54 protein-coding genes, 3 tRNA genes and 2 pseudogenes (2 of these 59 only partly in view) are annotated in these 56249 nt (G+C 60.4%); 33 read left to right on the forward strand and 26 right to left on the reverse strand.

What is annotated here, in order from left to right; all coding sequences use genetic code 11:
* The 3 genes in view from rapZ to RS694_RS04350 are tightly spaced (at most 24 nt apart) and all read right to left on the reverse strand, a layout consistent with a single transcriptional unit that may run on beyond the window.
* A protein-coding gene (gene rapZ / locus RS694_RS04340; protein WP_037248555.1) for an RNase adapter RapZ crosses the window boundary here: on the reverse strand, positions 1–133 show its 5' portion. It extends 752 nt beyond the left edge of the window; only the first 133 of its 885 coding nucleotides appear in the window; it begins with the start codon at positions 131–133; its stop codon lies beyond the left edge, outside the window.
* Between the two features lie 2 nt (positions 134–135).
* Complete coding sequence (gene recN / locus RS694_RS04345) at positions 136–1785, reverse strand: DNA repair protein RecN (RefSeq protein ID WP_029709644.1); 1650 nt, start codon at positions 1783–1785, stop codon at positions 136–138.
* A gap of 24 nt (positions 1786–1809) precedes the next feature.
* Positions 1810–2706, reverse strand: a complete 897-nt coding sequence (locus RS694_RS04350; RefSeq protein ID WP_029709645.1) for an NAD kinase — start codon at positions 2704–2706, stop codon at positions 1810–1812.
* 307 nt (positions 2707–3013) lie between these two features.
* Here RS694_RS04350 and hrcA point away from each other — a divergent pair, with 307 nt between their 5' ends.
* The 3 genes from hrcA to RS694_RS04365 all read left to right on the forward strand — a co-directional run bounded on the left by hrcA (position 3014) and on the right by RS694_RS04365 (position 5074).
* Positions 3014–4018 carry a heat-inducible transcriptional repressor HrcA gene (hrcA, locus tag RS694_RS04355; protein ID WP_029709646.1) on the forward strand — a complete coding sequence of 335 codons (1005 nt, stop codon included), beginning with the start codon at positions 3014–3016 and terminating at the stop codon, positions 4016–4018.
* 35 nt (positions 4019–4053) lie between these two features.
* Positions 4054–4130, forward strand: a tRNA-Ile gene (locus RS694_RS04360).
* A gap of 224 nt (positions 4131–4354) precedes the next feature.
* Positions 4355–5074, forward strand: a complete 720-nt coding sequence (locus RS694_RS04365) for a substrate-binding periplasmic protein (protein ID WP_161631579.1) — start codon at positions 4355–4357, stop codon at positions 5072–5074.
* A gap of 78 nt (positions 5075–5152) precedes the next feature.
* On the opposite strand, the gene RS694_RS04370 is transcribed toward RS694_RS04365, so the two are convergent.
* The 5 genes from RS694_RS04370 to RS694_RS04390 form a co-directional block, all read right to left on the reverse strand.
* Entirely contained in the window at positions 5153–5836 is a 684-nt protein-coding gene (locus RS694_RS04370) for a DUF4286 family protein (protein WP_029709648.1), read from the reverse strand.
* 53 nt (positions 5837–5889) lie between these two features.
* Positions 5890–7563 carry a sensor domain-containing diguanylate cyclase gene (locus RS694_RS04375; protein WP_029709649.1) on the reverse strand — a complete coding sequence of 558 codons (1674 nt, stop codon included), beginning with the start codon at positions 7561–7563 and terminating at the stop codon, positions 5890–5892.
* Between the two features lie 106 nt (positions 7564–7669).
* Positions 7670–8500, reverse strand: a complete 831-nt coding sequence (locus RS694_RS04380) for a PIG-L deacetylase family protein (protein ID WP_029709650.1) — start codon at positions 8498–8500, stop codon at positions 7670–7672.
* Positions 8501–8605: 105 nt separating this feature from the next.
* A complete protein-coding gene (locus RS694_RS04385; protein ID WP_076069385.1) occupies positions 8606–9052 on the reverse strand; it encodes a MerR family transcriptional regulator in 447 nt (148 codons plus the stop codon).
* A gap of 13 nt (positions 9053–9065) precedes the next feature.
* Positions 9066–9362, reverse strand: coding sequence for an SCP2 sterol-binding domain-containing protein (locus RS694_RS04390; RefSeq protein WP_029709652.1), 297 nt, complete (start codon positions 9360–9362; stop codon positions 9066–9068).
* A gap of 166 nt (positions 9363–9528) precedes the next feature.
* Between RS694_RS04390 and RS694_RS04395 the strand changes: the two genes are divergently transcribed.
* The 8 genes from RS694_RS04395 (at position 9529) to greB (ending at position 17738) form a co-directional block, all read left to right on the forward strand.
* Positions 9529–11139, forward strand: coding sequence for an acyl-CoA carboxylase subunit beta (locus tag RS694_RS04395; RefSeq protein WP_029709653.1), 1611 nt, complete (start codon positions 9529–9531; stop codon positions 11137–11139).
* Between the two features lie 39 nt (positions 11140–11178).
* Positions 11179–12333: an acyl-CoA dehydrogenase family protein gene (locus RS694_RS04400; protein WP_029709654.1), complete on the forward strand. Its 1155-nt coding sequence runs from the start codon at positions 11179–11181 to the stop codon at positions 12331–12333.
* 8 nt (positions 12334–12341) lie between these two features.
* The gene (locus RS694_RS04405; protein ID WP_029709655.1) at positions 12342–13160 is read left to right on the forward strand and encodes an enoyl-CoA hydratase/isomerase family protein; all 819 of its coding nucleotides are present in this window, start codon (positions 12342–12344) and stop codon (positions 13158–13160) included.
* Entirely contained in the window at positions 13157–15121 is a 1965-nt protein-coding gene (locus RS694_RS04410) for an acetyl-CoA carboxylase biotin carboxylase subunit (protein ID WP_029709656.1), read from the forward strand. The genes RS694_RS04405 and RS694_RS04410 overlap by 4 nt, the downstream gene beginning before the upstream one ends.
* Positions 15118–15993, forward strand: a complete 876-nt coding sequence (locus RS694_RS04415; RefSeq protein ID WP_029709657.1) for a beta-keto acid cleavage family enzyme — start codon at positions 15118–15120, stop codon at positions 15991–15993. Before RS694_RS04410 ends, RS694_RS04415 begins: the two co-directional genes overlap by 4 nt.
* Before the next feature lie 37 nt (positions 15994–16030).
* Positions 16031–16107, forward strand: a tRNA-Arg gene (locus RS694_RS04420).
* A gap of 171 nt (positions 16108–16278) precedes the next feature.
* Complete coding sequence (locus tag RS694_RS04425; protein ID WP_051392164.1) at positions 16279–17109, forward strand: GGDEF domain-containing protein; 831 nt, start codon at positions 16279–16281, stop codon at positions 17107–17109.
* A 71-nt stretch (positions 17110–17180) separates the two neighbouring features.
* Complete coding sequence (gene greB, locus RS694_RS04430; protein ID WP_029709659.1) at positions 17181–17738, forward strand: transcription elongation factor GreB; 558 nt, start codon at positions 17181–17183, stop codon at positions 17736–17738.
* Here the strand turns inward: greB and RS694_RS04435 are convergent.
* The 4 genes from RS694_RS04435 to RS694_RS04450 form a co-directional block, all read right to left on the reverse strand.
* Positions 17735–19972 (reverse strand): RelA/SpoT family protein, encoded by a 2238-nt coding sequence (locus RS694_RS04435; protein WP_037248558.1) that lies wholly within the window; start codon positions 19970–19972, stop codon positions 17735–17737. The genes greB and RS694_RS04435 overlap by 4 nt on opposite strands.
* Positions 19973–20060: 88 nt before the next feature.
* Positions 20061–20264: a DNA-directed RNA polymerase subunit omega gene (gene rpoZ / locus RS694_RS04440; RefSeq protein WP_029709661.1), complete on the reverse strand. Its 204-nt coding sequence runs from the start codon at positions 20262–20264 to the stop codon at positions 20061–20063.
* 16 nt (positions 20265–20280) lie between these two features.
* The gene (gene gmk, locus RS694_RS04445) at positions 20281–20901 is read right to left on the reverse strand and encodes a guanylate kinase (RefSeq protein WP_029709662.1); all 621 of its coding nucleotides are present in this window, start codon (positions 20899–20901) and stop codon (positions 20281–20283) included.
* A gap of 12 nt (positions 20902–20913) precedes the next feature.
* A complete protein-coding gene (locus tag RS694_RS04450) occupies positions 20914–21831 on the reverse strand; it encodes a YicC/YloC family endoribonuclease (protein WP_076069388.1) in 918 nt (305 codons plus the stop codon).
* Between the two features lie 79 nt (positions 21832–21910).
* On the opposite strand from RS694_RS04450, the gene RS694_RS04455 reads away from it, so the two are divergent.
* From RS694_RS04455 to RS694_RS04480, 6 genes and pseudogenes are all read left to right on the forward strand, one after another.
* Positions 21911–22915 (forward strand): serine/threonine protein kinase, encoded by a 1005-nt coding sequence (locus RS694_RS04455; RefSeq protein ID WP_029705541.1) that lies wholly within the window; start codon positions 21911–21913, stop codon positions 22913–22915.
* 76 nt (positions 22916–22991) lie between these two features.
* Positions 22992–23905 (forward strand): annotated as a pseudogene (locus tag RS694_RS04460) (PP2C family protein-serine/threonine phosphatase).
* Between the two features lie 55 nt (positions 23906–23960).
* The gene (gene rph, locus RS694_RS04465; protein ID WP_029705540.1) at positions 23961–24689 is read left to right on the forward strand and encodes a ribonuclease PH; all 729 of its coding nucleotides are present in this window, start codon (positions 23961–23963) and stop codon (positions 24687–24689) included.
* Between the two features lie 44 nt (positions 24690–24733).
* Positions 24734–25342: an RdgB/HAM1 family non-canonical purine NTP pyrophosphatase gene (gene rdgB / locus RS694_RS04470; RefSeq protein ID WP_029705538.1), complete on the forward strand. Its 609-nt coding sequence runs from the start codon at positions 24734–24736 to the stop codon at positions 25340–25342.
* Positions 25343–25415: 73 nt separating this feature from the next.
* The gene (gene hemW, locus RS694_RS04475) at positions 25416–26582 is read left to right on the forward strand and encodes a radical SAM family heme chaperone HemW (RefSeq protein ID WP_241463818.1); all 1167 of its coding nucleotides are present in this window, start codon (positions 25416–25418) and stop codon (positions 26580–26582) included.
* Positions 26583–26727: 145 nt separating this feature from the next.
* The gene (locus RS694_RS04480) at positions 26728–27405 is read left to right on the forward strand and encodes a CBS domain-containing protein (RefSeq protein ID WP_029705535.1); all 678 of its coding nucleotides are present in this window, start codon (positions 26728–26730) and stop codon (positions 27403–27405) included.
* Positions 27406–27488: 83 nt separating this feature from the next.
* Here RS694_RS04480 and RS694_RS04485 read toward each other — a convergent pair whose 3' ends face one another.
* Entirely contained in the window at positions 27489–28721 is a 1233-nt protein-coding gene (locus RS694_RS04485) for an MFS transporter (RefSeq protein WP_029705533.1), read from the reverse strand.
* A 975-nt stretch (positions 28722–29696) separates the two neighbouring features.
* The gene (locus RS694_RS04490) at positions 29697–30488 is read right to left on the reverse strand and encodes a hypothetical protein (RefSeq protein ID WP_037246272.1); all 792 of its coding nucleotides are present in this window, start codon (positions 30486–30488) and stop codon (positions 29697–29699) included.
* Between the two features lie 641 nt (positions 30489–31129).
* Between RS694_RS04490 and RS694_RS04495 the strand changes: the two genes are divergently transcribed.
* Positions 31130–32059 carry a hypothetical protein gene (locus RS694_RS04495; protein WP_037246270.1) on the forward strand — a complete coding sequence of 310 codons (930 nt, stop codon included), beginning with the start codon at positions 31130–31132 and terminating at the stop codon, positions 32057–32059.
* 4 nt (positions 32060–32063) lie between these two features.
* Here RS694_RS04495 and RS694_RS04500 read toward each other — a convergent pair whose 3' ends face one another.
* Positions 32064–32801 (reverse strand): hypothetical protein, encoded by a 738-nt coding sequence (locus tag RS694_RS04500; protein ID WP_152528744.1) that lies wholly within the window; start codon positions 32799–32801, stop codon positions 32064–32066.
* An 857-nt stretch (positions 32802–33658) separates the two neighbouring features.
* Between RS694_RS04500 and RS694_RS04505 the strand changes: the two genes are divergently transcribed.
* Positions 33659–34219 carry a hypothetical protein gene (locus tag RS694_RS04505; protein WP_029705529.1) on the forward strand — a complete coding sequence of 187 codons (561 nt, stop codon included), beginning with the start codon at positions 33659–33661 and terminating at the stop codon, positions 34217–34219.
* A gap of 61 nt (positions 34220–34280) precedes the next feature.
* Here RS694_RS04505 and RS694_RS04510 read toward each other — a convergent pair whose 3' ends face one another.
* The 10 genes from RS694_RS04510 to ureA form a co-directional block, all read right to left on the reverse strand.
* Entirely contained in the window at positions 34281–36002 is a 1722-nt protein-coding gene (locus RS694_RS04510; protein WP_152528743.1) for a site-specific integrase, read from the reverse strand.
* Between the two features lie 103 nt (positions 36003–36105).
* A tRNA-Ser gene (locus tag RS694_RS04515) sits at positions 36106–36190 on the reverse strand.
* A gap of 38 nt (positions 36191–36228) precedes the next feature.
* Positions 36229–36888, reverse strand: a complete 660-nt coding sequence (gene ureG, locus RS694_RS04520) for an urease accessory protein UreG (RefSeq protein ID WP_029705526.1) — start codon at positions 36886–36888, stop codon at positions 36229–36231.
* A 59-nt stretch (positions 36889–36947) separates the two neighbouring features.
* Positions 36948–37625, reverse strand: coding sequence for an urease accessory protein UreF (locus RS694_RS04525; RefSeq protein ID WP_029705525.1), 678 nt, complete (start codon positions 37623–37625; stop codon positions 36948–36950).
* Positions 37626–37646: 21 nt separating this feature from the next.
* A complete protein-coding gene (gene ureE / locus RS694_RS04530) occupies positions 37647–38273 on the reverse strand; it encodes an urease accessory protein UreE (protein ID WP_029705524.1) in 627 nt (208 codons plus the stop codon).
* A 63-nt stretch (positions 38274–38336) separates the two neighbouring features.
* Complete coding sequence (locus tag RS694_RS04535; RefSeq protein ID WP_029705523.1) at positions 38337–38795, reverse strand: GNAT family N-acetyltransferase; 459 nt, start codon at positions 38793–38795, stop codon at positions 38337–38339.
* 4 nt (positions 38796–38799) lie between these two features.
* Positions 38800–40518: an urease subunit alpha gene (ureC, locus tag RS694_RS04540; RefSeq protein WP_029705522.1), complete on the reverse strand. Its 1719-nt coding sequence runs from the start codon at positions 40516–40518 to the stop codon at positions 38800–38802.
* Complete coding sequence (locus tag RS694_RS04545; protein ID WP_029705521.1) at positions 40518–40847, reverse strand: urease subunit beta; 330 nt, start codon at positions 40845–40847, stop codon at positions 40518–40520. Before RS694_RS04545 ends, ureC begins: the two co-directional genes overlap by 1 nt.
* A 14-nt stretch (positions 40848–40861) precedes the next feature.
* Positions 40862–41455, reverse strand: a complete 594-nt coding sequence (locus RS694_RS04550) for a HupE/UreJ family protein (protein WP_029705519.1) — start codon at positions 41453–41455, stop codon at positions 40862–40864.
* 23 nt (positions 41456–41478) lie between these two features.
* Complete coding sequence (gene ureA, locus RS694_RS04555; protein WP_029705516.1) at positions 41479–41781, reverse strand: urease subunit gamma; 303 nt, start codon at positions 41779–41781, stop codon at positions 41479–41481.
* A 195-nt stretch (positions 41782–41976) separates the two neighbouring features.
* Between ureA and RS694_RS04560 the strand changes: the two genes are divergently transcribed.
* From RS694_RS04560 to RS694_RS20760, 14 genes and pseudogenes are all read left to right on the forward strand, one after another.
* On the forward strand, positions 41977–45549 hold the full coding sequence (locus RS694_RS04560) for a hybrid sensor histidine kinase/response regulator (protein WP_037246286.1): 3573 nt from the start codon (positions 41977–41979) through the stop codon (positions 45547–45549).
* Positions 45530–46552 carry a response regulator transcription factor gene (locus tag RS694_RS04565; protein ID WP_081708512.1) on the forward strand — a complete coding sequence of 341 codons (1023 nt, stop codon included), beginning with the start codon at positions 45530–45532 and terminating at the stop codon, positions 46550–46552. Before RS694_RS04560 ends, RS694_RS04565 begins: the two co-directional genes overlap by 20 nt.
* A gap of 190 nt (positions 46553–46742) precedes the next feature.
* The gene (locus tag RS694_RS04570; RefSeq protein WP_029705510.1) at positions 46743–47549 is read left to right on the forward strand and encodes an SDR family NAD(P)-dependent oxidoreductase; all 807 of its coding nucleotides are present in this window, start codon (positions 46743–46745) and stop codon (positions 47547–47549) included.
* A 272-nt stretch (positions 47550–47821) separates the two neighbouring features.
* Complete coding sequence (locus tag RS694_RS04575) at positions 47822–48550, forward strand: substrate-binding periplasmic protein (RefSeq protein ID WP_029705509.1); 729 nt, start codon at positions 47822–47824, stop codon at positions 48548–48550.
* 30 nt (positions 48551–48580) lie between these two features.
* A complete protein-coding gene (locus tag RS694_RS04580) occupies positions 48581–48853 on the forward strand; it encodes a VF530 family protein (RefSeq protein ID WP_029705508.1) in 273 nt (90 codons plus the stop codon).
* A 122-nt stretch (positions 48854–48975) separates the two neighbouring features.
* Positions 48976–49554, forward strand: coding sequence for a cytochrome b (locus RS694_RS04585; protein ID WP_029705506.1), 579 nt, complete (start codon positions 48976–48978; stop codon positions 49552–49554).
* Between the two features lie 61 nt (positions 49555–49615).
* Positions 49616–50188 (forward strand): YceI family protein, encoded by a 573-nt coding sequence (locus RS694_RS04590; protein WP_029705505.1) that lies wholly within the window; start codon positions 49616–49618, stop codon positions 50186–50188.
* A 169-nt stretch (positions 50189–50357) separates the two neighbouring features.
* The gene (locus tag RS694_RS04595) at positions 50358–50930 is read left to right on the forward strand and encodes a YceI family protein (protein ID WP_029705504.1); all 573 of its coding nucleotides are present in this window, start codon (positions 50358–50360) and stop codon (positions 50928–50930) included.
* Between the two features lie 177 nt (positions 50931–51107).
* Complete coding sequence (locus RS694_RS04600) at positions 51108–51746, forward strand: ABC transporter ATP-binding protein (protein ID WP_029705503.1); 639 nt, start codon at positions 51108–51110, stop codon at positions 51744–51746.
* 19 nt (positions 51747–51765) lie between these two features.
* Positions 51766–52569, forward strand: coding sequence for a DODA-type extradiol aromatic ring-opening family dioxygenase (locus tag RS694_RS04605; protein ID WP_029705502.1), 804 nt, complete (start codon positions 51766–51768; stop codon positions 52567–52569).
* Between the two features lie 390 nt (positions 52570–52959).
* Positions 52960–53487: a hypothetical protein gene (locus RS694_RS20415; protein ID WP_152528742.1), complete on the forward strand. Its 528-nt coding sequence runs from the start codon at positions 52960–52962 to the stop codon at positions 53485–53487.
* 96 nt (positions 53488–53583) lie between these two features.
* A complete protein-coding gene (locus RS694_RS04615) occupies positions 53584–53829 on the forward strand; it encodes a hypothetical protein (RefSeq protein ID WP_029705500.1) in 246 nt (81 codons plus the stop codon).
* A gap of 183 nt (positions 53830–54012) precedes the next feature.
* Entirely contained in the window at positions 54013–54333 is a 321-nt protein-coding gene (locus RS694_RS04620) for an immunity protein Imm33 domain-containing protein (RefSeq protein ID WP_037246262.1), read from the forward strand.
* 83 nt (positions 54334–54416) lie between these two features.
* Positions 54417–54674 (forward strand): annotated as a pseudogene (locus tag RS694_RS20760) (IS21 family transposase); the annotation flags it as partial.
* A gap of 944 nt (positions 54675–55618) precedes the next feature.
* Here the strand turns inward: RS694_RS20760 and RS694_RS04630 are convergent.
* Positions 55619–56249: the 3' portion of an SDR family NAD(P)-dependent oxidoreductase gene (locus RS694_RS04630; protein WP_029705497.1), read on the reverse strand. Its footprint extends 143 nt past the window's final position; only the last 631 of its 774 coding nucleotides appear in the window; its start codon lies off the right edge, out of view; it ends in the stop codon at positions 55619–55621.

Raw genomic sequence — 56249 nt, forward strand, 5'->3', positions numbered from 1 at the left:
AGGGCAACAGCAGCTCGGGCGGCAGGTTGTCCACGCAGTAGTAGCCGGCGTCTTCCAGTGCGTGCAGCGCCACTGATTTGCCGGAACCTGACATGCCGGTGATGAGCACGATTTCCATGGTGGTGTCTGCCATGGTCAAGCGCCGGTTTGCAGCATTTCCTTGGCGTGTGCCAGGGTGGTGCTCGATAGTTTTTCGCCGCCCAACATGCGGGCGATCTCGCCTACGCGCTGTTCGCCAAACACGGCGGCCACGGTGCTGAGTGTTTGCTTGCCTGCCATGTGTTTGGCCACCACCAGATGGTGGTTGGCGCAGGCGGCTACTTGCGGCAGGTGCGTGACGGCCAGCACCTGGCGATCCGCGCCCAGTTGCTGCATGAGGCGGCCCACGGTTTCGGCCACGGCACCGCCCACGCCGGAATCCACTTCGTCAAATATCAAGGTCTGCGCGGTGCCGAGCTGGCTGGTGGTGACCGCAATGGCCAGCGCCATGCGTGACAGCTCACCACCCGATGCGACCTTGCCTACTGGGCGCGGCGTGCTGCCCGCGTGGCCGGCCACCAGGAAAGACACGTCTTCCAGCCCGCTTTGCATGGGCTGGGCTGCGGCTTCCAGCGCCACCTGAAACTGCCCGCCCTGCATGCCCAGGCCCTGCATGGCCTGCGTGATGCTTTGCGCCAGCAGCGGCGCGGCCTTGGTACGTTGTTTGGAAACGGCTTTGGCCTCGGCCAGATACGCGGCATGTGCTTTCTTCTCGCGTATTTGCAGTCCGTCCAGATCGGCCGCCGCATCCAGTTGCGTCAGCTCGGTCTTCCACGTATCCAGCAGCGCGGGCAGGTCTTCGGGCGCACGTTTGTAGCGCCGCGCCAGGCTCACCCACAGCGCCATGCGTTCGTCCAGCTCGGCCAGGCGTTGCGGGTCCAGCTCGGTGCGGCGGGCATAGCCGCGCAGGGTGTGTACCGCGTCTTCGATCTGTGCCACGCTGGAGGTCAGGGCATCCAGCGGGTCCTTGAAATCGGTCTCCAGATGCGCCTGGGCCTGTAGCAGTTGCAAGGCGGCTTGCAGCGGCTTGAGCGCGTTGAGTTCGCCGTCTTCCAGCAAGGTCACCGCACCCTCGGCCGCGTCCAGCAGGGCCTGGCCGTTGGAGAGGCGGCTGTGGCTGGTGTTGAGTTCGTCCCATTCGTCGGCCTGGGGTGCAAGTTTGTCGACCTCGCCAATCTGCCAGGCCAGGCGCTCCCGCTCGCGTTGCAGCGAGTCCTGCGCTGCCACGGCCTGGGCCAGCGCGGCTTGCGCCTGGCGCCATTCGGTCCACAGGTTGGACAGGGTGGTTGTTGACACTTTGGCGTAGGCGTCCAGCAGGCCGCGCACGGCGTCGGGCCGGGTCAGGCTTTGCCAGGCGTGCTGGCCGTGGATGTCGAGCAACTGTTCGCCCAGCGTGCGCAACTGCTGCGCCGTGGCCGGGCTGCCATTGACCCAGGCGCGGCTCTTGCCTTGTGTGTCCACTGTACGGCGCAACAGCAGCGTGTCGCTGTCTTCAAAGCCCGCTTCTTCCAGCAGGGCCTGCAGGCCGGGTGCGGTGTCGAACTCGGCGCTCACGTCGGTGCGTGCCGCGCCCTCGCGGATCACGCCCACATCGGCACGCGCGCCGGTCACCAGTTGCAGCGCGTCAATCAGGATGGATTTGCCCGCGCCGGTTTCGCCGGTCAGTACGCTGAAGCCGGACTCCAGGTCCAGCTCCAGTTCGCTGACGATCACAAAGTCTCTGAGAACAATCCGTTTGAGTGCCATATCTCGCTTGTCTCGCTAGGGCCTTCAGGCCACGCCTTCATTCCAGTGCATTTTTTGCCGCAAGGTGTCAAAGTAAGTCCAGCCCTTGGGGTGCAAGAAGCGCACCCGGTGCTCTGACAGCGTGACTTCGATGCGGTCACCGTGCATCAGGCTGGCCAGGGATTGCATGTCAAAGTTGGCGCTGGCGTCACGGCCTGCTACTATTTCTATAGCTATCTGCGCAGTGTTGGAGAGGGCTATAGGCCGATTTGACAATGTATGGGGGGCGATGGGCACCATCACCCAGGCCGGAATGGAAGGGTGTAACAGCGGTCCGCCGGCGGACAGTGAATAGGCCGTAGAGCCTGTGGGGCTGGCGATGATCAGGCCGTCGGCCCGCTGGTTGGACACAAAACGCCCGTCCACCTCCACGCGCAACTCCACCATGCCCGAGGTGGCGCCGCGGTTGACCACCACGTCGTTCATGGCCAGCGCGCTGAACACGCAGTGCCCGTCGCGCATCACGCGGGCCTGCATCAGGCTGCGGTCGTCCTGCTCGTAGTCGCCCGCCAGCATGGGCCCCAGCGTGACCTTGTACTGGTCAAACGGAATGTCGGTGATAAAGCCCAGGCGCCCCTGGTTGATGCCGATCAGCGGCACGCCGTACTGCGCCAGCTGGCGGCCAATGCCCAGCATGGTGCCGTCGCCACCCACCACCAGGCCCAGGTCGCATTGCGCACCAATGTTGGCCACGTCCATCGCGGTGTAGCTGGTCAGGCCCATGTTGGCGGCGGTGTCGGCCTCCAGCACCACGTCGCAGCCCTGGTCCATCAGGAAGTGGGCAATGTCGTCCAGCGCCTTGCGCGTGGAGGCCCCGGCGCAGCCCGCGGCGGTAGCGTGGTATTTGCCTATGAGCGCAACCTGGCGGAATTTGGACTTCATTCGCAAATTAGACACTAAATAGATCACCCAGGGCCTGCTCACACTATTTTTGCCAGATGCGTTGTGCGTCAAAAAAGCCATGCGCAAGGCGCAAAACGCAGCCGGGGTCGTCCCCGGTAAGGCTTTGCAACGCCGCGCGTGGCTTTTTTGGCCACAACCCGAAGGGAACGGCATGAGAAAAGCGCCACTCGTCGTTGCAGTCCTAGCCAAGGCGGCCAGCCTTGCCGTCGTCCCGCGCCTAGATTGGCGCTTTTCTCATGCTGTTCGCACTGGCAAAAATAGTGTGAGCAGGCCCTAGAATGGCCCGATGCTCGATGATCGTTCCAAGTTGTTGTTGAAAGCGCTGGTAGAGCGCTACATCGCTGATGGACAGCCGGTGGGTAGCCGCACCTTGTCCAAGGCCTCGGGCCTGGATTTGTCACCCGCGACCATCCGCAATGTGATGTCGGATCTGGAAGAGCTGGGCCTCATCGTCAGCCCCCATACCTCTGCGGGGCGCGTTCCCACGGCGCGCGGCTACCGCCTGTTTGTGGACACCATGCTGACCGTGCAGCCCGCGCAATACCAGTCGCACAGCCTGGCGCCCGACCAGCCGCAAAAAGTCATCTCCAACGCGGCCAACCTGTTGTCCAACCTGTCGCAGTTTGTCGGTGTGGTGATTGCACCGCGCCGCACTTCGGCGTTCAGGCACATGGAATTCTTGCGCCTGTCGGAGAAGCGCCTGCTGGTCATCATCGTCTCGCCCGACGGCGACGTGCAAAACCGCGTCATCTACACCGAGCAGGATTACACCCAGTCGCAACTGGTGGAAGCAGCCAACTTTCTCAACACCCATTACGTGGGGCTGGAGATCGAACAGGTGCGCACCCGTCTGCAGGGTGAGGTGGAATCACTGCGCAGCGAAATTGCCGCCCTCATGCAGGCCGCGGTCACCGTCAGCTCCGAAGCCATGACCGAGACACAGGACGAAGTGGTCATCTCGGGCGAACGCAACCTGTTGTCGGTGTCTGACTTTTCCAGCGACATGGGCCACCTGCGCCGCGCGTTTGATTTGTTTGAGCAAAAAGCGCAGCTCATGCGCCTGATGGACATTGCCGGCCAGGCCGAAGGCGTGCGCATTTTTATTGGTGGTGAGAGCCAGGTCGTGCCCTTTGAAGACCTGTCCATCGTCAGCAGCCCGTACGAGGTGGACGGCAAGGTGGTCGGCACGCTGGGTGTCATCGGTCCCACGCGCATGGCCTATGACCGCATGATCCAGATCGTAGACATCACCTCCAAGCTGGTCAGCAACGCGCTGAGCCACCACAAGTAGGCCCGCTGTAGCCCGCTACAATCTTGGATTGGTCTGGGGCGTTAGCTCAGTTGGTTAGAGCAGAGGACTCATAATCCTTTGGTCGAGTGTTCAAGTCACTCACGCCCTACCATTTACTTTCAATCCGTGGCTGCCTATCAGGCAGCCATTTTTATTTGGCGTGCTGTGTATTACTACCGCGATTACGTTTGGCGTTCATTCGTCTAGTGTCTCTAGAGCAGTTTGATGCGATATAAGTGGCGCGACATGTTTCGTCCTTTAATTCTCCTACGTACAGCCGTCTGCCTTCTCGGCGTGCTGACCGCATGCGCGTTGCAGGCCAAAGAAGTTTTGGTTGTGGGAACCACCTTCGCGCGGATATTTGAGCAAACCGAGCAAGGTGAATTCGTCGGTCTGGGTGTAGAACTGGTCCGCACGATTGCACGGCAGCAGGGTCTGAGTATCAAGTTCGGTATCTATCCGTGGGCCAGGGCGCAGGACATGGTTGCCAACGGTGGTGCGGACGTATTGGTGGGGCCGTACAAAACGCCTGCACGGGAGCAGCGTTTTCTGTTTGCCGATCAGCCCTTCTACCAGGACAACATGGTGTTTTACAAGCTGGCAGGGTCCAAAGCCGGTTGGGACGGTAGTTACGAATCGCTCAAGGGCAAACGTCTGGTGGCCGTACTCGGCTGGGCCTACGGCCAGCCTTTTGACCAGGAGCGTGTGAATCTGGGGGTGACCAATGCCCACACGGTGGAAAGCGGGTTATCCATGTTGCTCAATGACCGAATGGACTTCTTCGTGGCCAACGAGCGCAACACCACGGCGGGCATGGCTGCGTTAGGCAAGCAGGAAAACTTTGCGGTTGTTGCGCCCATCATTGGAACGGAGGTGGGCTATTTCGCGTTTACCAAGGATGCGGACCATGAAACGCTTCGCCAGGCCTTCAATGCAGGAATGAGCAAGTTGATTGCCTCTGGCGAATACGCTGTCATGGCGCGGCGTTACAGCATCAGCATGCCTGTCGTATCAACCGGCAAGTCGGCTGCGCCGAAGCCCGTGGCGGTGAAGTAGCGCTGGTCCACCAGCTTTCGGTAGTACCAGTAGTTCCTCATCGCCATGGCCTGGGCATGACTGTCCACATCTGAATGGTCAGCCGACGTCCTCTGCGGTATTGGAATGCGACAACGCATAAACCCCGCGCAATGCACCCGCGCAAGCCCCGGCCGCTTCCAGCGCGGCGTCTGACAGCTCGGATGTGACAAGCGCCTGAAGTGCCTTCAGGTCGTATCCACACACAATAAAAATCCAGTCGGCCGCCGGATCGGGGCCGCCGCGAATCTTCTGCTCGGTGGTGGGGGCTATCTTCGGTGTCTGGTTCTGCAGCAAATGGCCTGCGGTGGTGCCAGGCCGTGTCGACAGGGTCTGGGCCAGTTCGCGCAAATGGCTTTGCAGCCGGTCTGCGGCGCCCTCGGCGGGGGAGATACGCACTGTCAGCGCGTGGCGCGACAGGGCGCCGCCACTGCTCTCCAGCACGCGGCATTGGCTGCGCACCATATTTCGATGGTGGGGCATCATCTTGGACGACCAGGGCGTGGGTGCATTGAGCCGCGCCAGGTAGCCGGGGGAGACCAGGGTCTCGTACGCTTCCAGCTCGTACATCACGAAGAAGCCTTCGCCACCGTCTGCGGCAGCCCAGCGCGAGCCGCGATGAAACCCCGGAATGCCCATGCGCTCCGGGAAGTGTTCATGGGTGTGCCAGTCCTCGAATTCGGCCCTGTGGTCGGACGCGATGTCCCACCACATGGCGATAGCCCCTTTGCCCAAAAGTGCCATGGTCTCTCCTTATTTGTCAGTGTAGATGGGGTCTATGCGGGAATAGCGCATTGCTAAATTCCCGCCACCCGATTGCGGCCGCTTTCCTTGGCCCGGTAAAGCGCCGCATCCGCCGCGCTGACAGACATGTCCTCATTGGCATCGTCCGGGTGCGCGGGTGCCACACCAATGCTGATGGTGACCTGACCCACCGGGGGCTGGGGTGTGGCGGCTACGGCGGTGCGAATTTTTTCGGCGACCAGCAAGGCCTCTTCCAGGCTGGTGGCGGGCAGTAGCACCAAAAATTCTTCACCACCGGTGCGGCCGACAAAGTCGGTGTCGCGCACCGTGGCGCGTATCGTTTGGGACACTTCGCGCAGCACGGCGTCGCCCGTGGCGTGGCCGTGGGTGTCGTTGACGCGTTTGAAGTGGTCTATGTCCAGCATCAGAGTGGCGTAGGGTTTGTCGGCGCGCTTCATGCGCAGGAATTCTTCGTGCAGCCGCTCCATGCTGGCCAGGCGGTTGCCCATGCCGGTGAGGGCGTCGCGGCGGGCCAGAAACTGCAGTTCTTCGTTGGCACGGGCGAGCTCGGCGGTGCGTTCCTCCACCTTCTTTTCGAGGTGTGCATTGGCGTCTTCCAGTGCCCGTCTGCGGCTGATCAAAGTGGCGGCCGTGCTGCGCAGGGCGTCCACCAGGTGTTCCACCTCGATGCTGCGTTGGGGGATGACCCATTGTAGGTCTTCGTTGCCCTGCTCGATCTGCCGGGCGCGTGCAGCCAGTTGCTCCAGTGGCTCGCCGAATCGCCGTGCAATCCAGTAGGCCATGAACAGCAAGATGACGGACATGGCCAGCGTGCCCAACAAGACGGCGCGCTGCAGGGTGCGCACCGGCGCCAGCGCCACGCTGGTGGGCTGGCGCACCACCACCTGCCAGCCCAGCGTTTGTGTGGGGCTGCGTTCGCGCACCGCGGCCTGCGCCGTCATGTATTCCTCCGCGCCGCCCCAGCGGTCAAAACCAACGGGCTGGCTGGTGTCCACCTTGCTGGGGGGCTGCACGCCCTCGGCGACTTTTTCGGGATAGATGATTTCCCGGTCTTTGGTGATGATGAAAATTTCTATGCCCTCGGCCTTGGCGTTGCCCGGCGTGGTGTTGCGTACGATGTCGGTCGCCCAGCGCCAGTGGGCATGGGCGCCCAGAACACCACGTACACGGCCTGCGGTGTCCAGCACGGGAGAGGCAAAGTCGATAAATCGCACAGGGCCTGCGTCACCACTTTCCGGCGGCAGCAGTTTGGCCAGCAGCACGGCGGAATGCAGGTCGCCCACATAGCTGCCTTTGAGGCCCGCGCCGAACCAGGGGCGGGCCGACACGTTGGCGTTGAGCAGTAGGTTTTGGGTGGAAACGCGTACCTGGCCTTGCGGGTCGGCAAAGCCGATCCACGAGTAGTGCGGGTAGGACTGTTGCAGGCGCTCTATGCTGCGCGTGAGTTCAGGGTCGGCATAGTCGGCGCGGCGAAACAGGGATGTTTGCGCCAGTAGGTCCACCTCACGCTGGCGTTCGCGCAGGTTTTCGGTCAGCGCATTGGCGGTGCTTGTGGCCAGGCCATGCAGCGCCTGGCCGCGGTCTGCCACCAGTTGCCGGGCATAGATATGGTCCAGGTACAGATAGCCTGGCAGGCCCACGCACAGCGCTAGCACACCCAAAATCAGGGTCAGACGGTATTTAAAGCTGCCAGGCAGAAAGTTCATCGGCTACGGTGTCGTGCCGGGATGTGTGCGGCACGGAGGGATTTTCAATGCCACCGATTCTGGATTCAATGCCCCCCGCTGGCAAGCCGATTAACGCCTGTTCACACTATTTCAGCGTTTCCACGTAATAGTGCTCGGAGTTCCAGATGCGGTGCACAAACCAGGCCGGGAAACCATAGTCGGCCTGCACATAGTCGCGTTGCGTGGCGTGGATCTCCCAGCCGCGTAGTTTGACCGCCGGGTTGCTGTAGATGCTGTATTGGGCCGGCGGCTGGTGGTCTGCCACCCACTTGCCGCGTTCGCCACCGACCAGGCGCATGGCTTTGCTGGGCGCCAGCGGGTAGGCGATGTGCTTGGGACCGGCGTAGCCGTCCACCGGCTTGGCACGCAGGCGCTCAGCAGCAATCTTGGCAACCTTGCCCATGCGCATGTGGTCATTGTGTTTGGAAAAACCGCTCTCGGGCCAGAAGGTGGCCAGCGTGTCGGGCTTCCACAGCACCATGCGCGCCTGCACGGCGGCGATGAGCTCTTCCTCGGGCACGGTGATGACGCCGCTGTCGGGGTAGTTCAGCACGTCATGGGCTTCCACGCCCAGCGCGTAGCTGTTGACCAGCGTTTCCGCCATGCGCACGGCGCCCAGGTCTTTTTGCCGGGCGATCTGCGGGTGCTGCTGGCCGGCTTCGCCACGGGTGGCGGTGAGCATGTAGGTCTTGGCACCTTCGGCGCGGGCCTGCACCAGCAGGCCGGCCACCAGTTGCTCGTCGTCCGGGTGGGCGCCGACAAACAGGATGCTGTGGTCGCCAAACTCGGCGGGCCGGGACGCTACGGTTTTGGCGCTGGCTTCGTCAAACTGGGTCTTGAACCAGTACAGGCCGCCCGCGGCCACCAGGACCAACACGCCGGCCAGACCAAGTACACCGATCAGAACTTTTTTCATAGGAGAGGCGTGTGGCACTGACGGGCACAGCATGGTTGCGCCAAGAGTGCTTCACTATTGATAGCTGATTGCGCAATACCCATGAGGGCTAGGGCCCGATTTTGCCTAAATTTTCTTGCTGCGCTTGCGCTCGTCCAGGTGTTTGCGGCAGGTGGTGTTGATCACGCGCAGCTCGGCCAGGGTGGCGTCGATGTGGGCGCGCTTTTTCTCCAGCTCGGCAATTTCCTGGTCGGTGCGCTCAATGACGTAGGTGAGCTGCTGCGCCCGGCCTTCGCCCTGGTCGCCATACAGGTCCAGGTAACGCTTGATCTCGGACAGCGGCGAACCAATCGCCTTGGCGCGCAGGATGAGTGACAGGCGGGCGCGGTCACGCCGCGTGTAGACACGGGCACCGTTGATGCGCCGTGGCGCCAACAGGCCCTTGTCTTCGTAAAAACGCAAGGCGCGCAGGGTGATGCCGAACTCGCGGCACAGCTCGGTGATGCCGAACAGCTCGGAGGTGCCTTCGTCGCGGTGCGAGTCGACGAAGGCCTGCGCGTCTGATTTGCCCATTTCAGTGCACGCTTTAGATGACGCGCTGCAGGCGCATGGCCACGCTCATGTCGCCAGACACCTTGAGCTTGCCAGCCATGAAGCCAGTGGCAGGGTCCAGGTCGCCGTCCAGCATGGCTTGCAGGTTGTCCATGGTGATGCCCACGGTGCAATCTGCGTCGGTGTTGTCGTTGGTCACGGTGTTGGGGGTGGACTTGCCATCCACAAACACCACACCGTCTGCGCCGCAGTCGAACTTGACGCTGGCGTTCAGGCCGCTGTCTGCACCGACTTTGGTGCGGATGGCTTGGGTAATGGTATCGAGGGACATGGTGTTTTTCCTTGGGGTTCAGTTAGTGGGTAGTCAAAGCTACGTGCCGGATGCTAGCAGCCTTACGTCACGTTAAGACTAGTATAAACACCTATAGGGTAACTAGTTGACGTTAACGTAACCGTAGCATCTAATGCGTCATATTCTGCAGAGGACCCGTATCGCCATGCCTGCCATCCGTTCCAAGATCAATCCCCGCTCCGACGCGTTCGCCGCCAATGCCCAGCGCATGGAAGGCCTGCTGGCCGAGGTGCAGCGCCTGGAGGGACTGGTAATTGCCGAGTCCGAATCCAAACGCGACAAGTTCGAAAAGCGCAAACAACTGTTGCCACGGGAACGTGTGGCGCGCCTGTTGGACCGCGGCACACCGTTCCTCGAAATCAGCCGCCTGGCCGGCCTGAATATGCACGACGACGACGGCAAGAAGTCGGTGCTGGGCGGCGGTTCCATCGTTGGCATTGGCGTGGTGGCGGGCAAGCGTTGCGTGGTGTCGGTGAACGACAGCGCGGTCAAGGGCGGCACCGTGGCGCCCATGGGCCTGAAGAAGGGCTTGCGTATTCAGCAGATCGCGCAAGAGAACAAGTTGCCCATCATTTCCCTGGTGGAAAGCGGTGGCGCCAACCTGATGTACCAGAGCGAAATTTTTATCGAAGGCGGGCGCAGCTTTGCCAACCAGGCGCGCATGTCGGCCTCAGGCATTCCGCAGATTGCCGTGGTGCATGGCTCCAGCACGGCGGGCGGTGCCTATCTGCCAGGCCTGTCGGACTATGTGATTTTGGTGCGCGGGCGTTCCAGCATTTACCTGGCCGGCCCGCCGCTGGTGAAAGCCGCGATTGGCGAAGACTGCACCGACGATGAACTGGGCGGCGCCGAAACGCATGCGCAGGTCACCGGCCTGGGCGAGTACCTGACCGAAGACGACGCCCACGCGATTGCCATGGCGCGCGAGGTCATGGACAAACTCAAGTGGGACGCTGCACCGGCCGTAACCCCCTTTGCCGAGCCGCTGTTTGACGAACAGGAACTGATGGGCATAGTCCCCGCCGACGAGCGCGAGCCGTATGACGTGCGTGAAGTGATTGCACGGCTGGTGGATGGCTCGGACTTTTTGGAGTTCAAGGCCAGCTACGCACCTGAGATGATGTGTGGCCATGCGCGTGTGCAGGGCCAACTGGTCGGCATTCTGGGCAACAACGGCCCCATCCAGCCCAGCGGCTCCACCAAAGCGGCGCAGTTCATCCAGTTGTGCGACCAGAGCGGCACGCCGCTGGTCTTCTTGCAAAACACCACGGGCTATATGGTGGGCTCTGCGGCCGAGCGCGGTGGCGCCATCAAACACGGCTCCAAGATGATCCAAGCGGTGGCCAATGCACGTGTGCCCAAGTTCACCTTCATCCTGGGCGGTTCTTACGGTGCGGGCAACTACGGCATGTGCGGTCGCGGTTTTGATCCGCGCTTCATCTTCGCCTGGCCCAGCGCACGCACGGCCGTGATGGGCGGCGCGCAAGCGGCCAAGGTGATGGACATTGTCAATCGCGCCAAACTGGAACGCATGGGGCAAGTGGCCAATGACGAAGCATTGCAAGCCATGTCCGACGGCCTGCGCCAGCGGCTGGACAAGGAATCGGCCGCGCTGTTTGGCACGGCCCGCCTGTGGGACGACGGCATCATCGATCCGCGCGATACGCGCCGCATTCTGGGCCTGTGCCTGGCCCTGGCCGATGAAGCCGAGAAACGCACTTTGCGCCCCAACACCTTTGGTGTGGCCCGCATGTAAATCACACCCTCCAAAAAACATTAACCCGAGCAGACAAAAATGAAATTCACCCCTGAGCACACGCAGATATCCGACACGGTGCGCAAGTTCGTCGCCAACGAGATCAACCCCTTCACCGCCGAGTGGGAAAAGGCCGGCCAGTTCCCCGCACACAAGCTGTTCAAGAAGATGGGCGACCTGGGCCTGTTGGGCATCAAGTACCCCACCGAGTTTGGCGGCATGGGGCTGGACTTCAGCTACTCCATGGTGGCGGCAGAAGCGCTGGGTGACTGCAACGTGGGCGGTGTACCTATGGCCATTGGCGTGCAGACCGATATGTGCACCCCGGCGCTGGCACGCTTTGGCTCCGATGAGCTGCGCCACGAATTCCTGGCACCAGCCATTGCAGGTGACATGGTGGGCTGTATTGGTGTGAGCGAAGTGGGTGGAGGCTCTGACGTGGCTGCGCTCAAGACCACCGCCACCAAAGACGGCGGCGACTACCTGATCAACGGCTCCAAGATGTGGATCACCAACGGCATGCAAGCCGACTGGTGCTGCCTGCTGGTCAACACCAGCGAAGGCGCCGTGCACAAGAACAAGTCGCTGATCATGGTGCGGCTGGACAGCCCCGGCGTCACGCGCCAAAAGATCGAAAAAATCGGCATGCACAGCAGCGACACCGCCCAACTGTTCTTTGACAACGTGCGTGTGCCGCAGAAAAATCTGATTGGGCAAGAGGGCGCGGGCTTCATGTTCCAGATGCTGCAGTTCCAGGAAGAGCGCCTGTACGGTGCCGCCGGTTCGCTGCGTTCGCTGGACAATCTGATCGACCAGACCATTGATTACACGCGCCAGCGCAAGACTTTTGGCCAGCCCATCCTCAACAACCAGGTCGTGCACTTCCGCCTGGCAGAGCTGCGCACCGAAGTGGAAGCGCTGCGCGCGCTGACCTACCGTGCGGTGGAGCAATACGTGGGCGGCAAAGATGTGACCAAGCTGGCGTCCATGGCCAAGCTCAAAGCCGGGCGCCTCTCCCGCGAAGTGGCCGATACCTGCCTGCAGTACTGGGGTGGCATGGGTTACACGGCCGACAACCCGATCTCGCAAGCCTTTCGCGATGGCAGGTTGATTTCCATTGGCGGCGGCGCCGACGAGATCATGCTGGGCATCATCTGCAAGCTCGAAGGCACTTTGCCCGGAAAACAGCAATGACTATTGCTATGAATTTAGTAGCTGTCTGCGCAGAACAGACGGGGGATACGCTGCAAATTACCTTGAATCGTCCTGAAGCGCGCAATGCTATGTCGTTGCAGATGGTGGGGGAGTTGTGCCAGGTGCTGCAGGCGGCGGAAGCCACTGCGGGTCAACCGGATGCCGTGCGCGTGGTGGTGTTGCGCGGTGCGGGCGGGCACTTCTGCGCTGGCGGTGATCTGAAAGACATGGCTGCGGCGCGTATGCAAACCATGCAGAAGGCGGATGGCGCCGAAGACCCGATTGCGAAGGTAAACGCTGAGTTCGGCGCGCTGTGTGTGGCCTATGCGAACACACCGCTGGCTGTTGTCGCCGTACTCGAAGGCACAGTCATGGGCGGTGGTTTTGGCCTGGCCTGTGTGGCTGATGTGGCAATTGCCACGGAGACCGCAAGCTTCCGTTTGCCCGAGACCTCTTTGGGCGTGGTGCCCGCACAGATTGCGCCGTTCCTCGTCGAACGCCTGGGCTATTCGCAGGCGAAGCGCCTGGCGGTCACCGGTGGTCGTCTTGACGCTGCTGCAGCTTTGCACCTTGGCTTGGTGCATGAAGTCACCGGCACTGCTACCGTGCAAACCGTGCTGGACCGCGTGCTGGCCGACATCCTGGCCTGCGCACCCGGCGCATTGGCTGCGACCAAGGCCTTGATGGCACGTGCACGGCTGGAGACACCACAGAGTCTGGTACAGGACGCCGCCGCCATTTTCTCCCGCGCTGCCATGGGCCCCGAAGGTCTGGAAGGCATGACCGCATTTATTCAGAAACGCAAACCACAGTGGGCTTTGCCATGACATTCTCAAAAATCCTGATCGCCAACCGCGGAGAAATCGCCTGCAGGGTGATTCGTACTGCACGCAAGCTCGGTTACCAAACCGTGGCCGTCTACAGCGACGCCGACCGCGATGCGCCGCACGTCGCGCTGGCCGATGAAGCCGTGCACATTGGCGCCTCGCCTGCATCCGAGTCGTACCTGAAGTTCGGCGCCATCCTCGACGCTGCGCGCAAGACCGGCGCCGACGCACTGCACCCTGGCTACGGTTTCTTGAGCGAGAACGCCGCCTTTGCACAAGCCTGTGTGGACGCCGGTGTCGTCTTTATCGGGCCACCTCCCAGCGCCATTACCGCCATGGGCGACAAGGCGCTGGCCAAGAAGCGCATGCTGGAAGCGGGCGTGCCCTGCGCGCCCGGTTATCTGGGTGCGGACCAAAGCGATGCAGCCTTGACGGCCGAGGCCAAGAAGCTCGGCTATCCGCTGCTGGTGAAAGCCGTGGCCGGTGGCGGCGGCCGTGGCATGCGACTGGTACGCAGCGATGCTGAACTGCAGCAAGGCATCGAAGGCGCACGCCGCGAGGCGACCAGCGCGTTTGGCGACGGCACGTTGATGCTGGAGCGCCTGATCGACAACGGCCGCCATATCGAGATGCAGGTATTCGCCGACGCACATGGCAACGCGGTGTATCTTGGCGAGCGCGACTGCACCGCCCAGCGTCGCCGCCAGAAGGTGATTGAAGAGGCGCCTTCCCCCGTGGTGAGCCCCGCGATGCGCGAAGCGATGGGCAAAGACGCCGTCGCTGCCGCACTGGCCGTGGGCTACCGTGGTGCGGGCACGGTGGAGTTCATCGTCGATGACAAGCTCAACCATTACTTCCTGGAGATGAATACGCGTTTGCAGGTCGAGCATCCGGTGACCGAATGCATCACGGGTTACGACCTTGTGGAGTGGCAGTTGCAAGTGGCTGCGGGTGATCCCTTGCCTGCGAAGCAGAGTGACATCACGTTGACCGGCCACGCGATTGAAGCGCGCCTGTATGTGGAAGACCCCTACAGCAGCTTTGCACCACAGACCGGCACGGTTGTTTGGTGGAAACCAGAGAACGCATTGCATGGTGGAGTTCGTGTGGACGACGGCATTCGCCAGGGCAGTGTGGTGTCTCCGTTTTACGACCCCATGGTTGCCAAAATCATCGTGCATGGCCGTGACCGCGACGACGCGATCCGCCGCCTGCGTGCAGCGCTGGCGAACACGCCACTACTGGGCTTGAAGAACAATGGCCGTTTCCTGAGTGACCTGGTGGATCACCCGGCCTTCCGCAAGGCCGAGATGACGACGACGCTGATCGACCACTGGCTGGAGCAAGGCGAGCCTTTGTTGCAAACACCAGTAGCCAGCGATGCCGCATGGCAAGTTGCTGCCGTCGCATTGGCGATGCAGCAAGGCAACAGCTGGCGTTCCAACAGCGTGGCCGCCTACGGTTTCAAACTGCAGTGCGCAGATACCGTGCGCGCGGTGCGCGTGCAGCCCGACCGCCATGGCAACGTGGCAGTGACGGTGGACAGTGCCAGCGTGCAGGCCAAGGTCGTTCACTTCGAAGATGGCGTGTTGCGCCTGGAGCTGGATGGCGTGGCGCAAACGGCTATCGCGGTGTTTGCAGGTGCTAATTTGCATCTTGCCTACGCAGGCCATGCACATGTCTTCACGGAAGTCTCGGCATTCCCCAATGCCGATGCGCTGAAGGACGCCAGTCGTGCCCGTTCGCCGGTGGCCGGCAAGGTCACGCAGGTGCTGGTGACACCAGGGGCTGCGGTAGAAAACGGCCAGCAACTCGTGTGTGTGGAAGCCATGAAGATGGAAATGTGGCTGTGCGCCGAAAGCGCGGGTACGGTCAAGGCCGTTCACGCCAAGGCCGGCGACCAAGTGGAGTCCGGCGCACTGCTGGTCGAGCTCGAAATCAATACCAAGAAGGAAGCATGATGGAAAAAGCAATTCTGACCTGCGCGCTCACCGGCGTGCTCACCAACCCCAAGCAACACCCCGTTCCGGTCACGCCTGCACAAATGGCGGCCGAAGCGCGTGATGCGTTCAACGCCGGCGCGTCCATCATGCACGTGCATGTACGCAGCCAGGAAGAAGGCATGGGTCACATGCCCTCGTGGGACCCGGAAGTCATGGCTTCGGTGGTGGATGCGATTCGCGCCGCCTGCCCGGGTGTCATCATCAACCTGACCACCGGTGTGGTGGGCAAAGACGTGTCGGGCCCGCTGGCCTGCATCCGCCGGGTCAAGCCGGAGATTGCTGCCTGCAATGCCGGTAGTCTGAATTACCTGAAGATCAAGGAAGACGGCAACTGGGCCTGGCCGCCCATGGTGTTCGACAACCCCGTATCCAAGGTGCAGCAGTTCCTGGACGTAATGGCCGAGTGCGGTACCCACCCAGAATTTGAATGCTTCGACGTGGGCATCGTGCGCGCTGTGGGCATGTTCGTGAAGAACGGCATGCTCAAGCCCGAGATGGGCCGTCCCGAATACAACCTGGTGATGGGCGTGGCCTCGGGCATGCCTTGCGACGCTGACCTGCTGGCACTGTTGCCACAGTGGATGGTGCCCAACAGCGTGTGGCAAGCCACGCTGATTGGCCGCCAGGAAATCTGGCCCGTGCACCAAAAGACTGCCGATCTGGGCGGCATGTTGCGCACCGGTCTGGAAGACACCTTCTATTTGCCCAATGGCGAACGTGCGGCCGGCAATGGTGCCTTGATCACCGAACTGGCTGCCTGCGCCCAGCGCGCGGGGCGGTCTATCGCCAGCCCGCAGGAAGCGCGCGCCCTGCTCGGCCTTCGTCACTAGACTGACCCTAAAATCCTGTGGTATACTTCGAGGCTTAGCGGCTGTAGCTCAGTTGGATAGAGTACTTGGCTACGAACCAAGGGGTCGTGGGTTCAATTCCTGCCAGCCGCACCAAACGTGAAACCCTGGAACAGCAATGTTCCAGGGTTTTTTCGTTTCTGCGCCCAGCGCGCCGCGTGCGACCTTCCGCACGGGTGGGTTTCCGTGAAGGACGGTGCGTCAACGCACAGATGGATGGTCTCGCGCAAGCTAGTCTGTGGGTACTTCCCACCACATACCATCCTCATGAACAATCCCCCCATACAACCGTCGCCCAGCCTGGCTCCCAGCGAGTCTCTCAGCAGTGTCTTGGGGCAAGCGGAGCATGTTCAGGTGTTGGTGGAACAAAGCGCGCTGGAGTTGTCCACCGTCAATTCTGTGCTGGAGCAGGAAGTAGGTGTGCAGGCAAATTCACCCGAGGTACAGCAGGCGCTGGTGCAAAGCCAGGCTGTGGAGGAAAAGGTTCAAGACGCATCCGACAAGCTGGCGTTGGTGACACAAGCGCTGGAAGAGGAAATCCGCGAGCGCCATGCCATGGGGGCGGAGCTTGCGTTGGTCACCCAGCAGGAGCAGTTGGCGCGCCATGCCGCCTTGCACGATGCGCTGACCGGCTTGCCAAACCGGACCCTGTTCCATGACCGTCTGGAGCATGGCTTGGCACAGGCCCGTCGACACGAGCTGGCGCTGGCCGTGATGTTTCTGGATCTGGATGGTTTCAAGCAGGTCAATGACACCTACGGCCACGACGTGGGCGACGCGGTGCTGCAGACGGTTGCAGAACGGCTGACGGAAAACACGCGCGACGACGATACCGTCAGTCGCCTTGGTGGGGACGAATTCTTGTACTTGTTAATGGGGGCGACTGACGAGCAGTCCGTTGCCAACCTGGCCCAGAAGATCGTTAATCGGATTCAGGTACCGTGCCAACTCAGTGTGGGTGAGATCCGTGTGCAACTGAGCATAGGCGTTGCACTGTTTCCCAAACACGGAGAAACTGCCGAGGCCCTGATCAAAGCGGCGGACACTGCCATGTATCTGGCCAAACGTGACCGCAGTGGCTACACATTCGCAAAATAGCCAAGCCGGAATCAGGCCACCGATACAATGAAATCAGCCACGGAGTGCCGTGGACTGCATTGAACGGAATCATGAGCAAGGCCTTTACCAAAGAGTCTGACAACGGCACTGACGACGATGAGTTGCAGTTGCCCGCGCTTCCCGCAGGCGGCAAAAATTACATCACCCCGCTGGGCTATGCCACGTTGCGCGACGAGCTGCTGGACCTGATCGACAACGAACGGCCCAAGGTGGTGGAAGTGGTGCACTGGGCGGCCAGCAATGGCGACCGCTCGGAGAACGGCGATTACCTCTACGGCAAGAAGCGCTTGCGCGAGATTGACAGGCGCATCCGTTTTTTGACCAAACGCCTGGAAATTGCCGAAATCACCGACCCTGCCATTCATTACGGAAACGAGCAGATTTTCTTCGGGGCGACCGTGACCTATGTGGATGAAACGGGGCTGGAGCGTACGGTCACCATCAAGGGAATCGACGAAGCCAATAGCGCGCAGGGGGAAGTGAGCTGGATTTCGCCCATTGCCAGAACCTTGCTTAAGGCCCGCGAGGGGGACGAACTCAAACTGGTGATGCCAGATCGCGTGGGCGATATCGAGGTGCTGAAAGTCAGCTACCCCAAGCCCGCTTAGCCGGGGCTAGCGCCCTTGTTGCGCTCGGCGCGCAGTACCGATGCTGTACGCCGCAGGTTGCGCAGGGCCACTTCCATGTGTGCCGTATCGCGGACTGCAACGATAAAACGCAAATCGGTGGCGTCCTGTGCCGCCTCCTGGCCCATGTCGATGTGGATGATGTCGGCCTCTGCGGCCGCCAGCGCCGCCGCCACTTTGGCCAGCACGCCCTTGCCGTTGTTGACGGTCGCAATCAGATTGACCTCAAAGGCCCGCACTGGTTCGTCCGCCCAGTCCACACCAATGAAACGCTCACTGTCCTTGTGTTGCAGTTTTTTGGCAATCGCGCAGTCATGCACGTGCACCACCAGACCTTCGCCGCGGCCTAAGTAGCCCACGATCTCGTCGCCTGGAATCGGGCGACAGCATTGGGCAAACTGCACCGAAGCGTTCTCGCTGCCATCCAGCGTAATGGAGCCCAAAGAAGGCGACTCGTGTGCCGTGAAGCGCTCGCGGGTCAGCAGTAGTGCGTCAGGGCGCTCGCCAGCTTCTGTCAGCAGGTTGACTAAGCGCTTGGCCACAATGTTGGCGATGCGTTTGCCCAGGCCAATGTCGGTGAGCAGTTCCTGCCGGTTTTTATTGCCGGTAAAGCGCAACAGCTTGTCCCAGATAGGGGCGTAGGCGGGATCGTCGTCCGGAAAGCGTTCAATACCTTCGGAGCGCAGGGCCTGCGTCAACAGCTTGCCGCCCAGCCCTTCGGATTCGGTTTGCGCCAGTGTCTTGAGGTGGTGGCGGATCTTGGAGCGGGCCCGGCCCGTGCGCACAAAGCCCAGCCATGCAGGGTTGGGGGTCGATACCGGTGCGGTGACCACTTCCACCACATCGCCATTTTTAAGCTCGGTACGCAGCGGGACCTGCTCGCCATTGATGCGGGCCGCCATGGTGCGATCGCCCACGTTGCTGTGAATGGCGTAGGCAAAGTCGACCACGGTGGCGCCGCGCGGCAGCGCCATGATCTGGCTCTTGGGCGTGAACACATAGACGGCATCGGGAAACAGGTCGACCTTGACGTGGTCCCAGAATTCGGCGGCGTCGCGGGTTTCGTCCTGGATGTCCAGCAGGGATTGCAGCCATTTGGTCCCCAGGCGGTCGCTTCCCGCATCGCCGGGGTTATTGACCTTGTACAGCCAGTGCGCGGCCACACCCGACTCCGCCACGATGTGCATGGCTTCAGTGCGCATCTGGAATTCCACATTCACGCCCGACGGGCCGACCAGCGTGGTGTGCAGCGACTGGTAGCCGTTGAGCTTGGCGATGGCAATATGGTCCTTGAACTTGCCCGGTACCGGCTTGTAGAGTTGGTGCAGCATGCCCAGCGCGGTATAACAATCCACGACAGTAGGCACTAACACCCGAAATCCGTAAATATCGGTCACCTGGGCAAAACTCAGGTGTTTGCTGGTCATCTTCTTGTAGATGGAATACAGCGTCTTCTCGCGCCCGGCAATACGCACCGGCATCTTTGCGTCCGCAAACGTGGCTTCGACTTCCTTTTGCACCTTCTGGATCAGGTCGCGGCGGCGGCTGCGGGCCTTGGCTACGGCCTTGGACAGGATGGCATAGCGCCAGGGGCGCAGATGCTGGAATGACAGGTCCTGCAGTTCGCGGTAAGTCTGGTTCAGGCCCAAGCGGTGGGCAATGGGGGCATAGATTTCCAGCGTCTCAGAGGCGATGCGGCTCCACTTGCTGCGTGGCACGTCTGACAGCGTGCGCATGTTGTGCGAGCGGTCGGCCAGCTTGATCAGGATGACGCGTACATCGCGTGCCATGGCCAGCAGCATCTTGCGGAAGGACTCGGCCTGATTTTCCTCACGCGTGTTGAACTGCAGCTTGTCCAGTTTGGTCAGGCCGTCGACCAACTCTGCCACGGGGGAGCCAAACTTTTCGATGAGCTCGGTTTTTGTGACACCGCAGTCTTCCAGTGCGTCGTGCAGCAGGGCGGCCATCAGGGCCTGCGCGTCGAGTTTCCATTCAGCGCATTGACTGGCAACGGCGATCGGGTGGGTGATATAGGGCTCGCCGTTGTTGCGCAACTGGCCCAAATGGGCTTCGTCGGCAAACCGATACGCCAGGCGGACTTGTTCTGCGTCGGTGGGGGACAAATAGTCCAGTTTGGCTGTCAAACCCGCAAAGCTGGCAGCCGCAGCATTCAGGGCGGCGGTGTCTGGTAGTGTGAGTGGAAGCGGGGTACCCATGCCGTAAATGTAGCGCGCGGCAGAAACCTTGGTTGCCGGGGCGAAAAAAAAGCACCGCTTGCGGTGCTTTTATCGGAAGTCCCGTTGCTTAGAGCGGGACCTTCTTAAGCATTTCAATGCCGATTTTTCCTGCGGCGATTTCGCGCAGCGCGGTCACGCCAGGCTTGTTTTTGCTTTCGATCTTGGGGGTGTGACCCTGGCTCAGCATGCGTGCACGGTAGGTGGCGGCAAGCACCAGTTGGAAACGGTTGGGGATCTGCACCAGGCAGTCTTCTACAGTGATACGGGCCATGGGATTCTCCGAAAGACTAGGGGATGTTCAAGGCTTTGAACGTTTCGGCTCGGGCGCGGCGTTGCGCCGAAAACTTGAGCCGTTGGGAGTGAACAATGGCCTTCAGGTCGAAAAGCGCACGGTCAAACAACTCATTGATTATAACGAAGTCGAATTTATCGGCGTGGGATACCTCGGCTTGGGCATTTTTCATGCGCATGTCGATGACGTCGGGAGCGTCTTCACCACGGCGCTCCAGGCGAGACCGCAGCTCTTCCCAGCTAGGGGGCAAGATGAAGATGCAGATGGCGTTGGAGAAAATGTTCTTGATCTGAATGGCACCCTGGAAGTCGATTTCCAGAATCACGTCCGCGCCTTGGGCCATGCGTTCTTCGATGGCTTTTTTGGAGGTGCCGTAGCGCTGGCTGTGCACATGGGCCCATTCGACAAAGGCGTCGGCAGCCACCATGGCGTCAAACTCTTGCTGGGAGGTGAAAAAGTACTCGCGGCCGTGTTTTTCCTGGCCGCGTGGTGCGCGTGTGGTGTGGGATACCGAGGGCTGGACCCGCGAGTCCAGCTCCAGCAGGGCCTTGACCAGACTGGACTTGCCGGCTCCGCTGGGGGCCGCAACGACGAAGAGGTTTCCGGGATAGTCCATAGACATGGGGCCTTATTCTATGTTCTGAACCTGTTCGCGCATTTGCTCGATCAGCACCTTCATGTCGACCGAGATATGGGTCAACTCCAGCGCCGCGGACTTCGATCCCATGGTGTTGGCCTCGCGGTGCAGTTCCTGGATCAGGAAATCCAGGCGTTTGCCGATCTCTCCGCCTTTTTTGATCAGGCGCTCGATTTCGTCCAGGTGGGAGTTCAGACGTGTGATTTCTTCGGCCACATCAATGCGGATGGCAAACGCGGTGGCTTCGGTGAGTGCCCGGTCCTGCGCTGCCTCAGGCAGGGTGCTGCCATCGGTCAGGGCCATGGCCTCTTTCCATCGGTCCAGAAAGCGCTGGCGCTGCTGTGCCACCAGTTGCGGCACCAGCGGCACGGCCTGCAGGGCCAGCGTGCGCAATTGGCTCAGGCGTTCCAGCAGCATGGTGGATAACTTGCCGCCTTCGCGCTGGCGGGCTGCCATCAGTTCCTTGAGGGCTTTCTCCGCCAGTGGCATGACGCTGGCGCTCCAGTCGCGGGTGCCGGTTTGTTCGGCGGCGGCAAAACGCAATACGTCGGCTACGCTCAGAGCGCTGGCCTGGGGCAGCCAGGCCTTGACGTTGTCCTGCACCGCATTGAGCCGCTGTAGCAGTTTGGGGCTGGGGTCTTGCACACTGGTATTGCTGGCCACCTCGATGGAGGCGCGTACTTCCACCTTGCCGCGTTTGAGCTTGGCCGACACCAGCTCGCGCAGTGTGGGTTCGAACTGGCGCAGGTCTTCGGGCAGGCGGAACGACAGGTCCAGGAAGCGGCTGTTGACCGAGCGGATTTCCAGCCCCAACTGGCCGGGAGGCTGGTTTTTGGCGTCGCTGTCGGGGGCGTTGCTGGCTGTGCTGTGCTGTGCACTGGCATAGCCAGTCATGCTGTAAACTGGCATTGCGGTTTCTCGCATCATGGGAACGGCCCCGAGAATAACCCGGTTCAGACGCACCAGACGAGCTTAAAACCCCAAATTTATGTCAAAGGTCAAGCCAGCCCCCCTGCCTCCGGACACCACCATTGGTGGCTACCGCATCATTCGCAAGGTCGCGGCAGGAGGCTTCGGACTGGTCTATCTGGCGCTGGACCCCGACGGGCAGCAGGTTGCGGTCAAGGAATACTTGCCATCCTCTCTGGCCACCCGTGCACCGGGTGAATTGCTGCCCCAGGTGCAAGCCGAAAAGCTGTCGCTGTACCGACTGGGCCTCAAGAGCTTCTTTGAAGAAGGCCGTTCGCTGGCGCAAATCTCCCATCCCTCGGTGGTGAGCGTGTTGAACTTCTTCCGTGAAAACGAGACCGTTTATATGGTGATGAACTACCTGGAGGGCGCCGCCCTGCAGGACTTCATCGTCACCGCGCGTGACCTGAAGCAAAGCAAGGTATTCCGCGAGTCCACCATCCGTTCGCTGTTTGACGAAATCCTGCGCGGCTTGCGCATCGTGCACCAGCACAAGATGCTGCACCTGGACATCAAGCCGGCCAACATCTTCATTACCGACGACAACAAATCGGTATTGATCGACTTTGGTGCCGCGCGTGAAGTGCTGAGCAAGGAAGGCAACTTCATCCGCCCGATGTACACGCCCGGTTTTGCCGCGCCCGAGATGTACCGGCGTGATGCGTCCATGGGCCCGTGGACCGATATCTACGCGATTGGCGCCTGTATTTACGCCTGCATGCAGGGCTATCCGCCAAATGAAGCACCGCAGCGCCTGGAAAAAGACCGTATTGCGATTGCCCTAGCGCGCTTGCGTGGTGTGTACTCCGACAACCTGATCGAGGTGGTGGAGTGGTGCATGTCGCTGGATCCGCTGTCGCGCCCGCAATCGGTGTTTGCATTGCAGAAGGAACTGAGCCGCGAAGGTGAGCGTCGCTATACCAAGCTCAGCGTGACCGAGAAGGTGCGCATGCAGTTCGAGAACATGGTGACCGACAAGAAGGCGGCCACCACGCCCGCCAACATGGCTGCCAAACCCAAATGAAGACCCCCACGGCCGCGGTGCTCCCTGCGCCCCACCGGGGTGCTGGCCTCCTTGAGGTAGCCCGGCGGAGGTCTGCATGAAGTTTTCTGTTTTCCAAATCAGCCGCAAAGGCGGGCGTGAGAAAAACGAAGACCGCATGGGGTATTGCTATACCAAGAGTTCGGGCCTGTTTCTGCTGGCGGATGGAATGGGTGGGCACCCCGAAGGGGAGGTTGCCGCGCAGATGGTGCTGCAGGTCATCTCCGCCCTGTACCAGAAGGAAGCCACGCCGGAGATTGCCGACGTCAAGGCATTCTTCAACATGGCCATCATGGCGGCCCATCGCCAGATCCTGAAATACGCCGCTGAAAAAAATCTGGGCGACACCCCGCGCACTACACTGGTTGCCGCCATTGTGCAGGGCGGCACAGCCACCTGGGTGCATTGCGGCGATTCCCGCCTGTACACATGGTGCGCCACGGCGAGATGCTGGCGCGTACGCGTGACCACTCTTACCTGGAGCAGCGCCAGAGCGTGCATCCAGAAGCACTGCCCGCCAATTTCAACCGCAATGTGCTCTACACCTGCCTGGGCTCACCCACCAAGCCGGTGTTTGATGTGACCGGCCCGGTCTTGCTGCAGCAGGGCGACCGCATCATGCTCTGTTCGGATGGCCTGTGGGGCAGTCTGGATGACGAGGACATCGTGTTCCACCTGGCGCAGAAGTCGGTGGCCACGGCGGCCCCTGATCTGGTGGAGCGCGCGCTCATGAAGGGAGGCCCCCAGAGCGACAACGTGACGCTGATTGCCATGGAGTGGGAGACGCCCGACCATTTCGAATCCACGCGGGGCAGCATTTCCACCGACAGTATTGAGGACGGCGTGTTTGCGTCCACTGTACAGGGTGGTTGGCTGGACTCGGATGTGGAGGATATGGACGATGCGGCCATTGAACGCTCCATCGCCGAAATCAACGAAGCCATTCGCCGCTCTGCGGCCCGCAAATCCTGAGTCCACCAACCTGAGTCCGTTGTCGGGCTCTGTCTGTCCATTTCCAAGGATTCCCATGACTGAGTTTGTTCGCAGCGGTGCCCGTGCCGCCCATTCCCTGCGCCCGGTGCGCATCACCCGCAACTACACCATCCACGCCGAAGGCTCGGTGCTGATCGAGTTTGGCGCTACCCGCGTGCTGTGCACCGCATCGGTGGAAGAACGCGTGCCGCCGCACAAGCGCGGTAGCGGCGAAGGCTGGGTGACCGCCGAGTACGGCATGCTGCCGCGCGCCACCCACACCCGCAGCGACCGCGAGGCCGCGCGTGGCAAACAAAGCGGGCGTACGCAGGAGATCCAGCGCCTGATTGGCCGCTCGCTGCGTGCTGTGTTTGACTTGAAGAAACTGGGCGAACGCACCATCCAGCTCGACTGCGATGTGATCCAGGCCGACGGTGGCACCCGCACCGCCGCCATCACGGGCGCCTTTGTCGCGGCACAAGACGCGGTCAACGGCTTGCTCAAAGCCGGCAAAATCACCGAGACGCCCATCACGGCTGCCGTGGCAGCCATCAGCGTCGGGCTGGTGCAGGGCACGCCGCTGCTGGACCTGGAATACACCGAAGACTCGGCCTGCGACACCGACATGAATGTGGTGATGACAGGCGCCGGCCACTTTGTTGAAGTGCAGGGTACGGCCGAGGGAGTGGCCTTCACGCGTGCCGAGATGGACCAGTTGCTGGGATTGGCCGAAAAAGGCATCTCCGAGTTGATGGTTTTGCAGCAGCAATCGCTATCAAAGTAATAGCTGGTTGCGCACAATCCATAAGGGCTAGAGGCCAATTTGACATGAAAATCGTACTCGCATCGAACAACCAGGGCAAACTCGCCGAGCTGCAGGCCATGTTCGCCCCGCTGGGCTGCACGCTGGTGCGCCAGGGCGATTTGGGCGTACCCGAGGCGCCGGAGCCCTACCGCACCTTTGTGGAAAACGCGCTGACCAAGGCGCGCAACGCCGCGCAACACACCGGCCTGCCCGCGCTGGCCGACGACGCCGGTTTGTGTGTGGACGCCTTTGGTGGTCTGCCCGGTGTGGACACCGCCTACTACGCCACCCAACACGGTTACCCCAAGGGCGATGACAACAACGTCACTGCGCTGCTGGAGCAGATGCAAGGCATGGACAACCGCCGCGCCGCCATGGTCAGCACACTGGTGGCGGTGCGCTCACCGGAAGACCCGGAGCCGCTGATTGCGGTGGGCCGGGTGGTGGGCGAGATTGCGCGTGAACGCCTGGGGAGCAATGGTTTTGGGTTTGATCCGGTGATCTGGATACCCGAGTTTGGTCAGACCTTCGCCCAATTGCCAGTGGAAGTGAAGAATGCCCACAGCCACCGGGGCCGTGCGGCGCAGGCCATGGCCGCGCTGATCCGCGAGCGCTGGCTGGCTGTCGCTTGAGCCTGTCGTGATACCTATTCTTCCCTCCAGCGGTGCCACAGAGACCGTGGTGCAGCGCGATGTGCAGCACTACATGCGCCCCGGCACGCTGCAACTGAGCAGCCTGCCGCCGCTGTCGCTGTACGTGCACTTGCCCTGGTGTTTGAAGAAGTGCCCGTACTGTGACTTCAATTCCCACGAACAAGCGGCAGGAGGCGTACCCGAACAGCGTTATGTCGACGCAGTCATCGCTGACCTGGAAGCCGCGTTGCCCCTGATCTGGGGCCGCAGCATCCACAGCATCTTTATCGGCGGCGGCACGCCCAGCCTGTTTGCACCAGCCACCATCGACCGTTTGCTAGGCGACATCCGTGCGCGCCTGCGGCTGGAGGCGGACTGCGAAATCACCATGGAGGCCAACCCCGGCACCTTCGAGAAAGACCGCTTCCGTGCATTTGCACAAGCGGGGGTCACGCGGCTGTCGATTGGCGTGCAAAGTTTCAACGACGACCACTTGAAAGCGTTGGGCCGCGTGCACGACCGCGCGCAGGCGCTGGCAGCGGTGGAAGAAGCAGCGCAGTCCTTCAAGACCTTCAACCTGGACATCATGTATGCGCTGCCGGGCCAGACGCTGGAGCAGGTGGGGGAAGACATTGCCCAGGCGCTGCAGTTTGCACCACCGCACATCTCCATCTACCACCTGACCATCGAGCCCAACACCTACTTCGCCAAGTTCCCGCCGCAGATTCCCGAAGACGATACGGCCTACGCCATGCTGGACCACATCACCGAGTTGACCGGTGTGGCCGGGCTGGAGCGTTACGAGGTGTCGGCCTATGCCAAGGCGGGGCACCGCTGCAAACACAACCTCAACTACTGGCAGTTTGGTGACTATCTGGGTATTGGCGCTGGCGCCCACAGCAAGCTGAGCTTTGCGCACCGTGTGGTGCGCCAGGTGCGCTTTCGCGATCCGCGCCTGTACATGGATAAAGCGCTGGGCGGCAACGCGCTGGCGCAAGAGGAAGAAGTAGCGCGGGCAGATTTACCGTTTGAATACATGCTCAACGCACTGCGCCTGCGCAACGGCTTTGGCCTGCGCGATTTCACCGAACGCACGGGTCTGGCCATCACCGCCATTGAGGCGGCGCTGCAGGAGGCCGAGCGCAAGGGCCTGATCGAGCGTGACTTTGCCCGCGTGCGCCCCACCGTGCGCGGCTTTGATTTTCTGAGTGACTTGCAGGCGCTTTTCCTGTCAAACTAGCCCCCACGCTCCGCCGCTGCGCGGGTCGCTGCCCCCCAAGGGGGCTAATTTCCCTGCGGGGCTGACCGCCAAGCGGTTCAGACGCCTTGGGGCGGCCCGGCGGCAAATTGCGATCACGCGACGGCGAGCAAATAGGAGGATCATCATGTTCTCGGTCTATGGCACAGCAGGGCGCATGTTTCGTGGCTCCTTGGAGGAGCTGCGCAAGGTAGGTCCCGCATCGGCCTTGATGCGCACCCAGCGCGTGGGGGCTGCGGGGCAGGACGGGCAAGAGCGGCCGCCGTCGCAGTTCTCGGACTTGTTGCCTGACCCGCCCACTCCCGTGGACGTGGTCCACCGCAGCGCGGTGGCTGCTTATGCCCAGACCACCAAACCCGACGGACCACGCCAGCCCCTGACCCGGGTGGACGCCATCATGAGCACCGCTGTGGTGACGATTGCCGACACCTCCACGGTGGAAGAAGCCTGGGCGCTACTGGCCCGGCATGGGATGGGGCAAGCACCTGTGGTGACCGAAGCCGGTGTTCTCGTGGGTCTTTTGTCACGCGCCGATCTGATGCGCCCGGACCGGTTGCCCGGCCCCGAAAGCCACGCATTGGTGTGGCGCGCGCTGTTGGCGCAAAGCGTGGTGGAAGTGATGTGGACGCCGGTACCCAGCGTGGCGCCCGACACCGACATTCGCCGCCTGGCCCGCGTGCTGCTGGATACGGGGCTGCCCGGTTTGCCGGTGGTGGACGAAGGTGGCCAAGTGATTGGTTTTGTCTCGCGCTCCGACATCCTGCGCGCGGTGGTGGCCGACCCGCCGCTGGATTTGTGGACCTGACCGTCAAAGTAGCGGGCGCATATATCCACCAGACACGATCCAGATAGAAAGTTATCTGTTGAGCTCGAGGCAACGGTCCGTGCTTACGGGTGAGTGCTGGTGTTGGATTGCATCCGGTCGCGCTGGGCCAGGGCAGGGAAGAACCTGAACCACAGGCCGGCCACGAGCATGGTGCCCACGCCACCCACCACCACCGAACCCACCGGTCCCCACAAGGCCGCCGTGGCGCCCGATTCAAACTCACCCAACTGGTTGGATGCCCCGATAAAGATGGAGTTGACGGCGGAAACCCGGCCTCGCATGGCATCGGGCGTTTCCAGCTGGACCAGCGTATTGCGCGTCACCACGCTGATGCAATCGGTGGCACCGGTCACCACAAGAGCCAGCAGCGAAAGCCAGAAGTATTCCGACAGACCAAACACCACCGTGGCGAGGCCAAACAGCCCCACCGCCATCAGTAACTTTTTGCCAACCCGCCGACGCATGGGCCACCGCGCCAGTACCAGTGACATGGTCAACGCCCCAACTGCAGGGGCAGCGCGCAGAAATCCCAGGCCCACAGGCCCCGTGTGCAAGATGTCACGTGCATAAATGGGTAACAGGGCGACTGCTCCACCCAGCAATACAGCAAACAAGTCCAGTGATGTGGCACCCAGGATCAGCTTGTGCTTCCAGACAAAGGCGACCCCCGCGAACAGCGAGGCCCACGATGCCGCCAGGTGCGAAGGCTTGTGCTGGTAGTGCACAAACAGCATGAGGCCACTGGCCGTCAGCATCAAAAGTGTGCAGCACACATAGACATTCGCCGCGCCGGTGACATACAACAAGCCGCCCAGCGCAGGGCCGCAGATGACCGCGATTTCCATGCCCGTAGAGCTCAGCGCGACCGCGCGCACTAGCAAACTCGGAGGCACCAGCAAGGGCACCAGCGCCTGTTGTGCCGGCATCTGAAAAGCGCGCGCCAGCCCCAGTAGGACCGAGATGCCCAATATCAATTCACGGGAGGCAAAGTGGCCGACGGTGGCACTCAGCAGCGTGAGGGCCACGACAGCCTGCACAAACATGCAACTGGCAAAAATGCGCCCGCGGTGCAAGCGGTCTGCCAGGTGCCCGGCGGGCAAGGTCATGATCAAGGCGGGGACAAACTGGAAGAGCCCCACCAGGCCCAGATCCCACGGGCTGGAGGTCAGGTCGTACATGTGCCAGGCCACCGCCACCATGAGCATCTGGTTGCCCATGATGCCGGCCAGACGGGCCAGCCAGAAGCGCACAAATGCGGGGTGCGCAAGCAAACGGGGTTCGGTGTGTGTGGTCATACAGGGCGGTGCGCGGTGCAGTGAATCAAATGGCGGCAGGAGCAGGTGCCCATTGTCGGCTGACTCGAAATCCTTGCCATGGAGCAAGCTTATGCGTTCAATGCGCCAGCCGGGGTACCCACCCCGGCGCCCATTGATGAAAAGACGCTTCGCAGAATCACCCGAATGGGGGATACACAAACCAGAGAAGTATCCCGAGAATCGTTCGGATGAGAATGCTCGAACTGAACAGCCATGCAGGACCGACGGCTGCGAACCTGCTGTGCTGTGGGGTGATGCATGCCTTCGGGCGTGTATTGGCGCCTGCGACGCTGGTGAAGTCTTCTTCATTGCAGTCCGGCCGCGCCGGGTGTTAGGCGCACGATGAATCGCCGACAGCTTTCGCTCCTTCTCCTTGCGCTTCCTGGCTGCTCCCTCCAGCAGGCGAAAGTGGTGCCTCCGTTGCCTACGCCGGACTATGTTCGCGTCACGTTAAAAAATACGCCTCTTGCCGAGATCAACGACCGGGTGGAACTGGCGCAATTGACGGCTTTCGTCAATCACAGGCTTACTGGATGGTCTGCGCCCTGGTTTGGTAGCCCCGAGTCTGCTTCACCTTTCACCGACAAGGCAGCGCTATTGGCACCTTCCACGTGGGGCCAGGGTTCTTCGGCCGGGACGATACGGGCCCTCTCTCGCATACGGCCACCAAGGCGGAGATCGTGGAACTGGAACACATCGCCAACCTGCCGCTGACCAAGTACCTGGAAAGCGCGCTTGGCTGAGCGGAGCAATCCCTCTATATCCGGGCGTGGGGTTAGGGCAAACGGATGAATTCGGCGCGTGGGCCGTGGATGGTGAAGAGATACATGAAAAACCATGTACTTCACCCAGAGGTGGCGGAAGCGGTGAGAAATTTACTCACTGCCCCACTTCTCTAAGCAAATCAAAGACTTAGATGTGTACGAAGAATCCATTTTGGCACACTTGTCTGGCTCACAGAATGTAGGGGGCAATCACTGACAGCGCCCACTTGGAGAGCAAGGCCAGAATTGAGAGGGCGATGGCTATTCCAAGACTCTTCACTCCCTCGCGAATAAGGCGCTGCGTCCAGTGCTCGCCCTCCCGACTAAATCGCACGTTGGGAAACAGATTGGCAATCGCTGCCATTCCTAGACGCTGCAGATAAGTCCATAGATTGCCGTAGACCAAAAACCACAGGGCGAAGGACACGGCACGGGGGTAGTCAACATCCTTGAGATATGGCGCAGTCATAGTGGCAAGCCACAGACATAGCAGAACCCCGATGAGGACACCTGTAAGTTGCACCACAAGCCCAGTCCACTCAGTTCTTGCCAACCTTGTTGCTAGGCTCTTATGCCGAGCTAGCGTCGATTCAAGCGCGGAGAACGTGGCCTCAACCCAATCCTTAGAGTCACCGCCCACGATGATGTGAGATGCGGACTGAGCTGCAGAGTCAAGCCTGACCTGAATTTGCTCACCGACCATGTGATTCGTCTGGAGCCCGCTAGGGCATTCAGCTTCGAACACCAATCGCTCTAGCTTGTTTGCGGTCTTGTAGTAGTTCCATGCCTCTTCCGCAGAAAAGGCTCGATACCCTCTATCGTCGAATCTGACTACGTACATCAGAGATAGTTTTCGCGCGTTGTCTTGCGTACTTGAGTTGTGCGCTTCCATGCGCTGTATCACTACCCGATTTAGCTCCTGAATTGCCTCGTCAGTTAGAACGAGGTTGCTAACCATCACGTCACGTAAAAAGCTAGGCATCCGAATCCTCCCTTTGTGTCAGTTTTCTCAGAGCTTACCGCCGATTGGATACGTGGGGACGTCTTTGAACTAGTCAGCTTGGGAGCCACAGACTCACCGCGAGGTGTGTACTGAGGGGCTAGGGCGTCCAGCCCGTAGCCCATCGCGTCCTCGACGCGATGCGGGGGAGCCGATGACGAATTAGCGGGTGGGACGTCCGTAGGGCGGCACCACTGCCCGCGCCACCCCGCCCACGGGGTGGTCGTCAGCGGGGGCGTAGCCCCGCCCCCCGACTGCTCCGCAGCGGGGCATAGGGAGTCAGCGCGGAACGCCCTGCCGTCCAGGCAGGCCCATAGCGACCACCGCAAGGTGGATGTATGACGAGCCACCGATGACAAGCCGTAGGTGCGGGAATAGGGGGCTTGTGATGCAAGCGGCGGGGCTGTCTCCCTATGCCCCGCTGCGGAGCAGCAGAGGGGGCGCTGTATTCAAGCTGTGACGGTGCCCTAGCACCGTAGGGCGTGGCCCGGCGTCCAGACGGGGTAAACAACCGATAAGCCCAGACGCTGAGCGTCTGGTCATGCATGGTGATTAGAGAGCGCGTGGCTATACGCCAGGTGCACAAGGGTGTGCACACCCTCTGACACAGAAAGCCCAGTTGCATGACCATCCTTCCCGAAGACGAATCTCAAGTTTTATACGAGATCGGCGCTATGCGCCGACCAGCAACAGCTTCTAGAACCTCGGCTTTGCAAGACGAACTGCTGGGCAATCTAGATGCCATAGAACCTATTCCAGAGGACAAGCGCATTACGGGTGAACGCAAAGTTATGGAGGTGTTGACCTGGTTGCACCGCTTCGGATGGCTAACGTCCCGGATGGTCGCGGCACTCGTGTGGCCAACTGCGTCGCAGTCCTGGCCAATGGCCCGGCGCACGTTGAAAAAGATGCTGGTCGACAAGCTGGTACTAGTGCGCGCGCTACCCCAGGGCGGGGACGTGTACCTGTTGTCGGTCAAAGGAGCGAGGCTGCTGCAAGACGCCACAGGCGTCCAAGCCAAAGGCGGGCAGGGGCTCGCAACGGGCAATGCGATTCATCGTGCGTGCAGCAATTGGCATTTGATAGAGCAAATGCAGGCGGGCTTAGGGATTTGGACAGAGCATGAAATCGCCTCAGGTCTCGCGCCAGTTCATACCGTCAACGGGAAATTGTTTGATGGATTGGTCGTCCACGACGACGGTCTGGTAACCGCTTGCGAAATCGAGAACACCTGGAAAAACCGTAGCCGCAGGCAGGCAGTGGTGGAAGTCGCTACGCGGCACCTAGGCCGCGACAAACTGACCCGCATCGGTGTGGATGCCATGGGGCAGGAGCTATACCTTGCAAAGCTATCTGTGGTCTCTACATCGGTAGATGCGATGCGGAGTATGGTCGCGAGCTTCTACGAGGCCCATCGAATGCTCACGGCAACCGAGATGTGCCTGGCCGCCGTGGATGTATCCGTGCTGCCGGTCTCGCCCAGCCTAGTGCCGGGCGAGTCGACTACGGAGAATTTATGGTGGAACGTGATGCAGCCCCACACATTGAGCTAGGTGCTTAGTAGTCGGTGGCTAGGTCAGCTGGCACCGCCATTTGGAAGTAGCGGTACACCGCGTCAGGGACGTCTTGCTCCAAGCCGTCTCGGCAATTCTGAATGTCCACCTCGCAGTCCCTCCGGGTGTATTCGTCGCCCATCCAGTTGTAGGTGTCCGACAAGTCAAGGGGCAACTGGTCTTCAGCAGAAAACTTCTTTTTTGGGGCAATTTGCTGCAGTTCATAGGCGGTCTGCTCTGCAGACTTGCGTGCTTTGTACGTCTTCGTGTCTTCCCGTTCCACGGAAGCGACAAAGCGAGACTCAGTTTTCGTGCCGTCAGGACGGCAAATGTAGCCCTCGCTAAATGTCGGCGTAGTCAACTGATAGGTATTGGGCTGGTTAAACCCGTTCTGCTTGTAGCCTGGCTTGACATAGCCAAGCTGCACTAGCCCAGGGCCGCAGCGGTCAGATTTCTTGGTGTGGTTTTCGTTATTGATGAGCGTAGACACATAGCGTGCATTGGGCTCCATTTCCCCTGTCTCTTTGTTCTTGCAATACCAGCCAGCGAGAGCCGCTATGCGGTCTTGGGGTGGCGCTGTCTGTCCGTGGCGTTTGGCGTGCAGAGCCAATATGCTCAGTACAAGGCGCTGAGGGTACGAAATGACAGGGTCGATGATGGACATGGCAGAAACCATGGCAAACGGCGACAGGTCGGGAATGGGGTTGATGTAAGGCGGCACGCCTGTGACGGGTTTTGGCAAAGTAGTTCTCCCAGATAAAAATTCGGCATCGGGTGACGTCCGATATCTGGTGTAGACAGCGTGTTTAAACGCGCCCCAAGAAAAAAGCCACGGGGGAGAGCCGTGGCTTTTTAGAACTGCAGTGCATAGACTCGTCACAAGTGCATATGCCTTACCTATAGTCAGCGAGTTTTATCCGCCCCAAGGACTCGGCATCCGTCTCCCATGCCTAAGCCGCGTTAGCGGCGCATCGCGTTGCCCTGCAACGCACTGTTCGTTTGCCGCGCAAACGTGAGCCAACGGCTCATAACTTTGTTTCTTTGTTAGGTTCTATCTTCTGCAATGCAGTCTGTTAGCTTCTACTTGGTATAGAAGATCCTGCCTACAAAATCTAGAAGCACTGTTTGCAAAATCTAGAAACTCACGGTTGCGTTCGAGAGTTGTCTTGTATGGAACGGCCCCTCGCGGGGCTTACTTCGTATAGAAATCGAGTAGGGAGAAAAGTGGCTACAGGGGTTGTCAATATCCCCCATTTGGGGGATATCAGAAATCAAATACGGCCGCTATAGTCTGCCCACTCGCCCATGAAGAAAATCCTACTCAGACTCCTATCTAAAAACTTTGTGGTTGTGGCATTGTTGATAGCCGCTCTAGCTTTGTTGGCTTTCATGGTTCGGCGACCAATGAAGACAGAGCCAGCATATGTCTTTCATCCGTGCCCTTCCGACTGCACTGTAGTGAACGCAACTAGCATTCGAACCATTAAAGCTGGCATAACTTTTGAATTTCCCAAGCCATATGTCAAACACTTTGACCAGTCACATTGGGACCCTGAACCCAACGGATTTGAAACTGTACTCAACGTCAAGTGGCCGTCCATGTCTGCATTCACCATGGATGAAATAGACGCCCTCTTCAAAGAATGGGACAAAACCGGACGAAGCCCGGAGACGGGTGGCTTCTTGGGTGATTTACTGGAAATCCGTATTCGCGACCATAAACAAAAGCCAGTTCCAATAAGTGCAGATGAATTGGAGGCCGTAATAGTCTCACGGTATGGGACGCCGAGAAAGATTGAGGCAATTCCAAACTTTCAGGAGTATGGTGAAAATCCACGTGAATTGGCGTATCGCACCATCGTTGGTTCATCGCGATTCGCAGACGGTATGCCAGCTTACATATTCTGCAGAGGGAAGAAGCTGGTCGCGTCGCCGGTGGTTTTAAGCGGTGGTTGTGTGGCACAACTCACTTGGCCCAATGGCTTTGAGATTGACCTAAAGTTCAATCGAGCAGACTTGCCACAATGGCAAAAGTTGCACGATTCTGCCCTTGCGCTGGTTCAATCGTTCATCGTGGAAGGCGCACTTCCCAAAGAGACATTACTGAGCCCGGTAAATGTCCCTAACCAGTCTTCTTCAGTCACAAAGCCCAATCAATAGTTCTGTGACATTGAGTTTTATACGAGATCACGAAGCCGCCTAAAGGCGACTCCGTGACCGCTCAAGGTGCGTTCATCAGCCATTCGGCATAGCTGGGTGGCAGTTTGATGCCAGAGAAATCTAACGTCTTCACGTACAAGAGAATCATCTCAGGCTTGTACCCCTTGCCGTAGTCACTCTCGCTGCCGGTCGCTGCAACATGCGGCTTATCTTGGACCCGAGTGTTCTTACGTCCGGTGTATTGTTGACCTAGTCCTGCCGGCCACTGGTTGCCCGGGGTTTGTGCATCTCGAATGCGGTCTTCTAGCTGGTGCCGATAACCATGATTCCCAAGTCCATGCCCTACATGTTCGTTGACAAATCGTAGATAGGCCTGTTCGTAAGCACGACCAAGAATGGGTGTTTTTCCGCCAGACGTTGGAACGCAAGATGGGAAAAGAAGAGCGTGGAGGCCGTCTTCGTCTCGGCGTTTATTTAAAAATTCCAAGAACCCTAGAGCGATTAGTTGTGGATGTAGAGGAACCTGACGCTTCGTAGATAGGTTCTTCAGCGAACGGGAAATGCCCGCCGCTAGAAGTTGAGGCTGCACTCCCGCAATCGCGGCTTGAATCGTCATGCAGTCCAGGCCATTCGTGCGGGTGAAGTCGGACGCAACAAGCTGCATAACTTCTCGTATGCGATTGCCATGGAACAGGCATATCAACGGTGTCCAATAGCGTGCACCTAAGTCCGAGGACATCTTCCCCTTCCAGCGAGTGCTGCGCGGGTTATACCAATCTGACTCAAAGACTTTCGTAATTTCGATGTCGCTGTAGGGACGTCGGGGATTCAATCGTTCCTGCTCCTCGTCATCAGACAAAGGCGGTAGCTCAAATACTTCGCCCACTGGATTGGGGCCACTCCTAAGATTTTTGGTAATGGCAAGAGAAAGCACTGACCGGATGGTGTTCTTCACTTTGCCATGTGTGTACTTCCGAGACCATTTGATGCTTGGGTCTTTGAGTCCGTGGTTAAGGAAGTCGTACACGTCATTGGACTGGATGTCCCCAACCGGCACATCACCCAAGTAGTCTACGAACCTTTGCCATAGGCCCACTGCCGTGGTCAGGCTCTTACCTTTCCTAGAACTCTGAAGATGCTCCCTGTACACGTTTGTCATCGCGCTCATGGGCGCCCCAAGCGTCGCTGGCTGTTTTGGGGTGGTAACTGGTTCGCCGCGCGTTCTGGCCCGTACCTGGCTTGTCGCCTGTAGTTCTACCTCGGCGAACTTACGCACCAGTTGCGGATAGAGAGGGTCGTTGCGCGATACGGGCATCTCAATTTGAGTGCACCATGCGTCAACGACCTCAAGAGCATCTTCCCATTCATCGGACGCTTTGCCTCGCGCGATGACCGAACGCATCGTTTGGTCGCTCACCTCCATGAGGCTTTCTAGTCCCTGAATGTCCCTGTCAGTGTGCTCCTGTCCCTCGTACCGGCTTAGGTCATCGATGTGCATCCACTGATATAGGCGGCGTGCGCATATGTCGTCCACAGTCTTGCTGGTTAGCGCCTTTGCCGCGGGGATGGCTGGGCTGGACGTTGCAAGCAGCCCCTCCCATTCCGCCAGCTTGGCGGCAATGAGACGCGCGCCAATGGGCTTGGCTTTGCGAAGGTCTGAGGTGTGGGTAGATTCGCGATACTTGTTCCGGCCCACGATGTGATGCAACGCCTTTGGTGGCGTCAGGCAAACGTAGTAGTTCCGGGTCGTCGCGTTCGGAGGGATGTAGAAGTATTGCGGCAAGTCTGATTCGGTCCGTGTGGCACACATTTTTGGCACACCTTGTATTTGTAAGCCCTTGAATAACAAGGACTTTAATACGAATCAATGACTTACAGAGGGGCGGCGGAAGCGGTGAGATTCGAACTCACGAACCCTTTCGGGTTGCCGGTTTTCAAGACCGGTGCAATCGACCACTCTGCCACGCTTCCAGCGGGGCGTATTCTACCTTCACCAAGGGAGGTTGCTCTCAGGCAGCCTTCAGCATGCCGCGGGTTTCGATGAAGGAAATGACCTCTTGCAACCCGGTCAGGGTTTTCAGGTTGGTCATCACAAACGGTTTCAGCCCCTTGGGCGTAGTGCGCATGCGCGTGGTGTCGGCGTGCATTACATCCAGGTTCGCGCCCACGTAAGGGGCCAGGTCTGTTTTGTTGATGACGAACAGATCACTCTTGGTGATGCCGGGGCCGCCCTTGCGGGGGATCTTTTCGCCGGCCGCCACGTCGATCACGTAGATCGTCAGGTCGCTCAGCTCGGGGCTGAAGGTCGCGGCCAGGTTGTCGCCGCCGCTTTCCACAAACACGATGTCTGCGTTGGGGTGGTCTTCCAGCATGCGGTCGATGGCTTCTAGGTTGATGGAGCAGTCTTCACGGATGGCAGTGTGCGGGCAGCCGCCGGTTTCCACGCCCATGATGCGGTCCGCCGACAGCGCGCCGCTGACGGTCAGCAGGCGCTGGTCTTCCTTGGTGTAGATGTCGTTGGTGATCGCGACCAGGTCGTACTGCTCGCGCATCGCCTTGCACAGCATTTCCAAGAGCGTGGTTTTGCCGGAGCCGACGGGGCCGCCGATGCCCACGCGCAGGGGGGGCAGGTTCTTGGTGCGGTTGGGGATATGGTGCAGTGTAGACATGGTGATTTGCTATGAATAAAGGAGCTTCTTGCGCAATATCTATAAGGGCTAAAGGCCAATTACGATCTGAAAAGCCTTGAATATTGCACTTCGTGCTGGGCACTCAGGATGGCCAGCATGGGGGTGAACGCCTGGCGGTTGTCGTCGGTCACACTCAATGCGTGGTCAATGGCGGCGGGGATTTCAGCGGTCAGTGCGGACAGGATGCGTTGCCCGGCGCTTTGGCCCAGCGGCACGGACTTGATCGCGGCCTGTGTCATGTTCTCGGCCCAGCCAAACGCATAGGCCAGCAGGCATTCGCGCACAGGCGCTTGCGTGGCGCTGGCAGCCAACGCGAAGGCGATGGGGTAGGTGGGCGCTTGGCCGGCGAGCACTGCTATCTGCGCAGGCTTGGCAGTCGTGTGGTTGCGCAGCCACTCCAGCAGGCTCTTACCCATTTGTTCGGTTTGCGCACGCAGTTCGCTGCTCTCGCGGGTTTGCAGAACCCAGGCGTTCAAAGTGGCGATGCGTGCGTTATCGCCGTCGCGCCAGGCGGGTATGGCCTGCGCGACCGCGGGCAGGTCCGAGCGCGACAGGCTCAGATGCAATTGATCGACCAGCCATGCGGATGCTTCACTTTCTGTAGCGGCCCGCGCACTGTCCACGGCGGCTTCCAGGCATTCGGAGTATGAAAATCCGCCAATGGGCAAGGCCGGTGAGGCCAGCCACATCAGTTGCATCAGGCTGCTGTCGAGCATGGTGTTTGGGCGCCGGACCGCTTAGTGGTTGTGGCCGCAACCTGGGCCGTGCACGTGTGGTGCGGCAGCAGGCGTGGTCGCAATGGGTATGGAGGCGAGTTTGGATTTGGCTGGGGGATGCGCGTGCCCGTGGTCATGGTCACTGTGATCGTGGTCGCCATGGCTGTGACCATGCCCACCGTGCCCATGGCCACCCGTGGCGTAGGCGCCGTTCTCGGGCTCGAACGCCTCGTCTACCGCGTTGACGATCAAATGCATCGCACGCAGCATGTCGGCCAGCACATGGTCGGGCTCGATCTTCAGATGGTCGGGCTTGAGCTCGATCGGCACATGGCGGTTGCCCAGATGGTAGGCGGCGCGGATCAGGTCGTAGGGCGTACCGTGTTCTGTGCAGTGGGTGATCTTCAGCACGGATTGCGGCGCCGCAATCACCTTGATCAGCGAGCCATCTTCGGCCAGCAGCACATCGCCGCCGCGCACTGCGGTGCCGCGTGGCAGAAACACACCGAGCTGGCGACCGATGGAGTCAGAAGCGTCAAATCGGCTTTTCTGGCGCACGTCCCAGTCAAGTTCGACGGTGGCAGCGCGCTTGAGCAGCACGGAGGCCAGGCCTTGGCCCTGGGGAATGCATTTGGAGACTTGGAGCATAAGAATTCTGGTGTTCAGGGGATGCCTGCATTGTGGCGCAGGCCGCCTTCCGTCTATGGAGCGCTACTGGAGTTGCCTGGTCATGAACACGCTGTAAGGGTCCAGCACATAACCCTCAAAGGGGTCGCACTCTTCAAAGCCCACGTCGCGGTACAACGCGCGTGCGGCGGCAAAGGCGTCGGGTGTTCCGGTTTCCAGGCTCATACGCGCAAAGCCGTTGGCCTGTGCCTCAGCGAGCAAGTGGGTCAATATGGCCCGGGCAACGCCCTTGCGCTGGTGCGCGTAGGCGGTGCGCATGGATTTTAGCTCCACGTGTTGTGCATCCAGGCGCTTGAGGGCGCCGCAGCCCAGCAGGTCTTCACCGTCCCATGCGGTCCAGAACGCAATGCCGGGGCCACGCAGGCTTTCTACATCGAGGGCGTGCACGCTTTCTGGCGGGGAGTGTGAACGGCTGCTGCGCAAGTGCTCTTCCAGTAGGGCCAGCACTTGGGGGTGTTGCAGATCGTCCCGTACAAACCGCATGGACTCAGAACAGGAAGTAGCGCTGTGCCAGAGGCAGGCTGACTGCCGGCTCACAGGTCAGCAACTGGCCATCGGCGCGCACGCTATAGGTCTGCGCGTCAATCTCCATCACTGGCAGATAGCTGTTGTGAATCATGTGCTGCTTGCGGATGCTGCGGATGTTCTTCACGGCGGTGACGTTCTTGGCCAGGCCGAAGCGTTCTTTCACACCGGCGTTCAAACCGGCCTGCGAGACAAACGTGAACGAGCCTTTGGCCAGTGCGCCGCCATACGCACCAAACATTGGGCGGTAATGCACGGGTTGGGGCGTGGGGATGGACGCATTCGGGTCGCCCATCGCGGCGAAGGCGATGAATCCACCCTTCAAAATAAGTGCGGGTTTGGCGGCGAAGAACGCCGGTTTCCAGACCACCAGGTCAGCCCACTTGCCCACTTCGATGCTGCCGACTTCGTGGCTGATGCCGTGGGCGATGGCGGGGTTGATGGTGTATTTGGCGACGTAGCGTTTGGCGCGGAAGTTGTCGTTGCGCGGGCTGTCTTCGGGCAGCGTGCCGCGCTGCGCCTTCATCTTGTGCGCCGTCTGCCACGTGCGGATGATGACCTCACCGACACGGCCCATGGCCTGGCTGTCGCTGCTCATCATGCTGATGGCGCCCATGTCGTGCAGGATGTCTTCTGCCGCAATGGTTTCCTTGCGGATGCGGCTCTCGGCAAACGCCAGATCTTCGGCAATGCCCGCGTCCAGGTGGTGGCAGACCATCAGCATGTCCACGTGTTCGTCCAGCGTGTTCACGGTGTACGGCATGGTCGGGTTCGTGGAGCTGGGCAAGAAATTCGCCTGGCCCACAACGCGCAGGATGTCGGGGGCGTGACCGCCACCAGCACCTTCGGTGTGGAAGGCGCACAGGCCACGGCCCTTGGTCGCTTCAATCGTGTTTTCGACAAAGCCAGATTCGTTGAGCGTGTCGGAGTGGATTGCCACCTGGATGTCGGCCTCGTCGGCCACGTCCAGGCAATTGCTGATGGCGGCAGGCGTCGTGCCCCAGTCTTCGTGCAGCTTCAGGCCAATGACGCCTGCGTTGACTTGTTCGTGCAGCGCGGCGGGCAAAGACGCATTGCCCTTGCCCAGAAAACCCAGGTTCATGGGGAATGCATCGGCCGCTTGCAGCATGCGTTCGATGTTCCACGGGCCTGGTGTGGATGTCGTGGCAAACGTGCCGGTTGCCGGGCCGGTACCGCCGCCCAGCATCGTGGTCACGCCACTGGCCAGCGCTTCTTCGATTTGCTGTGGGCAGATGAAATGGATGTGGCTGTCGATGCCGCCGGCGGTGACGATATTGCCTTCGCAACTGATCACTTCTGTGCCAGGGCCGATGATGATGTCTACGCCCGGTTGGGTGTCGGGGTTGCCCGCTTTGCCGATGGCGACGATGCGGCCGCCCTTGAGGCCGATGTCAGCCTTGACGATGCCCCAGTGGTCCAGGATCAACGCGTTGGTCATCACGCAATCGACCGCGCCCTCGTAGCGGGTGCGCTGGCTCTGTGCCATGCCGTCGCGAATCGTCTTGCCACCGCCAAACTTCACTTCTTCACCATAGCTGCCGGCGGCCAGCGTGTAGTCTTTTTCGACTTCAATGATCAGCCCGGTGTCGGCCAGGCGCACGCGGTCACCGACCGTGGGGCCAAAGATTTCCGCGTAGGCGCGGCGTCCAATCGTTGCCATTACAGTTTTCCCTTGACGTTTGCGTCAACCGGTCCATTAACGAGGCCACGAAAGCCATAAACGATGCGGTCACCAGAGAAATCTACCAGTTCCACGGTGCGTTGCTGCCCCGGCTCAAAACGCACAGCCGAGCCGGACGCGATGTTCAGGCGCATGCCCTGCGCAGCGGCGCGGTCAAAGCCCAGCGCGCCATTGGTCTCGGCAAAGTGGTAATGCGAGCCGACCTGGATCGGGCGGTCTGCGGTGTTTTGCACCACCACGGTCAGGGTGCGGCGGCCGGTGTTGAGGGCGTGCTCGCCTTCGTCGGTGAGGATTTCGCCGGGGGTCATAGTGGCGCTTTCTTTCAGAGCTGACTGAACAGGTACAGACCCGTGAACCCGAGGAGGGTTCCCAGGCCACCCAATACGGTGGCACTGCGTTCTGCCAGAAAACGGCGAATGCTCAGGCCCATGCCTACGCCACTGATGTGCAGTACGCCCGTGGTCAGCAGGAAACCAGCGGCGTAGCCTGCGAAACCCGTTTCGGGTGTCTCCGCGCCATGGGCCAAACCATGGAGTGACGCCGCCACGGCGATCAGCCCCAAGCCGAACACCTTGGGCATGGGCTTGGCAGCCAGGACGAGCATGGCGCCGAACAGTACGACTGACAGGGCAATCGCGTGCTCCAGGAACGGCAACGTCACGCCACTGGCACCCAAAACCGCGCTAGCCACCAGCGCCAGCATAAAAGTGGCAGGCCCCTGCCACACCTTGTTGGCGGGCAGCGCACTGACCGACCAGACCCCCACGGCCAGCATGGCCAGCAAATGGTCTAGTCCGAAAGGATGGGTAAGGCCCTCCATCAAGCTATGGGTTCCATGGCCGGTATGGGCTCTGGCGCTCGCAGATATTGCGCAAGCAGCTATCAAAAACAGAGCAGATCGATTGGGGGTACGCATGAAAAGTCTCCGAAAAATCGTTTTTAAACAATCGGTTGGTGCACGGTGACCAGCTTGGTGCCGTCGGGGAAGGTGGCTTCGACCTGGATGTCCGGGATCATCTCGGCGATGCCGTCCATCACGTCGGCGCGGGTCAGTACCGCGCGGCCTTCGCTCATGAGCTGGGCGACCGTTTTGCCGTCACGCGCGCCTTCCATCACAGCAGCGCTGATCAGGGCGATGGCTTCGGGGTAGTTGAGCTTGAGCCCACGCGCCTTGCGGCGTTCGGCCAGCAGGCCGGCGGTGAAGATCAGCAGCTTGTCTTTTTCACGCGGTGTTAGTTCCATAAGTATTCAGCGCGTGCGGTTGCCCGATCACGCGGAGTCAGTTCCATTTTTTCGTTTCACTCAAACATTTAGCGCGTGCGGCCGCAAAGGCCGGCCGAACACGGGGTGTTAGTTCCATAAATCAATACTAAGCAAGCCCCGTGCCCTGTGGAATACGCCACTCGCCGTAGGCGGCCCGGGCCGGTGGCATGGAATCTGCACGGTTGCGGTGTGAACGCCGAATTGCCCCCGCCACCCTCCCTCGATCCCCCGGCCCAGCGGGTGATCAAGATCCGGCGCGACTACAACACCTGGGTGGCCAGCGAAACCATGGAAGACTACGCGCTGCGCTTCACGCCGCAGCGCTTTCGCAAGTGGTCTGAATGGCGCGTGGCCAACACCGCGTTTGGTGCAGCGTCGTTCCTGATTCTGGAGGCCGTGGGCGCCACCTTGCTGGTGCAGTACGGCTTTGCCAACGCCTTCTGGGCCATCTTGGCCACGGGGCTGGTGATCTTCCTTGCCGGTCTGCCCATCAGTGTTTATGCCGCTCGGTATGGCGTGGACATGGATTTGCTGACCCGCGGCGCCGGGTTTGGCTACATCGGCTCCACCATCACCTCGCTGATCTACGCCTCGTTCACCTTTATCTTCTTTGCGCTGGAGGCCGCCGTCATGGCCTATGCGCTGGAGCTGGCGCTGGACATTCCGCCGACCTGGGGCTACCTGATCTGTGCGGTGGTGGTGATACCGCTGGTGACACACGGCGTCTCAGCCATCAGCCAGTTGCAGATCTGGACGCAGCCGCTGTGGCTTTTGATGCTGGTGGTGCCGTTTGGCTATGTTTTGGTGCGTGATCCACAGGCGTTTGCAGGAATTACGCACTACGCAGGTGAATCCGGTATGGGTAATGTGTTTAACGTGCACCTGTTTGGTGCCGCTTTGACTGTGGGCATTGCCCTGATCACCCAAATGGGCGAGCAGGCCGACTACCTGCGTTTCATGCCCGTCAAGACCGCGCAGAACCGCGGCCGCTGGTGGCTGGGCGTGCTGGTGGGCGGGCCGGGGTGGGTGATTCTGGGCGTGATCAAGATGCTGGGCGGCGCCTTTCTGGCCTACCTGGCCATCAGCCACAGCGTGCCCACAGACCGCGCGGTGGACCCGAACCAGATGTACCTGGCGGCGTATGAGTATGTGTTCCCCACGCTCGGCTGGGCGGTGGCGGCGACGGCCTTGTTTGTGGTGATCTCGCAGCTCAAGATCAATGTGACCAACGCCTATGCAGGGTCGCTCGCCTGGAGCAACTTTTTCTCGCGCCTCACGCACAGCCATCCGGGCCGGGTGGTGTGGGTGGTGTTCAACTGCCTGATCGCCTTCATGCTGATGGAGATGAATGTGTTCCAGGCGCTGGGCGATGTGCTGGGCCTGTACTCCAACATCGCCATCGCCTGGATCATGGCGGTGGTGGCGGATCTGGTGATCAACAAGCCGCTGGGCCTGTCGCCCAAGGGGATCGAGTTCAAGCGCGCCCACCTGTATGACATCAACCCCGTGGGTGTTGGCGCCATGGCGCTGGCGTCGGTGTTGTCCATCGCGTCGTATCTGGGAATGTTTGGGCCGACCGCACAGGCGTTCTCTGCCGTCGTCGCGCTGGTCACGGCGATGATCACCTCGCCTGCGATTGCCTGGGCGACCAAAGGCCGGTACTACATTGCGCGCACATCCGATATTTCCGTTCGCCCTGAATCTGTCGAAGGGTTGGCTGGAGCTTCGCCACTTCGACAAGCTCAGGACAGGCCAGGCTCCGCCCGAACGGAGGGTGATGGTGTCTACGCGCGTTTGTCATCCCGTCACTGTGTGATCTGCGAGCGCGAGTACGAAGGGCCTGACATGGCACATTGCCCTGCCTACCAGGGGCCTATCTGTTCGCTGTGCTGCACGCTGGACGCGCGTTGTGGCGATGCCTGCAAACCGCACGCAGCCCTGTCGGCGCAGTGGTCCGCCACCTTGCGCTGGTTGCTACCGCGCCGCACCTGGCCGTACCTGGACACGGGGCTGGGGCATTTCATTTTGCTCATGCTCATCATCGTCCCCATGTTGCTCACCGTGTTTGGCATGTTCTACCGCCAGGAGCTGTCGGCATGGGTGGGTATGCCCGAAGGGCAGGCGGCGCTGCGTGTCGCCTTGCAGTCGGGTTTTTCCAAGGCCTTTGCCGCACTGTTGTTGATGTCCGGCATCGTGGCCTGGTGGCTGGTGCTTGCGCACAAGAGCCGCCAGGTGGCGCAGGAAGAGTCGAACCGGCAAACCCATTTGCTGATGCGCGAAATTGAGTCGCACCGCCAAACGGACGAAGCCTTGCAGCAAGCCAAGCAGGCGGCCGAGCAGGCCAACCAGGCCAAGAGCCGCTACATCAGCGCCATCAGCCATGAGCTGCGCACACCGCTCAACAGCATCCTGGGCTACGCCCAGCTCATGGGGGAAGATGCCTCCATCCCCGCGCACCGCAAACAGGCGGTGGGCGTGATCAAGCGGGGTGGTGAACATTTGCTGTCGTTGATCGAAGGCACGCTCGATATGGCGCACATCGAATCCGGCAAGCTCACACTGAACGTCAAACCGATGCGGTTTGCCGATGGCATGCACGAGATCGCCAGCATGTTCGAACTGCAGGCATCCGATAAGGGACTGGCGTTTACCTACGAGGTGCGCGGCAGTATTCCCGACGCCGTGCGCGCCGACGAAAAACGCGTGCGCCAGATTGTGTTCAACCTGCTGGGCAACGCCATCAAGTTCACGCAGACCGGTGGCGTGACTCTGCGCCTGCGCTACGCGCGCGAGATGGCGCATATTGAAATTGTGGACACCGGGCCCGGCATGTCGGCGCAAGAGCTGGAGCGCATTTTTGAGCCCTTCACACGCGGTGATAGCGCTGCCACCGGACCGGCGGGCACCACGGGCTCGGGCCTGGGCCTGACCATTGCCAAGATGCTGACCGACCTGATGGGCGGTGAACTCACCGCGACCAGCACGCCGGGGCAGGGCTCCATATTCCAGGTGCGCCTGTTTCTGCCGGAGCTGCGGGGCCTGCCCGCTGGTGCATCCGGACGCGGCGCGGTGCAGCCCGTGCCGGTGCGCCGCGGCTATGCCGGTGTACGCCGCAAGGTTCTGGTGGTGGACAACGAAGAGGCCGACCGCGAGCTGCTGGTACAACTGCTCACGCCGCTGGGGTTTGAAGTGCGCACCGCCGCCAGTGGCCATGACTGCCTCGATCTACTCGCCGCAGGCCTGCTGCCTGACGCACTGCTGCTGGACCTGGCGATGCCCGGCATCGACGGCTGGGAAACCCTGCGCCGCGTGCGCGCGCTGGGACTGGACGCCGTGCAGGTGGCCATCGTCTCGGCCAATGCCTTTGACCGTGGGCTGGACAACGACCTGGGCCTGCCGCCTGAAGATTTCATCGTCAAACCCGTGCGCCACACCGAGCTGCTGGACTGGCTGGAGCGCAAGCTGGAGCTGGTCTGGCTCGATACCCCGGTCGTTGCACCGCCGGTGGCCCCGGCGCCTGTGATTACTGCACTGCGTGCGCCGCCGCGCAGCGCGCTGGTGGCACTGCAGGAGCTGGTACGCCTGGGCTACTACCGCGGTGTGATGAACCAGCTCGACACCATTACCAGCACCCACCCCGACTGCGCCGCGTTCAGCGCGGCCATGGAGAAACTGGCGCGCCAGTACCAGTTTGAAACCATGCTTGTACAACTGCAGAAAGCCCTGGATGAAACCCCCATCCATTGACCCCTCCCAATTGGACAACACGCTCGACCGCGAGTCCTTGAATGGCACCCTGGACCGTGCCAATAGCGATGTGGTGCTGATCGTTGACGACGTGCCCGACAACCTGGCCGTGTTGCACGACGCGCTGGACGAATCGGGCTACACCGTGCTGGTCGCCACCTCGGGCGAGACGGCACTGGCCCGCGCCGCCCAGGCGCTGCCCGACATCGTTTTGCTCGACGCCATGATGCCCGGCATGGATGGTTTTGAAGTAGCGCGCCGCCTCAAGGCCAATGCCCAGACTGCGCACATTCCCATCATTTTCATGACCGGCCTGACCGAGACCGAACACCTGGTGGCGGCGTTGGAGTCCGGTGGTGTGGACTATGTGACCAAGCCCATCAAACCCAAGGAGGTGATGGCGCGTATGGCGGTGCACCTGCAAGGCGCACGCGAACGCCGCCAGACGCGCAGCGCGCTGGACGCCTTTGGTTACGCCACCATCACCGTGCGCGCGAGCGACGGCTGCCTGATGTGGCAAACCCCGCTGGCGCGTGACCTGCTGGAGCGCTACTGCGGCACCCACGCACCGCACACACCCAGCGCAGTGCGCGAATGGCTCACCCAATGTGTGCGCGGCATGGACCATGCTGAGCCCCCCAAACTCACCATCGAGCGCGGCGCCACACGCCTGACCTTTCGCCTGCACCAACGCACCGGCGACAGCGACGGCATTCTGGAGGGCGGCGACTGGCTCATCGTGATGCGTGAGGTGTCGGACACCGCTGTCATCGAAGCCATGAGCCTGTCTTTCAAACTCACAGCCAAAGAGGCCGAGGTGTTGTACTGGGTGGTCAAGGGCAAGACCAACAAGGACATTGGCGACATCCTGGGCAGCAGCCCGATGACGGTCAAGAAACACCTGGAGCGTGTGTTTGTGAAACTGGGTGTCGAGACCCGCACGGCCGCAGCCGGTGCGGCCATGGGGCGCATTCGGCAGTTGCATCCGCAGTTTGAGGGCTGACCGGTAATGCACCACTGAACAAACACGTCCGTTCGGGCTGAGCCTGTCGAAGCCTTCAACAAGATGACGATTTGCAGGGCTGCGTTTCGCCCTTCGTCAAGCTCAGGACAGGCCAAGCTCAACGCGAACGGACGCAATCCGTAGAGCCTTCGACGATCTGTGATTGAATCCTCTTCTCAGGAGGATTCTTATGCCATCGGCTGCCACTTCCCGCCCCATTGCCCTGATAACCGGCGCCTCGTCCGGCATTGGCGAAGCGCTCGCCCAGTGTTTTGCCGAGGCGGGACACGACCTCGTGCTGGTGGCGCGCAGTGCCGACAAGCTGCAGGCGCTGGCCGCGCAGTTGGAAGCCAAACACGCCATTCATGTACTGGTGTTGCCCAGCGATTTGTCCGACCCTGCCGCCGCAGAACAACTGGCCGCGACCTGCAAACGCCGCAAGCGCGTGCCCGATGTGCTGGTCAATTGCGCGGGTGTGCTGGAGCAAAAGCCGTTTGTGCAAATGAAGCCCGGCGCGCACCAGTCCATCATCAACCTCAACATTTCCGCCGTGACAGCCATGGCGTCGCACTTTTTGCCACTGATGGTGGCGCGTGGCTCGGGGCGGTTGCTCAATGTGGCGTCCATTGCGGCCTTCCAACCCATTCCGCTGCTGGCCACCTACGCAGCCAGCAAGGCCTACGTGTTGTCACTCACCGAATCCCTGTCCGAAGAACTCAAGGGCACCGGCGTGACCGCAACCGCGCTGTGCCCCGGCATCACCGCTACACAGATGCTCAGCAGCGCTACGCAGGCCAATGCCCGGTTGTCCCAGTTGCCCGGCTTTCTGGTCGGTGATGTGCAGGATGTGGCGCGCCAGGGCATGGACGCCTGCCTGCGCGGAGATGTGGTATGTATTCCGGGCATCGTCAACCGTGCGGCCATGCTGGCCTCGCGCGGCACACCCAAATGGCTCATGCGCCGCGTGAGCGGCATGCTGGCACGCAGAAGCACATGAGTGATCCCACAATACCCCCATCACCGAGCGGACCTGGGAGAACGTGAGGAAGTGCGCCGCCGCCTGAGGGCGTGTGTTGGATGGGGTTCCGGCGTACCATGCGTGGACCCGGGAAGCTAGGGTTCTGTTCTTGGCCCCTGCCACCCAGGAGTAAGCAAATGAGCGCAATTTGTTTCTTTCGCACTTCCGCTGCCAGAGCCATCCAGCGTTTGACCTTGCGGTGTCTGAGGCGCGGTTTATGGTTGGTGTGCCTTGCTCCATGGAGTGTCTCTATGGTGGGCGCGCAAACGTTAGTGCTGGCGGCGGCGGACAGTGTTCCGACGGCCTACGTTGAACACGGGAAACAAACCGGCCTGCTGGTCGACGTCATCACCGAAGTATTCAAACGGATCGGTTACCCGGTTGACATCGCCATCATGCCCTGGGCGCGTTGCCTTGCGGAGGCCAAGGCGGGCAGGATAGATGGCATTTTTTCGGTGTACCAGACACGGGAGCGCCAGGAGTTTTTGACCTATGCAGACGAGGTGTTGATCACCCAGGTTCAGGCCCTCTTTGTGCGCAAAGATTCGGCCATCACCTTTGACGGTGATCTGAGCAAGCTTTCAGAGCTTCGCCTTGGGATCATCAACCAGACAAGTTATGGCCCCCGTCTTGACGCGGCGTTGGAAAGAGGCGTGTTCAAGAGGGTGGATGTTGCGAATAGTGTGTCGGCCAGTCTGAACAAGCTGTTGCATGACCGCATTGATCTGATCCCGTCCTATCGCCACGTCGCGCTCGACTCGGCCAGAACGATGGGTGCAGCCGGATCCGTCAAGGAGTTGACTCCGGCGATTGAGGCCATCCCCAGTTATCTGGCATTCAGCAATAAAAAGGATTACGCGAAAGTCATTGGTGCCTACAACCAGGCACTGCGTGCGATGAAAAAAGACGGTACATATGACGCCATCTTCAACAAATATCTGGTCGGTGAGGTGCGCAGGACGAATCCTGATGTGCCATGAATGGACGCCGACCACTGCGACAATCGAACCATGAATGACGATTCGCCCAAACCTGCCCCCGCCGCCAAGCAAGCCAACAACCCCTTGCACGGCAAAACACTGGAGGCCATCGTGACCGAGCTGGCCGACTTTTATGGCTGGGATGGACTGGGCGAGCGCGTGCCGGTGCGCTGCTTCACCTTTGAGCCCAGCGTGGGCTCCAGCCTCAAGTTTTTGCGCAAAACCCCCTGGGCGCGCGAGAAGGTGGAGGGGCTGTATTTGTTCATGCTGCGCGAAATGCGCCGTTCGGGGCGCCAGGGCTGACCGTTCGTCGTTTTTCTCTCTGAAAAGCCATGGTTTGGGGAACTTGGTCGTTCACATATTTTGAAACGAACATTCAATCCAATTCAAAATAGAACAAGCCTGTGGCCCCTAGACTTGCGGCCATGGCCACCGTAACTCCTTCCCCCTCCCAAGCCCCCACGCACCGCTACAGCCACACGGCCATCGTGCTGCACTGGGTGCTGGCGCTGGCCATCCTGGGCCTGTTTGGCGTGGGGCTGTACATGACCAGCTTGCCGTTTTCGCCAGCCCGGCTCAAGCTCTACAACTGGCATAAGTGGGCCGGTATCACCATCCTCACGCTGTCGGCGCTGCGCCTGTTGTGGCGCCTCACGCACCGCCCGCCGGCGCTGCCCGATCCGATTGCAGACGCCATGCCTGCGTGGCAGCGCTGGGCGCACCACGGCACCCACTACGGGCTGTACGCACTGTTCTTCCTGGTTCCGCTGATCGGCTGGGCTTACAGCTCGGCGGCTGGTTTCCCCATCGTGGTGTTTGGCGTGTTGCCGCTGCCCGACTTTGTGCCGGTGGACAAGGCACTCGCAGAAATGATCAAGCCTTTTCATGAACTAAGTGCGTTTGCTTTGGTCGGACTGGCTGGTCTGCACATGGCCGCGGCGCTCAAGCACCAGTGGATTGACAAGGATGGCCTGCTCAAACGCATGCTACCCGGTCGCCATTGACATGACCTGAGCGCCGATACAACACACGTAACGCATTGCTACTTTTTAAACAGGAATCTTCATGTCCGTCTCCCGTATTCTTTTGTCTGCCTTGGTAGCCACTTCGGCCTTCACCAGCACGCTCGCAATGGCCCAGCAAAAACTCGTGCCCGCCCAGAGCGAAATCGTGTTTGTGACCAAACAAATGGGAGTGCCCGTGGAAGGCCGCTTCAAGAAGTTTGATGCACAGATTGCGTTTGACCCCGCCAAGCCCGACACCAGCAAGATCGCTTTCACCGTAGACATCGCCAGCGCCACGCTGGGTGTGCCCGAGAGTGACGCCGAACTGCCACGCCCCAACTGGTTCAACACTGCCAAGTTCCCGCAAGCTACCTTCCAATCCACCGCCGTCAAAGGCCTGGGTGGCGGCAAGTTTGAAGTGGCTGGCAAGCTCGCTATCAAGGGTGCCAGCCGCGATGTTGTGGTGCCTGTGGCGCTGACACAAAGCGGCGCCACCACCACCGTCACCGGTACCTTCGCGCTCAAGCGTCTGGCCTTCAAGATTGGCGAAAACGAGTGGGCCGACACCTCCATGGTGGCCGACGACGTGCAAGTCAAATTCAAGCTCGCGCTGACTGGCGTGGGCAAGCTCTAAACAGCGCTGAAGAATTACCTCCGTTCGGCCTGAACAGGCCGTTGTGTTCAACAAGCCCCTGATTTTTGAGGGCTGCGTTGTGACCCGTACAACACGAACGGACGTATTCGGCAAAGCTCCAGGTTCTTCCGTTTCTTTTTTCCACCATCCCGCAAATCAGGAGTTTTCCATGCGTACATCCCTCATCGCCGCCGCTCTGGCACTTTCCGCTTTCGCCGGTGCTGCCAGCGCCCAGTCTGCGACCTACAACCTGGACCCGTCGCACACCTTCCCCCGTTTCTCGTACAGCCACTTCGGCCTGTCCACCCAGCAAAGCCGCTTCAACAACACGACCGGCACCGTGACCTTTGACAAGGCCGCCAAGACCGGCGCCGTGGACGTGGTGATCGACATGAAGGCCGTGGACACCGGCTTCACCCCCTTCAACGGCCACATCCAGGGCGAAGATTTCCTGGACACCGCCAAGTTCCCCACCGCGACCTTCAAGTCCACCAAGGTGGTGTTTGACGGTGACAAGCCCGCCAGCGTGGACGGCAACCTGACCATCAAGGGTGTGACTAAGCCCGTGACCCTGAAGATCGTGAACTTCGTGACCACCGTCCACCCCATGATGAAGAAGGACGTGATCGGCGCGGAAGCCACCACCACCATCAAGCGCACCGATTTCGGCGCTGGCAAGTTCGCACCGTACGTGGGTGACGACGTGACCATCACCATTGCGCTGGAAGCCATCAAGCAGTAAACCCGCGGCCCTGTGCCCCGACAGGAAAGCCAGCCCGCGGGCTGGCTTTTTTATGGGGATTTGGTGCCAAATTGGCACCTGGCCCTCGTGGATATTGCGCAAGCAGCTCCTGTATTCATAGCAAAATAGAGTCCCCAAATTCCACGTTCCTATCCGTTTTCTGCCACCATGTCGGCCATGTCTTCTGCCATATCCCTCGCACCCATCGCGCAGGCCCGCGCATTGCGCTGGGCGCCTGCAGGTTCACCTGTGCTGGACCTGCCCGCGCTGCAGATCCCGCCCGGCGTGAGCTGGGTGGGTGGTGGGGAAGGGCGGGGCAAAAGCAGCCTGTTGCGCTGCCTGGCCGGTGACTTGCTGCTGCCCGGCAGCAGCCTGCAGATTGGCAACACGGTGCTGGCCACCACGCCTGCGGCTTACCGCGCGCAGGTGTTCTGGATAGACCCGCGCACTAGCGCGCACGACCAGGTGCGCGGCGTGGATTTTCTGGACCGCACAGCCGCGCATTACCCGGGTTGGGACGCCGCGTTGTTGGCCGACCTGACGGAGGCGCTGGACCTCACGCCGCATCTGGAGAAGCCGCTGTACATGCTGTCCACCGGCTCCAAGCGCAAGGTCTGGCTGGTCGCGGCGCTGGCCTCGGGCGCAGCGCTCACGCTGCTGGACGAACCGTTTGCCGCTGTGGACAAAACCTCCATCCGCTGCGTGCTGGATTTTTTGCAGGAGGCGGCCACACACACCAGCCGCGCCTGGGTGCTCGCCGACTACGAGGCCCCACGCGGTGTGCCCCTGGCGCTGACCATCGACCTGGGTGATTGAATTTTTTGAGGAGACCCGTATGTCCCAACGCCTTCCCACCTATTTCATCTCGCACGGCGGCGGCCCCTGGCCGTGGATGCCTGACATGGCGGCTGCCATGCAGCCGCTGTCCCATTCGCTGAGTGATATTCCGCGCCAACTGGGGCAAACCCCCAAGGCCGTTCTGATGGTTACGGCCCACTGGGAAGAACGCGCCTTCACGCTGGGTACGAACCCGCAGCCGGGCATGGTCTATGACTACGGCGGCTTTCCGCCCCACACCTACAAGATCGTTTATCCCGCACCGGGCGCACCTGCGCTGGCACAGCGGGTGCAGGGCCTGCTGGAAGCGGCTGGCATTCCCGTTGCGCAGGACGCGCAGCGTGGTTACGACCACGGCACCTTTGTACCGCTGGCCGTGATGTACCCCGAGGCCCAGGTGCCGGTGCTGCAGATGTCTTTGCGTGCCGGGCTGGAACCGGCGGAACACCTGGCGCTGGGCCGTGCACTGGCGCCGCTGCGTGACGAGGGCGTGTTGATCGTGGGCAGTGGGCTGAGTTACCACAACCTGCGCGCATTCGGCCGTGCCGGTCAGGCGCCGTCGCAGGCCTTTGATGCCTGGCTGCAGGCCGCGCTGGTGGCAGCGCCCGCAGAGCGCACCCAGCATCTGCTGGACTGGGAGCAGGCCCCGGCCGCACGCCAGTGCCACCCGCGTGAGGAGCACTTGCTGCCCCTCATGGTGGCGGTGGGCGCGGCGGAGGCTGACACCGCCAGTTGCGTCTACCACGAGGACGCGATTTTTGGCGGCGTGACGGCATCGAGTTTCCGTTTTGATGCGGCTTAGTTGCTGCATACGTGGGTGGTGTGAGGCTGGTGCTTGACGCTTGGCGATATGACGCGTTGAGCGGTGAGTTTTTTGGCTGGCAGTACGCGACCCAAAGCGGAGGTAGATGACTTCAGATTTACCGCCGGATAGCAGACATTCAGAAATAGTGAACTAGGTGGGTACGATGGACAGCCGATATGCGGCGGAAGCAGTCGTTCGCGGATTCACCCGAATGGGGGATATTCAGGGCCTGACTGAATCGCCAATCGGGGTTGGCAGGCTGCGAGGTTTGTCGCTATTTTTATGAGAGCAGCCTGCGCAGGCTGGATATGGGGTAATGCCAATTTTGCTAGACCAAACTCCCACGTTATCCCGCAGTGCTTTGCGGTACAAATTACGTTAGACATCATGTTTCTGCGATACAAGATCAGCGATGCTAGACGTTGGCTCCGTGCAAGTTTTTTGTTTGTGGCTGTAACCGGAATTGCGCACGCTCAACCAGCCAATTCCGCTTCGAGCCAACTCATTGCAGATCGTGGACAAACGGGGTTACTGAAAATCGGAATGCCATTGGCATCGCTGGAGCACATTCTTGGCAAAAAGGTGCAACTCCACCCAGCCGGAAATAATCAGACTGGGGCTATGCTCGAGGCCAGTGATCTTGGACCAATAGGTATTCAAACTCTTTACGGCGTTCCGGTTGAAGGGGTTGATGTCTTCTTTGTGGGAAGCTCTCGGAAAAAGCTTGAAATTGCGATGTTCGCTCTTGTGCTGCCGTGCTCTGCACTTGTTCGATTGGATGAGCAAATTCAACTACAAACCGGTACAAAACAGCGTACGCCTGCAGGTCTGGCATATAGCGTTTCCAAGAATGGTCGATATGCATTTCAACTTCAAGACAAACCTTCCTGCAACTTCTGGATACGCCATGTCTAGCCAGTCGGCCCACGCGGACATACAGCAGCAGGTTGCCGCTGCGCGGCTCTTGCTGCGTGCCGGTGGCCTCCAACGTTATATGTCAGCGAACTGCCCATGAGCACGACGTCGTCCGAACTGCTGAACATCATGTCGGTCCGCCTGTCCATGATTGAATCTGGGGTAACGAACCCGCATCCAGTTGTCGTAGGAGCAACGAGGCTTTTGGTTGAGCGGCTCAATGCACTGCCGCCTGGCGAAGCCGTTCAAATTACCTACACAGAAAATCCTCTGCATGCCAAGTACATCAGGCAGAGCACAGGTGAAGTTCTTGCCGAGATACAGCTACCCCATGACATATAACCTTTTGCTGTAGCGGACGGCTTCTCCGCCCGCTGAGCGCGAACGTTAACGACTGCTTTGAAGCACAGTGAAAGTCGGCTTTCAGTCTGTAGGAGCCTCGGCTCTGGGGCGGAAGCGGTCGTTCAAAGAATCACCCGTTTGGGGGATATTTAAATAGCAGGAATGGGTAGAGAATCCGCCTCAATGCATCCAAAGTCAATTCAGTCAATTTGCGAATTCAACGGCCTAGAGCCAGTTGTCCCCGACGGTCTATCTAAGCTAGGTATCGCACTGGGTACGCTGGGACTGACACCTATCAACGGTTTGCGGCTTCCTTTTGACGGCGAGACCTGCGGGTGGTATCTGTGGTGTGGTGGGGAGCCATCTAAGGCCGAAGATTTCTATTCGCCGCTTCACGTTCAGCACATTGACAAATACCTGCCGAAAGCTCGTGAATATCTTGCCCTTCCGCCTGGATACCGCTTTCTTATCGACGACAAGGTGTTGAATTCCGTCGAAATCTGACCCACTTAGGACAGTAATTTCCATTCAAAACTGACCCACGTAGGACCTACCCTGCTAGTTTTTAAAGCGGGGGGAATTTAGGAGTGATAAACGTGGCGACATTGAATGTCATCAGGCGTTGGGCATTGCGAGAAAACATGTCCATCCGCGAGATTTCCAGGCGTACAGGCATGGCTCGCAACACCGTAAAGAAGTACCTGCGATCAGATGAGACTGAGCCCACCTACGCAAAGCGGGTGAGCTCAAGCAAGCTCGATCCATTTGCCGAGAAGCTGGCCATCTGGCTCGGAATGGAGGCAACTAAATCGCGGAAACAGCGGCGCAATTTGAAGCAGATCTACACACTCACGGGTCATCTCTGGCGCTTGCCCATTCTGTGGTTGCCATTGCTAGGCGCTGCGTACTCCCGCGCCAAAGAGTATTCATGCGATCGTCATGGACGTGCCTGCTGCGAGACCGCCGAATCTGCTGCACGGGCTTTGCTTGTCTTGGGCGCTGGCCCACGCAGGGTGCACGCCATGGACATCAATGCATACGCACGACAAATCACATACAGCATTGGTTTTTGGGCCTCGTTCCACGAAATCATCAATGGCTATCCGTGGCTGACAAAGCGTGTTTCCATGGTCGTAAACAAGGATGTGGCGGTTCCAAAACGCAATCCGTTCGCCTACATACTTGGCGTTTTTGTCCCTTACGGTGGGGCATCGGGTGGCGGCGCCGGGTTTATCGTGCTAGTGGCCATCATTGGCATACTTGCAGCAGTGGCCTTGCCCGCCTATCAGGAATACACGGATAAGGCGACTGTGAGTCAGGCATGGTTGCAAGCTGCCCCAACCCGATCCAAGCTCGCCGATTTTTACGCCCAACGGAAAGAAATACCAACCTTTGAGGAAGCTGGAACGTCAGATACTTTGTCCGATGGTACGCATATGTCCCTCAATCCTGAAAGCATGGTTGTAGAAGTTCCCACCAAGGTTGGCGTTCTGAACATGGTTCCCAAGGTTTCATCAAGCGCACCCAATGGAATCGTTTGGGAGTGCCATGCCGGCGATGGTATGAAACCTACGGCGCTGCCTAAAGCGTGCTCCAAATCACCATGAACTGTGTGGGGCTGTGGCTGATTTCACTCTCATCAGATCGTAGGTAGTTCTTCACTGTGTTGCTTCGACCGGTTGGATCTACCGCCCCAAGCTGCCCAAGCTTGGATGCTTAGCCGCAAGCACAGCGGCCGTACCGGACCGCTGTGCCACTCACCGGTGCACCATCAGCGCACTGCTGCAGCTTACAAAAACATACCGCCCGAGGCTTCAATGCGCTGGGCATTGACCCAGCGGTTGGCCGGTGTCAGCAGCGAGGCAATCATGGCGCCAATGTCGTCCGGCACACCGGTGCGGCCCAGCGCGGTGTTGCTGGCCACAAAGGCGTTGAGCTGGGCGTTGTCGCGCACGGCACCACCACCAAAGTCGGTCTCAATGGCGCCGGGTGCCACCACGTTCACGGCAATGCCGCGTGGGCCCAGTTCCTTGGCCATGTAACGCGTGAGTGTCTCGATCGCGCCCTTCATCGCACCGTAAGCCGCGTAGCCGGGCAGGGCAAAGCGGGCCAGTCCGCTGGACAAGTTGACGATGCGCCCGCCGTCGTTCATCAGGGGCAGCAGCTTTTGCGTCAGGAAAAACACGCCCTTCAGGTGGATGTTCATCAGCGTGTCGAATTGCGCCTCCGTCGTCTCCATCAGGCTGGCGTGCACGCCCACACCGGCGTTGTTCACTAGGTGGTCAAAACGTTCGCGCTGCCAGGTGGTGGCCAGCGCGGCTTTCACCTGCTCTGCAAAACCTGCAAAGCTGGCGCTGTCGCCGGTGTCGAGCTGCAGGGCCACGGCGCGGCGGCCCAAGGCGGTGATTTCGGCAACCACG

Source organism: Rhodoferax saidenbachensis, from assembly GCF_001955715.1.
Classification (GTDB): domain Bacteria; phylum Pseudomonadota; class Gammaproteobacteria; order Burkholderiales; family Burkholderiaceae_C; genus Allorhodoferax; species Allorhodoferax saidenbachensis.

Excerpts from the sequence above, each read along its gene's own strand:
- recN (WP_029709644.1), bottom strand. The coding sequence starts at position 1,785 with ATGGCACTCAAACGGATTGTTCTCAGAGACTTTGTGATCGTCAGCGAA.
- RS694_RS04350 (WP_029709645.1), bottom strand. The coding sequence starts at position 2,706 with ATGAAGTCCAAATTCCGCCAGGTTGCGCTCATAGGCAAATACCACGCT.
- hrcA (WP_029709646.1), top strand. The coding sequence starts at position 3,014 with ATGCTCGATGATCGTTCCAAGTTGTTGTTGAAAGCGCTGGTAGAGCGC.
- RS694_RS04370 (WP_029709648.1), bottom strand. The coding sequence starts at position 5,836 with ATGGCACTTTTGGGCAAAGGGGCTATCGCCATGTGGTGGGACATCGCG.
- RS694_RS04375 (WP_029709649.1), bottom strand. The coding sequence starts at position 7,563 with ATGAACTTTCTGCCTGGCAGCTTTAAATACCGTCTGACCCTGATTTTG.
- RS694_RS04380 (WP_029709650.1), bottom strand. The coding sequence starts at position 8,500 with ATGAAAAAAGTTCTGATCGGTGTACTTGGTCTGGCCGGCGTGTTGGTC.
- RS694_RS04385 (WP_076069385.1), bottom strand. The coding sequence starts at position 9,052 with ATGGGCAAATCAGACGCGCAGGCCTTCGTCGACTCGCACCGCGACGAA.
- RS694_RS04390 (WP_029709652.1), bottom strand. The coding sequence starts at position 9,362 with ATGTCCCTCGATACCATTACCCAAGCCATCCGCACCAAAGTCGGTGCA.
- RS694_RS04395 (WP_029709653.1), top strand. The coding sequence starts at position 9,529 with ATGCCTGCCATCCGTTCCAAGATCAATCCCCGCTCCGACGCGTTCGCC.
- RS694_RS04400 (WP_029709654.1), top strand. The coding sequence starts at position 11,179 with ATGAAATTCACCCCTGAGCACACGCAGATATCCGACACGGTGCGCAAG.
- RS694_RS04405 (WP_029709655.1), top strand. The coding sequence starts at position 12,342 with ATGAATTTAGTAGCTGTCTGCGCAGAACAGACGGGGGATACGCTGCAA.
- RS694_RS04410 (WP_029709656.1), top strand. The coding sequence starts at position 13,157 with ATGACATTCTCAAAAATCCTGATCGCCAACCGCGGAGAAATCGCCTGC.
- RS694_RS04415 (WP_029709657.1), top strand. The coding sequence starts at position 15,118 with ATGATGGAAAAAGCAATTCTGACCTGCGCGCTCACCGGCGTGCTCACC.
- RS694_RS04425 (WP_051392164.1), top strand. The coding sequence starts at position 16,279 with ATGAACAATCCCCCCATACAACCGTCGCCCAGCCTGGCTCCCAGCGAG.
- greB (WP_029709659.1), top strand. The coding sequence starts at position 17,181 with ATGAGCAAGGCCTTTACCAAAGAGTCTGACAACGGCACTGACGACGAT.
- RS694_RS04435 (WP_037248558.1), bottom strand. The coding sequence starts at position 19,972 with ATGGGTACCCCGCTTCCACTCACACTACCAGACACCGCCGCCCTGAAT.
- rpoZ (WP_029709661.1), bottom strand. The coding sequence starts at position 20,264 with ATGGCCCGTATCACTGTAGAAGACTGCCTGGTGCAGATCCCCAACCGT.
- gmk (WP_029709662.1), bottom strand. The coding sequence starts at position 20,901 with ATGGACTATCCCGGAAACCTCTTCGTCGTTGCGGCCCCCAGCGGAGCC.
- RS694_RS04450 (WP_076069388.1), bottom strand. The coding sequence starts at position 21,831 with ATGCCAGTTTACAGCATGACTGGCTATGCCAGTGCACAGCACAGCACA.
- RS694_RS04455 (WP_029705541.1), top strand. The coding sequence starts at position 21,911 with ATGTCAAAGGTCAAGCCAGCCCCCCTGCCTCCGGACACCACCATTGGT.
- rph (WP_029705540.1), top strand. The coding sequence starts at position 23,961 with ATGACTGAGTTTGTTCGCAGCGGTGCCCGTGCCGCCCATTCCCTGCGC.
- rdgB (WP_029705538.1), top strand. The coding sequence starts at position 24,734 with ATGAAAATCGTACTCGCATCGAACAACCAGGGCAAACTCGCCGAGCTG.
- hemW (WP_241463818.1), top strand. The coding sequence starts at position 25,416 with ATGCGCCCCGGCACGCTGCAACTGAGCAGCCTGCCGCCGCTGTCGCTG.
- RS694_RS04480 (WP_029705535.1), top strand. The coding sequence starts at position 26,728 with ATGTTCTCGGTCTATGGCACAGCAGGGCGCATGTTTCGTGGCTCCTTG.
- RS694_RS04485 (WP_029705533.1), bottom strand. The coding sequence starts at position 28,721 with ATGACCACACACACCGAACCCCGTTTGCTTGCGCACCCCGCATTTGTG.
- RS694_RS04490 (WP_037246272.1), bottom strand. The coding sequence starts at position 30,488 with ATGCCTAGCTTTTTACGTGACGTGATGGTTAGCAACCTCGTTCTAACT.
- RS694_RS04495 (WP_037246270.1), top strand. The coding sequence starts at position 31,130 with ATGACCATCCTTCCCGAAGACGAATCTCAAGTTTTATACGAGATCGGC.
- RS694_RS04505 (WP_029705529.1), top strand. The coding sequence starts at position 33,659 with ATGTCTGCATTCACCATGGATGAAATAGACGCCCTCTTCAAAGAATGG.
- ureG (WP_029705526.1), bottom strand. The coding sequence starts at position 36,888 with ATGTCTACACTGCACCATATCCCCAACCGCACCAAGAACCTGCCCCCC.
- RS694_RS04525 (WP_029705525.1), bottom strand. The coding sequence starts at position 37,625 with ATGCTCGACAGCAGCCTGATGCAACTGATGTGGCTGGCCTCACCGGCC.
- ureE (WP_029705524.1), bottom strand. The coding sequence starts at position 38,273 with ATGCTCCAAGTCTCCAAATGCATTCCCCAGGGCCAAGGCCTGGCCTCC.
- RS694_RS04535 (WP_029705523.1), bottom strand. The coding sequence starts at position 38,795 with ATGCGGTTTGTACGGGACGATCTGCAACACCCCCAAGTGCTGGCCCTA.
- ureC (WP_029705522.1), bottom strand. The coding sequence starts at position 40,518 with ATGGCAACGATTGGACGCCGCGCCTACGCGGAAATCTTTGGCCCCACG.
- RS694_RS04545 (WP_029705521.1), bottom strand. The coding sequence starts at position 40,847 with ATGACCCCCGGCGAAATCCTCACCGACGAAGGCGAGCACGCCCTCAAC.
- RS694_RS04550 (WP_029705519.1), bottom strand. The coding sequence starts at position 41,455 with ATGCGTACCCCCAATCGATCTGCTCTGTTTTTGATAGCTGCTTGCGCA.
- ureA (WP_029705516.1), bottom strand. The coding sequence starts at position 41,781 with ATGGAACTAACACCGCGTGAAAAAGACAAGCTGCTGATCTTCACCGCC.
- RS694_RS04565 (WP_081708512.1), top strand. The coding sequence starts at position 45,530 with ATGAAACCCCCATCCATTGACCCCTCCCAATTGGACAACACGCTCGAC.
- RS694_RS04570 (WP_029705510.1), top strand. The coding sequence starts at position 46,743 with ATGCCATCGGCTGCCACTTCCCGCCCCATTGCCCTGATAACCGGCGCC.
- RS694_RS04575 (WP_029705509.1), top strand. The coding sequence starts at position 47,822 with ATGGTGGGCGCGCAAACGTTAGTGCTGGCGGCGGCGGACAGTGTTCCG.
- RS694_RS04580 (WP_029705508.1), top strand. The coding sequence starts at position 48,581 with ATGAATGACGATTCGCCCAAACCTGCCCCCGCCGCCAAGCAAGCCAAC.
- RS694_RS04585 (WP_029705506.1), top strand. The coding sequence starts at position 48,976 with ATGGCCACCGTAACTCCTTCCCCCTCCCAAGCCCCCACGCACCGCTAC.
- RS694_RS04590 (WP_029705505.1), top strand. The coding sequence starts at position 49,616 with ATGTCCGTCTCCCGTATTCTTTTGTCTGCCTTGGTAGCCACTTCGGCC.
- RS694_RS04595 (WP_029705504.1), top strand. The coding sequence starts at position 50,358 with ATGCGTACATCCCTCATCGCCGCCGCTCTGGCACTTTCCGCTTTCGCC.
- RS694_RS04600 (WP_029705503.1), top strand. The coding sequence starts at position 51,108 with ATGTCTTCTGCCATATCCCTCGCACCCATCGCGCAGGCCCGCGCATTG.
- RS694_RS04605 (WP_029705502.1), top strand. The coding sequence starts at position 51,766 with ATGTCCCAACGCCTTCCCACCTATTTCATCTCGCACGGCGGCGGCCCC.
- RS694_RS20415 (WP_152528742.1), top strand. The coding sequence starts at position 52,960 with ATGTTTCTGCGATACAAGATCAGCGATGCTAGACGTTGGCTCCGTGCA.
- RS694_RS04615 (WP_029705500.1), top strand. The coding sequence starts at position 53,584 with ATGAGCACGACGTCGTCCGAACTGCTGAACATCATGTCGGTCCGCCTG.
- RS694_RS04620 (WP_037246262.1), top strand. The coding sequence starts at position 54,013 with ATGCATCCAAAGTCAATTCAGTCAATTTGCGAATTCAACGGCCTAGAG.